At 65.6% G+C, this 53,910-nt stretch carries 57 protein-coding genes (1 of these 57 cut by a window edge); 27 read left to right on the top strand and 30 right to left on the bottom strand.

Annotation, left to right across the window (positions count from 1 at the left end):
- Positions 1-3 precede the first annotated feature (3 nt).
- Positions 4-420 (top strand): META domain-containing protein, encoded by a 417-nt coding sequence (locus ACVIYL_RS02540; RefSeq protein ID WP_438077719.1) that lies wholly within the window; start codon positions 4-6, stop codon positions 418-420.
- Between the two features lie 60 nt (positions 421-480).
- On the opposite strand, the gene ACVIYL_RS02535 is transcribed toward ACVIYL_RS02540, so the two are convergent.
- Entirely contained in the window at positions 481-1,158 is a 678-nt protein-coding gene (locus ACVIYL_RS02535; protein WP_456777645.1) for a hypothetical protein, read from the bottom strand.
- Between the two features lie 207 nt (positions 1,159-1,365).
- On the opposite strand from ACVIYL_RS02535, the gene ACVIYL_RS02530 reads away from it, so the two are divergent.
- Together ACVIYL_RS02530 and ACVIYL_RS02525 are read left to right on the top strand one after the other, a co-directional pair.
- A complete protein-coding gene (locus ACVIYL_RS02530) occupies positions 1,366-1,941 on the top strand; it encodes a bifunctional transcriptional activator/DNA repair enzyme AdaA (protein ID WP_456781770.1) in 576 nt (191 codons plus the stop codon).
- Between the two features lie 19 nt (positions 1,942-1,960).
- Positions 1,961-2,428 carry a PaaI family thioesterase gene (locus tag ACVIYL_RS02525; protein WP_057018094.1) on the top strand — a complete coding sequence of 156 codons (468 nt, stop codon included), beginning with the start codon at positions 1,961-1,963 and terminating at the stop codon, positions 2,426-2,428.
- A gap of 212 nt (positions 2,429-2,640) precedes the next feature.
- Here ACVIYL_RS02525 and ACVIYL_RS02520 read toward each other — a convergent pair whose 3' ends face one another.
- On the bottom strand, positions 2,641-3,168 hold the full coding sequence (locus tag ACVIYL_RS02520) for an ester cyclase (protein ID WP_456777644.1): 528 nt from the start codon (positions 3,166-3,168) through the stop codon (positions 2,641-2,643).
- A gap of 248 nt (positions 3,169-3,416) precedes the next feature.
- Between ACVIYL_RS02520 and ACVIYL_RS02515 the strand changes: the two genes are divergently transcribed.
- Positions 3,417-3,614, top strand: a complete 198-nt coding sequence (locus tag ACVIYL_RS02515) for a hypothetical protein (protein ID WP_304498743.1) — start codon at positions 3,417-3,419, stop codon at positions 3,612-3,614.
- 18 nt (positions 3,615-3,632) lie between these two features.
- On the opposite strand, the gene ACVIYL_RS02510 is transcribed toward ACVIYL_RS02515, so the two are convergent.
- Complete coding sequence (locus tag ACVIYL_RS02510) at positions 3,633-4,832, bottom strand: hypothetical protein (protein WP_456777643.1); 1,200 nt, start codon at positions 4,830-4,832, stop codon at positions 3,633-3,635.
- 108 nt (positions 4,833-4,940) lie between these two features.
- Positions 4,941-5,417 carry a MarR family winged helix-turn-helix transcriptional regulator gene (locus tag ACVIYL_RS02505; RefSeq protein WP_057018090.1) on the bottom strand — a complete coding sequence of 159 codons (477 nt, stop codon included), beginning with the start codon at positions 5,415-5,417 and terminating at the stop codon, positions 4,941-4,943.
- Between the two features lie 98 nt (positions 5,418-5,515).
- On the opposite strand from ACVIYL_RS02505, the gene ACVIYL_RS02500 reads away from it, so the two are divergent.
- Complete coding sequence (locus tag ACVIYL_RS02500) at positions 5,516-5,884, top strand: antibiotic biosynthesis monooxygenase family protein (RefSeq protein WP_253604289.1); 369 nt, start codon at positions 5,516-5,518, stop codon at positions 5,882-5,884.
- A 31-nt stretch (positions 5,885-5,915) separates the two neighbouring features.
- On the opposite strand, the gene ACVIYL_RS02495 is transcribed toward ACVIYL_RS02500, so the two are convergent.
- The 3 genes from ACVIYL_RS02495 to ACVIYL_RS02485 all read right to left on the bottom strand — a co-directional run bounded on the left by ACVIYL_RS02495 (position 5,916) and on the right by ACVIYL_RS02485 (position 8,416).
- Positions 5,916-6,206 carry a hypothetical protein gene (locus tag ACVIYL_RS02495; RefSeq protein WP_253604287.1) on the bottom strand — a complete coding sequence of 97 codons (291 nt, stop codon included), beginning with the start codon at positions 6,204-6,206 and terminating at the stop codon, positions 5,916-5,918.
- A gap of 91 nt (positions 6,207-6,297) precedes the next feature.
- Entirely contained in the window at positions 6,298-7,944 is a 1,647-nt protein-coding gene (gene groL / locus ACVIYL_RS02490; protein WP_157344563.1) for a chaperonin GroEL, read from the bottom strand.
- A 175-nt stretch (positions 7,945-8,119) separates the two neighbouring features.
- Positions 8,120-8,416 carry a co-chaperone GroES gene (locus ACVIYL_RS02485; RefSeq protein ID WP_018269780.1) on the bottom strand — a complete coding sequence of 99 codons (297 nt, stop codon included), beginning with the start codon at positions 8,414-8,416 and terminating at the stop codon, positions 8,120-8,122.
- 318 nt (positions 8,417-8,734) lie between these two features.
- Here ACVIYL_RS02485 and ACVIYL_RS02480 point away from each other — a divergent pair, with 318 nt between their 5' ends.
- The gene (locus ACVIYL_RS02480; protein WP_456777642.1) at positions 8,735-9,253 is read left to right on the top strand and encodes a hypothetical protein; all 519 of its coding nucleotides are present in this window, start codon (positions 8,735-8,737) and stop codon (positions 9,251-9,253) included.
- Between the two features lie 233 nt (positions 9,254-9,486).
- Here the strand turns inward: ACVIYL_RS02480 and ACVIYL_RS02475 are convergent, their stop codons facing one another.
- On the bottom strand, positions 9,487-9,750 hold the full coding sequence (locus ACVIYL_RS02475) for a hypothetical protein (RefSeq protein WP_076827747.1): 264 nt from the start codon (positions 9,748-9,750) through the stop codon (positions 9,487-9,489).
- A 204-nt stretch (positions 9,751-9,954) separates the two neighbouring features.
- The gene (locus tag ACVIYL_RS02470) at positions 9,955-10,434 is read right to left on the bottom strand and encodes a hypothetical protein (protein WP_244558799.1); all 480 of its coding nucleotides are present in this window, start codon (positions 10,432-10,434) and stop codon (positions 9,955-9,957) included.
- Between the two features lie 644 nt (positions 10,435-11,078).
- Between ACVIYL_RS02470 and ACVIYL_RS02465 the strand changes: the two genes are divergently transcribed.
- Positions 11,079-11,522, top strand: coding sequence for a hypothetical protein (locus ACVIYL_RS02465; protein ID WP_083715002.1), 444 nt, complete (start codon positions 11,079-11,081; stop codon positions 11,520-11,522).
- Positions 11,523-12,423: 901 nt separating this feature from the next.
- Here ACVIYL_RS02465 and ACVIYL_RS02460 read toward each other — a convergent pair.
- Together ACVIYL_RS02460 and ACVIYL_RS02455 are read right to left on the bottom strand one after the other, a co-directional pair.
- The gene (locus tag ACVIYL_RS02460; protein WP_375167012.1) at positions 12,424-12,630 is read right to left on the bottom strand and encodes a potassium channel family protein; all 207 of its coding nucleotides are present in this window, start codon (positions 12,628-12,630) and stop codon (positions 12,424-12,426) included.
- 366 nt (positions 12,631-12,996) lie between these two features.
- Positions 12,997-13,773: a protein phosphatase CheZ gene (locus ACVIYL_RS02455; RefSeq protein WP_456777641.1), complete on the bottom strand. Its 777-nt coding sequence runs from the start codon at positions 13,771-13,773 to the stop codon at positions 12,997-12,999.
- 309 nt (positions 13,774-14,082) lie between these two features.
- On the opposite strand from ACVIYL_RS02455, the gene ACVIYL_RS02450 reads away from it, so the two are divergent.
- Positions 14,083-14,886 (top strand): L,D-transpeptidase family protein, encoded by an 804-nt coding sequence (locus tag ACVIYL_RS02450; RefSeq protein ID WP_456777640.1) that lies wholly within the window; start codon positions 14,083-14,085, stop codon positions 14,884-14,886.
- 196 nt (positions 14,887-15,082) lie between these two features.
- Here ACVIYL_RS02450 and ACVIYL_RS02445 read toward each other — a convergent pair whose 3' ends face one another.
- The 7 genes from ACVIYL_RS02445 to ACVIYL_RS02415 all read right to left on the bottom strand — a co-directional run bounded on the left by ACVIYL_RS02445 (position 15,083) and on the right by ACVIYL_RS02415 (position 22,676).
- Positions 15,083-16,246, bottom strand: a complete 1,164-nt coding sequence (locus ACVIYL_RS02445) for an IS4 family transposase (protein ID WP_456777639.1) — start codon at positions 16,244-16,246, stop codon at positions 15,083-15,085.
- A gap of 198 nt (positions 16,247-16,444) precedes the next feature.
- Complete coding sequence (locus ACVIYL_RS02440; RefSeq protein WP_057016664.1) at positions 16,445-17,296, bottom strand: DUF2076 domain-containing protein; 852 nt, start codon at positions 17,294-17,296, stop codon at positions 16,445-16,447.
- Between the two features lie 136 nt (positions 17,297-17,432).
- The gene (locus ACVIYL_RS02435; protein WP_456777638.1) at positions 17,433-18,275 is read right to left on the bottom strand and encodes a ChbG/HpnK family deacetylase; all 843 of its coding nucleotides are present in this window, start codon (positions 18,273-18,275) and stop codon (positions 17,433-17,435) included.
- Positions 18,272-19,318 (bottom strand): glycosyltransferase family 2 protein, encoded by a 1,047-nt coding sequence (locus ACVIYL_RS02430; RefSeq protein ID WP_456777637.1) that lies wholly within the window; start codon positions 19,316-19,318, stop codon positions 18,272-18,274. Before ACVIYL_RS02430 ends, ACVIYL_RS02435 begins: the two co-directional genes overlap by 4 nt.
- A gap of 141 nt (positions 19,319-19,459) precedes the next feature.
- Positions 19,460-20,437, bottom strand: a complete 978-nt coding sequence (gene hisG / locus ACVIYL_RS02425) for an ATP phosphoribosyltransferase (protein ID WP_092086859.1) — start codon at positions 20,435-20,437, stop codon at positions 19,460-19,462.
- Positions 20,434-21,603, bottom strand: coding sequence for an ATP phosphoribosyltransferase regulatory subunit (locus ACVIYL_RS02420; RefSeq protein ID WP_456777636.1), 1,170 nt, complete (start codon positions 21,601-21,603; stop codon positions 20,434-20,436). Before ACVIYL_RS02420 ends, hisG begins: the two co-directional genes overlap by 4 nt.
- 296 nt (positions 21,604-21,899) lie before the next feature.
- Positions 21,900-22,676 carry a 16S rRNA (uracil(1498)-N(3))-methyltransferase gene (locus ACVIYL_RS02415; RefSeq protein WP_456777635.1) on the bottom strand — a complete coding sequence of 259 codons (777 nt, stop codon included), beginning with the start codon at positions 22,674-22,676 and terminating at the stop codon, positions 21,900-21,902.
- A gap of 449 nt (positions 22,677-23,125) precedes the next feature.
- Here ACVIYL_RS02415 and ACVIYL_RS02410 point away from each other — a divergent pair, with 449 nt between their 5' ends.
- Entirely contained in the window at positions 23,126-23,860 is a 735-nt protein-coding gene (locus ACVIYL_RS02410) for a hypothetical protein (protein WP_092086865.1), read from the top strand.
- Positions 23,861-23,870: 10 nt separating this feature from the next.
- On the top strand, positions 23,871-24,803 hold the full coding sequence (gene ubiA, locus ACVIYL_RS02405) for a 4-hydroxybenzoate octaprenyltransferase (RefSeq protein WP_456777634.1): 933 nt from the start codon (positions 23,871-23,873) through the stop codon (positions 24,801-24,803).
- 297 nt (positions 24,804-25,100) lie between these two features.
- On the opposite strand, the gene ACVIYL_RS02400 is transcribed toward ubiA, so the two are convergent.
- Positions 25,101-25,625 (bottom strand): DUF6101 family protein, encoded by a 525-nt coding sequence (locus ACVIYL_RS02400; RefSeq protein ID WP_456777633.1) that lies wholly within the window; start codon positions 25,623-25,625, stop codon positions 25,101-25,103.
- A gap of 273 nt (positions 25,626-25,898) precedes the next feature.
- Between ACVIYL_RS02400 and ACVIYL_RS02395 the strand changes: the two genes are divergently transcribed.
- The 6 genes from ACVIYL_RS02395 to lpxK all read left to right on the top strand — a co-directional run bounded on the left by ACVIYL_RS02395 (position 25,899) and on the right by lpxK (position 31,455).
- Positions 25,899-27,287 carry a TldD/PmbA family protein gene (locus ACVIYL_RS02395; RefSeq protein ID WP_456777632.1) on the top strand — a complete coding sequence of 463 codons (1,389 nt, stop codon included), beginning with the start codon at positions 25,899-25,901 and terminating at the stop codon, positions 27,285-27,287.
- Positions 27,274-28,083 carry an inositol monophosphatase family protein gene (locus ACVIYL_RS02390; RefSeq protein ID WP_456777631.1) on the top strand — a complete coding sequence of 270 codons (810 nt, stop codon included), beginning with the start codon at positions 27,274-27,276 and terminating at the stop codon, positions 28,081-28,083. The genes ACVIYL_RS02395 and ACVIYL_RS02390 overlap by 14 nt, the downstream gene beginning before the upstream one ends.
- Positions 28,084-28,184: 101 nt before the next feature.
- Positions 28,185-28,433: a DUF4170 domain-containing protein gene (locus ACVIYL_RS02385; RefSeq protein WP_016848023.1), complete on the top strand. Its 249-nt coding sequence runs from the start codon at positions 28,185-28,187 to the stop codon at positions 28,431-28,433.
- Complete coding sequence (locus tag ACVIYL_RS02380) at positions 28,430-29,143, top strand: lysophospholipid acyltransferase family protein (RefSeq protein WP_050384219.1); 714 nt, start codon at positions 28,430-28,432, stop codon at positions 29,141-29,143. Before ACVIYL_RS02385 ends, ACVIYL_RS02380 begins: the two co-directional genes overlap by 4 nt.
- The gene (locus tag ACVIYL_RS02375; protein ID WP_456781769.1) at positions 29,106-30,440 is read left to right on the top strand and encodes a 3-deoxy-D-manno-octulosonic acid transferase; all 1,335 of its coding nucleotides are present in this window, start codon (positions 29,106-29,108) and stop codon (positions 30,438-30,440) included. The genes ACVIYL_RS02380 and ACVIYL_RS02375 overlap by 38 nt, the downstream gene beginning before the upstream one ends.
- Positions 30,433-31,455 carry a tetraacyldisaccharide 4'-kinase gene (gene lpxK, locus ACVIYL_RS02370; RefSeq protein WP_456777630.1) on the top strand — a complete coding sequence of 341 codons (1,023 nt, stop codon included), beginning with the start codon at positions 30,433-30,435 and terminating at the stop codon, positions 31,453-31,455. The genes ACVIYL_RS02375 and lpxK overlap by 8 nt, the downstream gene beginning before the upstream one ends.
- Positions 31,456-31,469: 14 nt before the next feature.
- Here lpxK and ACVIYL_RS02365 read toward each other — a convergent pair whose 3' ends face one another.
- A complete protein-coding gene (locus tag ACVIYL_RS02365; RefSeq protein ID WP_016848019.1) occupies positions 31,470-31,697 on the bottom strand; it encodes a DUF2093 domain-containing protein in 228 nt (75 codons plus the stop codon).
- A gap of 186 nt (positions 31,698-31,883) precedes the next feature.
- Here ACVIYL_RS02365 and ACVIYL_RS02360 point away from each other — a divergent pair, with 186 nt between their 5' ends.
- A complete protein-coding gene (locus tag ACVIYL_RS02360; RefSeq protein WP_456777629.1) occupies positions 31,884-32,714 on the top strand; it encodes a dienelactone hydrolase family protein in 831 nt (276 codons plus the stop codon).
- A 16-nt stretch (positions 32,715-32,730) separates the two neighbouring features.
- Here the strand turns inward: ACVIYL_RS02360 and xseA are convergent, their stop codons facing one another.
- Positions 32,731-34,353: an exodeoxyribonuclease VII large subunit gene (gene xseA, locus ACVIYL_RS02355; RefSeq protein ID WP_456777628.1), complete on the bottom strand. Its 1,623-nt coding sequence runs from the start codon at positions 34,351-34,353 to the stop codon at positions 32,731-32,733.
- Between the two features lie 165 nt (positions 34,354-34,518).
- Between xseA and purD the strand changes: the two genes are divergently transcribed.
- Together purD and ACVIYL_RS02345 are read left to right on the top strand one after the other, a co-directional pair.
- Entirely contained in the window at positions 34,519-35,796 is a 1,278-nt protein-coding gene (purD, locus tag ACVIYL_RS02350; protein WP_456777627.1) for a phosphoribosylamine--glycine ligase, read from the top strand.
- 46 nt (positions 35,797-35,842) lie between these two features.
- Positions 35,843-37,168 carry an adenylate/guanylate cyclase domain-containing protein gene (locus ACVIYL_RS02345; RefSeq protein WP_456777626.1) on the top strand — a complete coding sequence of 442 codons (1,326 nt, stop codon included), beginning with the start codon at positions 35,843-35,845 and terminating at the stop codon, positions 37,166-37,168.
- A 135-nt stretch (positions 37,169-37,303) separates the two neighbouring features.
- On the opposite strand, the gene ACVIYL_RS02340 is transcribed toward ACVIYL_RS02345, so the two are convergent.
- On the bottom strand, positions 37,304-38,536 hold the full coding sequence (locus tag ACVIYL_RS02340; protein WP_456777625.1) for an acyl-CoA dehydrogenase family protein: 1,233 nt from the start codon (positions 38,534-38,536) through the stop codon (positions 37,304-37,306).
- Between ACVIYL_RS02340 and ACVIYL_RS02335 the strand changes: the two genes are divergently transcribed.
- Together ACVIYL_RS02335 and ACVIYL_RS02330 are read left to right on the top strand one after the other, a co-directional pair.
- A complete protein-coding gene (locus ACVIYL_RS02335; protein WP_456777624.1) occupies positions 38,535-38,666 on the top strand; it encodes a hypothetical protein in 132 nt (43 codons plus the stop codon). The two genes, ACVIYL_RS02340 and ACVIYL_RS02335, sit on opposite strands and share 2 nt — an antisense overlap.
- Positions 38,659-39,564: an alpha/beta fold hydrolase gene (locus ACVIYL_RS02330; protein ID WP_456777623.1), complete on the top strand. Its 906-nt coding sequence runs from the start codon at positions 38,659-38,661 to the stop codon at positions 39,562-39,564. The genes ACVIYL_RS02335 and ACVIYL_RS02330 overlap by 8 nt, the downstream gene beginning before the upstream one ends.
- 237 nt (positions 39,565-39,801) lie before the next feature.
- Here the strand turns inward: ACVIYL_RS02330 and ACVIYL_RS02325 are convergent, their stop codons facing one another.
- The gene (locus ACVIYL_RS02325) at positions 39,802-40,248 is read right to left on the bottom strand and encodes a nucleoside deaminase (RefSeq protein WP_225163883.1); all 447 of its coding nucleotides are present in this window, start codon (positions 40,246-40,248) and stop codon (positions 39,802-39,804) included.
- Positions 40,249-40,388: 140 nt separating this feature from the next.
- Between ACVIYL_RS02325 and ACVIYL_RS02320 the strand changes: the two genes are divergently transcribed.
- The 4 genes from ACVIYL_RS02320 (at position 40,389) to ACVIYL_RS02305 (ending at position 45,315) form a co-directional block, all read left to right on the top strand.
- Positions 40,389-42,446, top strand: a complete 2,058-nt coding sequence (locus ACVIYL_RS02320) for a pseudouridine synthase (RefSeq protein WP_456777622.1) — start codon at positions 40,389-40,391, stop codon at positions 42,444-42,446.
- Positions 42,447-42,452: 6 nt separating this feature from the next.
- Positions 42,453-43,016, top strand: a complete 564-nt coding sequence (rsmD, locus tag ACVIYL_RS02315; RefSeq protein ID WP_092089085.1) for a 16S rRNA (guanine(966)-N(2))-methyltransferase RsmD — start codon at positions 42,453-42,455, stop codon at positions 43,014-43,016.
- Positions 43,017-43,097: 81 nt separating this feature from the next.
- Positions 43,098-44,249, top strand: coding sequence for an IS110 family RNA-guided transposase (locus ACVIYL_RS02310; RefSeq protein WP_456777621.1), 1,152 nt, complete (start codon positions 43,098-43,100; stop codon positions 44,247-44,249).
- Between the two features lie 448 nt (positions 44,250-44,697).
- A complete protein-coding gene (locus tag ACVIYL_RS02305) occupies positions 44,698-45,315 on the top strand; it encodes a hypothetical protein (protein ID WP_456777620.1) in 618 nt (205 codons plus the stop codon).
- Positions 45,316-45,525: 210 nt separating this feature from the next.
- Here the strand turns inward: ACVIYL_RS02305 and mutL are convergent, their stop codons facing one another.
- Positions 45,526-47,343: a DNA mismatch repair endonuclease MutL gene (gene mutL, locus ACVIYL_RS02300; protein WP_456777619.1), complete on the bottom strand. Its 1,818-nt coding sequence runs from the start codon at positions 47,341-47,343 to the stop codon at positions 45,526-45,528.
- A 233-nt stretch (positions 47,344-47,576) separates the two neighbouring features.
- On the opposite strand from mutL, the gene ACVIYL_RS02295 reads away from it, so the two are divergent.
- A complete protein-coding gene (locus ACVIYL_RS02295) occupies positions 47,577-47,897 on the top strand; it encodes a ribbon-helix-helix domain-containing protein (protein ID WP_016848007.1) in 321 nt (106 codons plus the stop codon).
- Between the two features lie 306 nt (positions 47,898-48,203).
- Here ACVIYL_RS02295 and ACVIYL_RS02290 read toward each other — a convergent pair whose 3' ends face one another.
- From ACVIYL_RS02290 to ACVIYL_RS02275, 4 genes are read right to left on the bottom strand one after another with little or no spacing between them, the layout of a single operon-like run.
- Complete coding sequence (locus ACVIYL_RS02290; protein WP_456777618.1) at positions 48,204-49,772, bottom strand: GMC family oxidoreductase; 1,569 nt, start codon at positions 49,770-49,772, stop codon at positions 48,204-48,206.
- Positions 49,773-49,789: 17 nt separating this feature from the next.
- Entirely contained in the window at positions 49,790-50,338 is a 549-nt protein-coding gene (locus ACVIYL_RS02285) for a hypothetical protein (RefSeq protein ID WP_018269794.1), read from the bottom strand.
- A gap of 53 nt (positions 50,339-50,391) precedes the next feature.
- Positions 50,392-50,787, bottom strand: a complete 396-nt coding sequence (locus ACVIYL_RS02280) for a VOC family protein (RefSeq protein ID WP_057016635.1) — start codon at positions 50,785-50,787, stop codon at positions 50,392-50,394.
- Positions 50,788-51,108: a c-type cytochrome gene (locus ACVIYL_RS02275; protein ID WP_438080472.1), complete on the bottom strand. Its 321-nt coding sequence runs from the start codon at positions 51,106-51,108 to the stop codon at positions 50,788-50,790.
- 390 nt (positions 51,109-51,498) lie between these two features.
- Here ACVIYL_RS02275 and ACVIYL_RS02270 point away from each other — a divergent pair, with 390 nt between their 5' ends.
- The gene (locus ACVIYL_RS02270) at positions 51,499-51,798 is read left to right on the top strand and encodes a hypothetical protein (RefSeq protein WP_057016634.1); all 300 of its coding nucleotides are present in this window, start codon (positions 51,499-51,501) and stop codon (positions 51,796-51,798) included.
- A gap of 264 nt (positions 51,799-52,062) precedes the next feature.
- Here the strand turns inward: ACVIYL_RS02270 and arfB are convergent, their stop codons facing one another.
- Complete coding sequence (gene arfB / locus ACVIYL_RS02265) at positions 52,063-52,482, bottom strand: alternative ribosome rescue aminoacyl-tRNA hydrolase ArfB (protein ID WP_253604240.1); 420 nt, start codon at positions 52,480-52,482, stop codon at positions 52,063-52,065.
- Positions 52,483-53,000: 518 nt separating this feature from the next.
- Positions 53,001-53,910 carry the 3' portion of a M16 family metallopeptidase gene (locus ACVIYL_RS02260; RefSeq protein WP_456777617.1) on the bottom strand. Its footprint extends 455 nt past the window's final position, so the window shows 910 of its 1,365 coding nt (coding positions 456-1,365); the start codon falls outside the window, past its right edge; the stop codon is at positions 53,001-53,003.

Raw genomic sequence — 53,910 nt, 5'->3', positions numbered from 1 at the left:
GGCATGATTTCGATGAGGCGAGGTTTGAACGGCGGCATCGCCGCGTTGGCGCTGGTTGCCGCGGCTCTCGGCGCGGGGCCGGCGCGGGCCGAGGAGGAGTTCCCGTTCGGCTTCGTCATGACGCTCGACGCCGCGCGCATGCCGGGCTCCAAGCGGATTCCCTCGATCGAGGTCGGCGACAATGGCGAGGTGATCCTCGAGCTGTGGTGCGACGGCGGCAAGGGCCAGTTTTCGGTGGCCGGCAACACCATCGTCTTCGTTCCCGGCGCGATGGAGAACCGCACCTGCACGCCGGAGCGGGCGCAGGCGGACAAGGATCTGCTGGCGGCGCTCGGCGACATGACGGGCTGGCGGCGGCACGGTGACGAGGTGACCTTCACCGGCAGCAAGTCGCTGCGTTTCGTGATCAACAGCAACTAAAGCGTCATCGAGCGAAGCGGACGGCGGTTCGCGTCAAGCAAACGCGTCAAGACAAAACGCTCAGGGCGTTGCGATCAGTCCGCTTGCGGTGGCGACGATCCAGCGGTTGCCCCAGCGCACGATCGAATCGACCCGTCCGAGGCCGGGCACGACGTCGCCGCGCGCGGCCATCTTGACGCCTTCGGGGCCCTCGAGCACGGCGGTGCCGTCGCGGACTTCGACCACCGACCATCCCGGGATGGTGCTCGGCCGCGTCTCCGGCGCCGCCGCCGGCGCCTGCTTCGGCCCCAATGCGGCGGCCTGTGCATTCAAGGTCGTCGGCGCGGCGCCCAAGGCGAGCGGACGCGGGCTGGCCGGCGCGGTCCTCGGAATGCTGCCGGTGACGACGGGGTCGGCGTTGGACGCGGCCCGGCGCGGGCCCTCGTTCTTTCGGCTCGGCGCCACCTCCGCAATGTGCGGGACCGGCGCTTCCTTCTGGGCTACCGGCACCGGGGCGGGAGCTGCAAGGTCGTGCCAGTTGGCTCCGCCGGTCCATCCCAGCACGAAGCTTGCGGCGAGTGCGGTCGCTGCCAAGAGCGCGGTGCCGATGCGATCGGCAAACGGCTCCCGCAGCAGCAGGGCGGCGTCGTGGTTCTCGCCGGTGACATCCCAGAGGTCCGCCGTCGGTGCCGGCGAATGACCCTCCGTCACATCCGTCGGCCAGATGCTCGCAGCGTTGATCGGCTCGCGGTCTTGCATGGCGTGACCTGTGTTCGATGGCGCGAAGCATGATCCTCGAAACTAAATCGAGCCTTAATTTTCGGTGACCGAACTGCGGCGGCACGAAGTCTTTTGGTCGCAGGCCCCCGTAGATGCCCGGGTATTTTCCGCATGCAGCGGTCGTTTCCGGACGTCGTCTCCGCAAAGCGGGTCGTCGCGGCGCGCGGGCGGGGCTATAGCGGTCGCATGCTCGATTTCGCCGCACAATATGCAGCCTTTCAGCGCCGCGACCCGGCCTGGGACGGCGTCGTGTTCGTCGCGGTCAAGACCACCGGTGTGTATTGCCGCCCGGTCTGCCGGGCGCGCACGCCGCTCGCGCGCAATGTGCGGTTCTATGGCAGCGCGGCGTCGGCCGAGCGTGCTGGCTTCCGGCCCTGCCTGCGCTGCCGTCCCGAGGCGGCGCCGTTCTGCCCGGCCTGGAAGGGCACCAGGACCACCGTCGAGCGTGCCCTGGCGCTGATCGAGGAGGGCGCGCTCGACCGCGGCAATGTCGAGGCGTTGGCGGGGCGGCTCGGCGTCGGCGCGCGGCATCTGTCGCGTCTGTTCGCCGAGCATCTCGATGCCTCGCCGCTCCAGGTCGCGCTGTCGCTGCGCGTGCAGCGCGCCAAGCGCTTGATCGACGGCAGCGAGCTGCCGCTTGCGTTGGTGGCGCAGCACGCCGGCTTCTCCAGCGCGCGGCGCATGAATGCCGCATTCGCTAAACTCTACGGCCGCTCCGCCGCGTCGCTGCGGTGCAAGCGGCCAACCGTCGCGATCCAATAAACCCCGATGGAGATCGGCAATGGCCAAGAGCTACGGCACCGTCAGTGCGGAACAGAAGCTTAAGATGAGCGGCCTCGCATTCGTGCAGGGCCTCGCCAGCGGCGCATTGCCGCTCAACACCATCGCGCGGACACTCGGTTATGACGTCGCCGAAGCCGAGCGCGGCCGCGTTGTCGTCACGCTGGTGCCGACCGATGCGCATCTCAATCCGGCGGGCACCGTGCATGGCGGCCTCACCGCGACGCTGCTCGACAGCTGCATGGGGCTTGCCGTGCAGTCGACGCTCGATGCCGGCACCAGCCAGACCACGCTCGAGTTCAAGATCTCGCTGGTGCGTCCGATCACGCCCGACACCGGTCCGATCAGAGCGGAAGGCAATGTGCTCAATTGCGGCCGCCGCATCGGCACCGCCGAAGGCAGGGTCACCGACGAGCAGGGCCGGCTGCTCGCCCACGGCACGACGACGTGCCTGATCTTCCCGTCTTGACGCAAATTGCGGCGGCGAGACCGCGCCGGCACTGCATCGGGAGATACGATGCCGGCGCAGCAATATTGGAATGCCTCCAGCAAGCCTGCGGCTTAGAGACCTTCAAGTTCACCGCGCCGATCGATTGCGTTACCCGAACGCGCAGCAAACGCGTTCGGGTCATCATACATAATGCATGCGATTGTCGATGGAGCCATGCACTCCGGCCGTGCTCAGCGCGGCCCCTCCGGATATCCCGCCATGTTGTTCCAGCCGGCGGGCAGCTCGCCGCCCGGCCGCGACGCGGCTCCGTCGTTTTCGGGCAAACGAATGAGGCCGAGCTGCAGCATGGCTGTGATCGCATCTTCCTGCCCGAGCTCCTCGGCGATCCGTCCGTCCTGCACGCGCAGCACGGTGGTGCCGGCGAACGTCATCTTGCGGCCGGAGGCCGCGGGAAGTGAGCCGAGGCGGAAGTCGCTGAACGCAGGTCCTGTGTGCGTGCCGCCGCCTTCCCAGCGGCCGACGACGAGATCGCCTTCCGCGACGAGATCGCCGACGCCCCAAAAATTGAGATCCGGAAAGGCTTCGCGAAATTCGGTCATGAATTGCGTGACCGCGGCGCGGCCCTTCTTCGGTTCGTGCATCGGGTAATGCACGACAATGTCTGCTGTGGCGAGCTCGTTGATGATGCGCGGATTCCAGGGGGTGCCCCAGAACTCCTTGAACCACCGGCCTACGACGTTCTTGTTTTCCTCTGACATCTCTTCGTCTCCATTTGCGCGTTGCCGGTATCGCGACCGGCGTTCTCTCGATGCGCGCAGTGAACATTTGGAGGCGTGTCTCGCACCACCCGATTCCAGATCGGGCGTGCAGCCGGCTTTCGGGCGAGATTCCGCTTTGTCGATATGGCGCTTAGCGCCGCTTCTCAAACGTCGTCGCGCTATCGGGAAGCGGGTGGCCCGCGCAACACACGCGCGAAAACCTGTTCGCGATCACTCAGGAGAACATCATGCGCAACTTCGATGCGATCGCCGCGCTGCGTGGCGACGGACTTCGTCCCGAGCTGCGGGCGCTGCTCGATCGCGCTGCGATCGAGCCTCGTTCTGAATTGTTCGTCAGAAGCGACGGGATGCTTCAGTCCGGTCCGGACGCCACCCCGAAGGCGGTGCGCGACAACGTCGTGCCGCTGAAGACGAGGGCGGCTTAACTCACGACAGCGGCGGCCTTACCGCCACACCGACTTGTCGGCGTCCCAGCGCTGGCCCTTGAACTCCTTGAGCAGCGCGTCGATCGCGCCGTTGTCGTCCCTGGTCTCGCTGCCTTCCTCGTCGCTGCTGGAATCGTCGGACAGATTGAGCTTGGCGCCGGCGCTGTCGTCCGATGTCGAGACCGTGGGGCTCGAGACCCACAGCATCAGCCGGTCAGAGCTTCCGGGCTTGTCGGGCGAGACCAGGGCAGTGACCTCGTAATTCTGGGTGAGGCCGAGCGCCGGGTAAATCGTGCTGGGCCGCTTCAGCACCAGCTTGAGCTTGCCGGTGTTCGCGTTCCACGTCGCCGAGGCGGGCTTTGCGGCAAGCGTCTTCGCCAGCACGCCCGCGATCGCCGATGCCAGCTTGTCCTTGTTGACCTTGTCGCCCTCGCGCCAATCGGCGGCAGCAAAGCGGATGGTGCGGTCCATTTCGACCACCCCGCTGGTCCAGCCGGCCGCGGTCACGCCGGGCGCGGATTTCGCCTTGGCGAGCAGCGCGCCGGCGTGCTCGGGATCGACGGTGAGGTTGATGGTCTGCTCGCCGGAGCGCATCGCATCGCAGGTCACCGCAAGGCTGGAGGTGCCGATCTCGACGGCCTCGCCTTTTAGGCTCTTGAGGAAATCCGCCGCCGCATCGAGCTTCACCCGCACACCGATCGATTCCGGCGAAACGTCAGTGAAATCCTTCGGCTGCGGCGTGATGCCGTCCTCGGTGGCCTGGTTGTCCTGGAATTCCTTCTCGCTGAGATCGGAATTGTCCGTCGAGGCGACCTCGGTCACGGTCTGGCCGATCGTGATCTGGCCGCGGAACTCAAAACCGTCGCCGGTTTGCTTGCGGTTCAGTTTGACGGTGACCGGCTGCTTGTCGGCGACGCTCTGGGCGGTGCCGGAAAGCGTCTGGCCGCTGACGGTCAGGTTGGCGACGAAGCGGTCCTTGCGGTCGGAGCTCTTGTCGGCGGGATAGCAGACGTCGAGCACGGCCGCGGTCACGGTCTTGCCCTGGCGGGTTTCTTTCAGCACGACGTCGGCATTGCCGTCCATCAGGCCGTCGATCGAGGTGAAATAGCGCGTCTCGGGGCCATTGGCGGGAGCCGCCTTCGATTGCAGCTTCATCTGGGCGAGGGCAGGCGCCGAGGTGACGGCAAGACCGAGCAGCAGGAGCGGGAGCGCGCGCATACGATAAGTCCTCGAAGGGCAGAATCGGTTCCGTCGTAACTAGCAAACCTCCATGTCATTGGCCAAAAAAGAAGGCCGCCTAACGGCGGCCGCGCGCCGCGATCGCGGTCATGTGCGTTCGTCAGGTTCCTCGCCGCCCTCCAGTCGGCCGCGCAGCACCGTCACGACCCGGCTCACGGTTTCGAGGTCCTTCATCGACAGCCCGTCGGCGAGGCCGTTCACCCAAGGCAGCTGCAGGCGCATGGCCGCGTCGAAGCTTTGCCGCCCCTTGGCGGTCAGCACGACGAGCTGGGCGCGGCGGTGATGCGGGTTGGTTTCGAAGGCGACGAGCCCGTCCCGTTCGAGGTCGTTGACGATCCGCTGCACGTTCTGTCGGGCAGCGCCGAGGTCGCGCGCCAGCCATGCGACCGGTTGCGGGCGCTCTGTGGCGACGATGGCGCCGAGGATCTGCCAGCGCGCGCTGGTCAGCCCGAGCCCGGCCACCAGCCGGTCGCCTGATGTGAACAGCAGGCTGTTGAGCCTGAACAGGTCGGGAATCAGGGTGCTCAGGGCTTCGCCCGCCGGCGTTCGTTTTGCATTCGGCATTTGTCACCATATAAACGTATTGACATCATAATGTCAATTTTTGTATGTATCCATCAGTACGGAATGACATCGTAACACCATATCGAACGGAGCCAACCATGCCGCAGATGCGCCCCCTGGACCCCGCTTTCCCGATCGACCGCCAGCTCGCGGTCGATGCCAGCAACGTCGTGCTCGTCAACCTCTTCACGCTCGATGCGGCCGACGAGGACACGTTTCTCAAGGCCTGGCAGGACGACGCCGCCATCATGAAGCGGCAGCCGGGCTTCATCTCCACCCAGCTGCACCGCGCGCTCGGCGAGAGCCCGGCCTATCTGAACTACGCGGTCTGGGAATCGACCGCCGCCTTCCGCGCCGCCTTCATGAACCCCGAGTTCAGGGCCAAGCTCTCGGCCTATCCGGCCTCGGCGGTAGCCTCGCCGCACCTGTTCCAGAAGGTGGCGGTGTCCGACATCTGCGTCGCGTAACGGACTGTCAGGCCGTCGCGTCAAGGATCGCTCAACTGTGCACGAGCATGCCAACACCGAGCGTGGCGGCAGCGGCCAGAAACGATATGTCCAGAAACCGCAGCGGCGCTTTCGGACGATGACCGGCAGAACCGGAAATGACGTAATAGACGCCATAACCCGCGCCGAGGACGACGAACGTCAGCGTTTGCCTGAGCCAGAACATCAAGACGACCGCAAGATCATCGATGCTGTCCAGGGCATAGGCGCCGACCGCGAGCACGGCGCCGATCGCGTAGAACAGCACGAGCGTCAACGTCAGTGATTTGGCGTCGCGGGACATGCGATGATCCTTGCATCCCGATCGTAATCAAACTGCAAAAAAAGAAGGCCGCCCGGAGGCGGCCTTCGATCTCGATGGGGATGTGGGAGGCTTAGAAGCCGCCCATGCCGCCCATTCCACCCATGCCGCCGCCGCCCGGCATTGCCGGCGCTGCATCCTTCGGCAGTTCGGCGACCATGGCCTCGGTGGTCACGAGCAGACCGGCCACCGAGGAGGCGTCCTGCAAGGCGGTGCGCACCACCTTGGCGGGGTCGATGATGCCCTTGTCGACCATGTCGACATAGTCCTCGGTCTGCGCGTCGAAGCCGAAGGTCTCCGACTTGTTCTCGAGGATCTTGCCGACCACGATCGAGCCCTCGACACCGGCGTTCTCCGAGATCTGGCGGACCGGAGCTTCGAGCGCCTTGAGCACGATGTTGATGCCGGCCTGGACGTCGGCATTCGGGTTGGTGAGCCGGCCGACCGCCTTCTTGGCGCGCAGCAGCGCCACGCCGCCGCCCGGCACGATGCCTTCCTGCACCGCGGCGCGGGTCGCGTTCAGCGCGTCCTCGACACGGTCCTTCTTCTCCTTGACCTCGACCTCGGTCGCGCCGCCGACCTTGATCACCGCAACGCCGCCGGCGAGCTTGGCGAGGCGCTCCTGCAGCTTCTCGCGGTCGTAGTCCGAGGTGGTCTCCTCGATCTGCGCCTTGATCTGGCCAACGCGGGCGTCGATGTCCTTCTTCTTGCCGGCGCCCTTGACGATCGTGGTGTTCTCCTTGTCGATCACGATCTTGCCGGCGCGGCCGAGCATGTTCACCGTGACGTTCTCGAGCTTCATGCCGAGGTCGTCGGAGATCAGCTGACCGCCGGTCAGGATCGCGATGTCCTCCAGCATCGCCTTGCGGCGATCGCCGAAGCCCGGCGCCTTGACGGCGGCGACCTTGAGCCCGCCGCGCAGGCGGTTGACGACCAGGGTCGCCAGCGCCTCACCCTCGACGTCCTCGGCGAGGATCAAGAGCGGACGGCCCGACTGCACCACGGCTTCCAGCACCGGCAGCATGGACTGCAGACCGGACAGCTTCTTCTCGTGCAGCAGGATGTAGGCATCCTCGAGCTCGGCGGTCATCTTCTCGGCGTTGGTGATGAAGTAGGGGCTGAGGTAGCCGCGGTCGAACTTCATGCCCTCGACGATGTCGACCTCGGTCTCGAGCGACTTGTTCTCCTCGACGGTGATCACGCCCTCGTTGCCGACCTTCTGCATTGCCTGCGCGATCATCTTGCCGATCGCGGCATCGCCATTGGCCGAGATGGTGCCGACCTGGGCGACTTCGGACGAGGAGGCGACCGGCTTGGCGCGCTTCTCGATGTCCTTGATCACGGCCGATACTGCCGTGTCGATGCCGCGCTTGAGGTCCATCGGGTTCATGCCGGCGGCGACCGACTTGGCGCCCTCGCGGACGATGGCCTGCGCCAGCACGGTCGCGGTGGTGGTGCCGTCACCGGCGGTGTCGTTGGTCTTGGAAGCGACCTCGCGCAGCATCTGCGCGCCCATGTTCTCGAACTTGTCGTCGAGCTCGATCTCCTTGGCGACGGTGACGCCGTCCTTGGTGATGCGGGGAGCGCCGAAGCTCTTCTCGATGACGACGTTGCGGCCCTTGGGGCCGAGCGTCACCTTCACGGCGTTGGCGAGCACGTCGACACCGCGCAGCATGCGGTCGCGGGCATCTCCGGCGAATTTTACGTCCTTGGCAGCCATTGATTTGAACTCCTGTCAGTTTTGAGAGACGCGCTTGCCGTTTCCGCGCTCGTCATCGCCGGGCTTGACCCGGCGATCCATCGCCTTGGTAAGAACTCTTCGGAAGTGTGATGGATGCCCGGATCAAGTCCGGGTATGACGATGCGAGTGGTGCGGCCGCGCAGTTGAATGGCGCTTACGCCAGCACGCCCATGATGTCGGACTCCTTCATGATCAGGAGCTCCTGGTTGTCGAGCTTGACCTCGGTGCCCGACCATTTGCCGAACAGCACGCGGTCGCCGACCTTGAGGTCGATCGGGATCAGCTTGCCGGCCTCGTCGCGGCCACCCGGGCCGACGGCGACGATCTCGCCCTGGGACGGCTTCTCCTTGGCCGAGTCCGGAATGATGATGCCGCCCTTGGATTTCTCCTCGGCATCGATACGCTTGACCACGACGCGGTCGTGCAGGGGGCGGAAGGTGGATTTAGCCATGACGTTCCCTCTTGGAGGCTCGGTTTCAGGTCCGGTTCATCGGGACCGGCGTTGGATGCCGACCCGGTCGGCGCTGGGCAGGACGCCCGACGCTCTTAGCAATCGTGGTGCGAGAGTGCTAATTGTGGGCCGGGAAATATGGCTTGGCGCAGTTTCTGTCAAGCAAACGGGTTAAGGCCTTGGTGAGGCCAATATAGGATGGTGGACCAGAAACCAAATCGTAGCGATGACGTAATTTTGTCAGACGTCATTGCTCCGTCTTAAGTTTTACGCTTGGCTGCAGGACGGGTGCGGCCGGGACATAGTCGGGGGATGCATATGATCAGGTCATTCAACGCGCGATTGGTCGCACGGTTCGCGGCTGTTTCGGCGCTGACGACACTCTTGGGGGCGTGCGGCAGCATGAGCCTGCCGTCGTTGTCGTCGAACCCTGAGCCGGCGCCAGCCGAGCCGGGGGCCGCCCCCGAAATGCCCGCGAGCATCCGCGCCGATGAGATCGTCGGCCGCTGGGGTCTCGCCTCGTTCCAGAATCCCGCCGATCGCGCCCGCACCGAGGCCGCCGCGCGCGGCCAGTGCAAGCAGCCTTACGTGATCGGCGCCGGCCAGAACGGCGGCGTCATCATGCATCTGGCCGACCAGGCCACCCCGCAGGAACTGCGGCTGAAGGGTTCCCCGAGTGGCAAGAACTATATCGGCCCGCCTGGACCTGTGCCCGGCGAGCAGGACCGCGAGATCGTCTCGTTCGACGGCCGCGTCATGATCACCCGCTTCGTCGACAAGGACGCCGGGGTCCGCTACGGCAACATGGTCTACGTCCGCTGCGCCCCGAGGGCGTAACGGCGGGACTTCGAGCGATCTGCCGACATAGCGCCGCATAGTCGGCGCACACCTCTCCCCTTGTGGGAGAGGTCGGATTGCATCGTCAGATGCAATCCGGGTGAGGGGTCTCCCTCCGCGAGTGACCCTTTCGAGATTTGAGTAGGCGGCGACAACCCCTCATCCGGCGCGGATTGCATCCGCGCCACCTTCTCCCACAAGGGGAGAAGGGAAGGAGACCCGAAAACACGGCCTTATCGCCGCACGCCAACCCGATTGACGCCGCCATTCAGGTTGCCGCCCGCATTGTGACGGACCGCAGCGCGCGCCACCGGACGAGGCCTGAGCACGACGCCCGCCCGCGCCACGCAGCCTGCCGGATAACCGACATACGTGCAGTAAATCACGGCGTTGGCCGGTGCTGGACTGAGAGCGGCGCCTGCAAACCCCAACATCAGGCTCGCCGCTATTCCCGCAACCGTCACTGACTTGGTTGGAAAAATGTTCGTCCGACGCATGGTGATCCTCCTCATCGCACGTGAACTGAAGGTGATGGAGCCCGCTTCAGATGCGGCCCAAGGTATCGTCAGTGGCAAAAGGGGGAGGCGATGTTGACGTAGATCAACGCCGCGCGCGACCCGTCGCCGCGTGGGATTGATCTGCTTCATCGTGAAAGAGGGCGGCTCAGGGAGCCGCCCTCTTGCGCTGCCGTTGCGCCGGCTTCACTGACAGACGTACATGCGGCCGTCAGCCATCTTGGTCATCGTGCCGGGCTCGCAGCCGATACCATTGGCTGCCTTGTACTCCGTCCATCCGGCATATCCGTAATACGGACTGATCCTCTGGTAGGCTCGTGCCGGATAGTAGGGCTGGCCGAAGTAGGGATCCGTCTGGGCGGCATACGAATTGGTCCAATCGTTTGTGCCCCAGCCGGAATAGGCCGGCGCGGTAGCGGCGGCCGCAGCGACCGCTGCCGTAGCGGCGACACCCGCGCCCACCCCGTACCCGTACGCGGCGCGCCGGGTCTGACGACGCGCGACGCCGGCGACGCTCACGGGCGTCAGCGGCCGGCCCACACGCGCCTGGGCACTTTCGACCGACGCCGAAAGACCGCCCCGCTCGGACCAGGTGATGGAGAACAGTGTCGCACAAGCGATAGTCGAAAGCGCAATTGCAGTATTTCGGACAATTCTTTGCGTCATGTTCAATCTCCAGTGTTGAGTACTCCAGTGGCTCCGCCCCAATCAGTGATCCGGTAGCAAGGCGCACGCCATCAGCGCGATTGAAAGAAGCCCGGCGCTCATCGTCGCACCTTCAAAGACGACCTCGCGCTGTGCTTACCGGCGGTTGGCTGTCCTCACCACAAGCTCAAACGCTCGCTTCCACCACGCGCCGCTTGTTGCACTTGCGGCGATTGCTATTGCGATACGAACTGCTTGCCAATTTTTAATAGGAGGCTCTGCACGTTGGTCACACGCAGATTCCGGAAGTCCCATGCAACCGGCACCCAATGTTGGCTCCCGGCATACGCATGACAATTTCCCTCACGCAGTAATATGCACCCGCGACAACAAACCTGCCAGCGGATTTGCAACCGTCGACGCTGGCACAAGATGCATGTTGTCGAGACGGAGGATCGGACTGATTCATCCTTGTCGCGATACTGTTGATCTATGTCAAAGGTCCTGAAGTTCTTGAATGGGACGCTGGTGTCGACCACGCGCACGTCAATGCGGTCTCGTCGGCCGGTAGCCGCCTGACGCGGTGCTGAGCCATGCTTCAGCGCAGATGCGTGCCCTTGGGCAAAGAAGCCTGGCGATGTGCACAATGGCGGATGGAGCGATCCATGCCAGTGGCGCGGTATTTCCTGTATATCGGCGGAGTGCTGCTCGCGCTGCTATTCCTTCTGGATGCCACCATCCCCAATTCTCCACTGGCAAAGCAGCCCGACTCGAGTCGTCCGACCATTCGCATCCGTTCGATGGAAAAGCTGCCCGACCTTGTCGTTTACGACACCAGTCTCCCGACTATCGTTCCTGAACAGGTCGCGGAAATTCCTGCTCCAGCCGCGGCCGAAACTGTCGGGCCTTCCCCGATCGTTCGCGAGCGGGAAGCGTTTGCCCAGATGCAGAAATCCGAAATCGAGCGGCCAAAATCGTCGGGCCGCAAGGCGAGGGAAGCCAAGCCGCCTCGGAAGTATGCCCATGCCAGGAGATACGCGCCGTCACCTTATGCGCATTTTGCGGAGCGACGTCCGCGATATGGGTGGTTCGGCAACTTCATCTGGTGATCAAGTAGCATATGCCTGCGGTGAGGGGACGCATGCCTGCGAGCCTTGACGCAAGTCAAGGCCGGGCCTTTCCATCGCTATGGAGTGGAGCTGTGGTGCCTCAAAGGATTAAATGGAGGAACACAATGATCCGCTTGTTTGCTGTCTTTATCTTCGCTTTGTGTGTTGGAGCACCTGCGCAAGCCATGACACCCGCGCCGCTCCTCCAGACGGAAACAATGGCAATACCGGTGGCCGTCGGCTGCGGTCCGGGCCGGACGCGTATCAATGGTGTATGCGTAGCAAGGACGACCGTCCGTCAAACTCGCCGAGCCGTTCGCAGATGCGTGCGCTGGCAGGGAGGGGTCTGCGCCTTGTATGAATGAACGACTCTACTGGCGTTCAGGTCGCGACTGGGCGCCAGTACTGTAGTGCATCCGGTCGAATGCCGCTTCTAAATCATCCATGACAATCAGCGGCGACAATCCGTCGGGCCTGCCGTGCCTTACTGAGCTTCGAGCAACAGGACGGTCAACAGCAGGATCGGCCAGAGCGCGCTCGCGGCCAGAGTGATGCGGAGCACCACGTCACCGCTCGACGGTTCGACCCATCGACGCCTGAGCTGACGAGGCAATTTGCTCGATTGAAATGCGCGTTGTGGTTGGCGAGCCGATCCGACTTTTGCAGCGCCGATGGGAGGTGCCGCGGCTCGATGTCGCAGCAAGCTCTTCTCGTCATAGAGGACGTGATTTGACGGGTTCGGTTTTAAGCACCCGGGTGCCATGAACGATCCCTTCCATCGGGCACCTAATCTACGTCGGAAAACTTGAAGGCGATAGGGCGGTTTGTGCCAAGGGAGCGAGGCTCGGTCGCCCGAAGCCCGAAGTAGCGCGAGCCGGGTTCGCAGCGTGAAATACAAGCCTTATGAGCCCTGGTCTCTCAGTTCGAGCGTAACGAGCCTCGCCAGCAGCGTGGCCGGGTAAAGCTGGCCGATCACGCTCTCGACATTGCACAGGCTGCGCGCTAGCGGGTGCACCGGGATGATGTCCCCGTAGCCGGTAGAAGTGAGCGTGACGAAGCTGAGATAATAGACCGAGCTCGCAGGGGCTGAGTCATCCTCGAGATTCATTCCCTTGAATGCATCCGGAAACCACAACCCGAGGAAGACGAATAGCGTCCCGAAGCCGAGCCCGATCAGCAGATACGGCAGCCCGCGCCGATGATCCGATGATAGGTGACGCGACCGCGCCGGAATACGGCGTGCGCAACTCCGAGCGTGAGCGAGATGGCGAGCCAGCCGGCAGCCAGTAGGCGATGTTGTATGGCGACGGAGGATAAAGGATGCCGCGATTGGTAAGTCGCCTTGACCGATCCGACGCGTTGCGACGATCGGCTTGCGCGGAGGGCGAGGCGGCGATCCTCGCGGGAGTGCACCATCGCTCAAACAAAAACGCCGGCCCGAGGGCCGGCGTTTTTCGTGTTGATCTGACGAACCTCAGTTGAACATCGCGTCGATGTCGTCCTGCGAGGCGTGGCCGGCGTCGCCGTCGAGCTTCGGACCGTTGAGCAGGCGGGCATCGCCCTCGCGGGTGTCGACGATCGCCGGGACGTGCGACTTGATGGCGTCGACGCCGCCCCAGATGTTCATCATCTCGTTGATGTGCTGTTCGATGAACTTCATCGTCTGCATCACCTTGCTGATGCGCTGGCCGGTGAGGTCCTGGAAGTTGCAGGCCTCGAAGATCGAGACCACGCGCTCCTGAATATCTTCGCTGAGCCGCTTCTGCTGGTCGGGCGTGACGTTGTTGGCGAGCGCGGTCGCGGCCTGGTCGATCGCCTCCACCGCCTCGAGGATCTGCTGGGTGGCCTGTTCGGTGCCGCCGACCACGGCGCCAAGCTCGCCATTGACCTTGGCCATCTCCTCGCCGTTGAAGCTCTTGCCGTGCAGCACGGCGATCTCGCGCTTGGTGCGGCTGATCGCGTCGTGGATCAGGTCGAGCTCGACCTTGAGCTTCTCGCACTGTTCGACCTGCGCGCGGTAGGTCTCGAGCAGCGCGTGGGTCTCGGCGACTTCGCGGGCGACCGCGGCATCGACGCTGTCGCCGGTGCGCTGTGCCGGGGCTGCGGCCATCTGGGCGCGGATCGAGCGAAGCTCGGCCATGATCTCGCGATGCATCGGACCGAGATCGGCGCCGCCCGAAACATCCGGCTCCGGCATCACAACCTCGCCCATCGCCTGCTCGACACGAAAACGCTTGCGCTTCACTGACATGATTTCATTCCCGCCCCTTCACTGAAGTCCGTTCTAGACAGAGCGGATTTAACGTCAGGTTCACGCCGGAACCGTTTGCGCGGATAGCGCGCAAGCGCGGCGATACCGGCGATTAACCATGTCGCCACGCCGTTCACGCAAAATAAACGCTGTCAGGGAAAACCGCGCTCCATTGCCGATGTGGTGAATCGAAACGGCCGATCCGTTTACCAAACCGATGCGGTTTTCATTGCTTATTGACCACGTGCAACGGCGCAAAGTCGGCGCCGCGCGCATCACGTCACGACGAAACCAGTACAGAGTACGTCGATGTTCAGGAAAACCACGCTTGCGCTGCTCGCCGGCGCGTCTTCTCTTATTGCCGTTCCCCATCACGCCATGGCGATCGACGCGGCAGCGCCCGCCGGGCCCGCCGTCATCTATGCCAATCAGGGCGCTCCGCAGCCGCCGATGCGCACCGCCTATGTGCAGCCGCAGCGCTCCAACATGGGCGGCGGCTTCATCGAATTCCTGTTCGGCGATGCGCCGTCGTCGCAGGGTTATTCGCCGCAGCCGTATCAGCAGCAGCCCGGCTATTACGGCAACCGTCAGCTGCCGCCGATGGATCCGCAGCAGCAGATGCTCCGCCAGCAGGAAGAGGCCGCGGGCGATCCGGCGCAGCGCCCGTTCGATCCGAGATACGAGAAGCAACTGGTCGACTATAGCGGCAGGGAAAGCGCCGGCACCATCGTCGTCGATACGCCGAACAAGTTTCTCTATCTGGTGCAGGGCGACGGCCGCGCGCTGCGCTACGGCATCGGCGTCGGCCGGCCCGGCTTCACCTGGGCCGGCATCAAGACGATCTCGGCGAAGAAGGAGTGGCCGGCCTGGACGCCGCCGCCGGAAATGCTGGCGCGCCGTCCCGATCTGCCGCGGCACATGGAAGGCGGCCCGGAAAATCCGCTCGGCGCCCGCGCAATGTATCTCGGCTCCTCGCTCTACCGCATCCACGGCTCCAACGAGCCCTGGACGATCGGCACCAACGTCTCGTCCGGCTGCATCCGGATGCGCAATGAGGACGTCATCGACCTCTACGGCCGCGTCAATGTCGGCGCCAGGGTCGTCGTGATGTGAAGTTGTAGTCCGGATGGAGCGAAGCGAAATCCGGGACAGCGAGCCGCACGATGCGTCAACCTCCCCTTGAAAAGGGGAGGTCGCTTTGTTCAACAGAGCAAAGCGGGTGGGGATCATCTCTCTCCACGAGCAGCGGCGTTTGTGGCTGACCCCCATCCCGACCTTCTCCCTTTCAGGCAGGGGTGTCCGGGGAAATTCAGGCATAGCGGAGCTCCATCTGGTCAGGTGAGATGGTTGATTTCCGACGGCTGGGGTTGATGGGCGGAGGTTTGTCGATGGCAGCGAGGGATCGACGCGTGAGCAGGAGCTGGCCGACGAGTTCGGCGAACCTGAGCGGGAGCATTTTGATGCAGTTGGTGTGAGCGGCGATGCGCAGCAGCAGGTAGGCAATCATCGCAGCGAGCACCTGAAGGCGGATCGCGTTGTCGTTGGCGCCGAGGAACTTGCGAATATCGAGATGCTGCTTGATCCAGCGGAACAGCAGCTCGATTTGCCATCGGCTCTTGTAGAGGGCGGCGATCTCGACGGCGCTACGGGCAAGGTCGTTGGTCAGGAGTGTGATCTTGCCGCCTTTCTCGCGTCTGATCTTGATGCGGCGGAGCGGGATTGGAAGGCGCGAATCGCCCTTGCTGGTGAGCTTCACCTCGTCATCGGCAAGGATTTCGAAGCCATCCCCGTTACGCTTGCGGATGGCGCGATGCCTGAGCGAGCGAAGACGGATGCTCGTCTTCGCCCGGGTAACGAAGAAAGCCTTGCTATCATTGATCTTCTGCCACCAGTCGAAACGGCAATAGCCCTTGTCAAACACATAGGTGGTGGCGGGCTGGATTGGGGTCTGTCGGCCGATCTCGATGTCATTGACGTTCGCGGCCGTCATCTCGACGCAGGTCGGGACATCGCTCCTTGGGTCGTAGACGACATGCAGCTTCATGCCGCGGATGCGGCCGTTCCACGTCGCCCAACTGCAGACCTTGCCGAGCGGGATCGGACTGGCGTCGATCAGACGCACCATCTCCATGCCTTCACTCCGCAGCTGGCGACGCGCCATCGCCGACAGCGCCGCAAAGGTTTGCGCGAAAATGCCGATCGGACGGCGGGCATTGGCATCGGACAACGTCGAGCGCGACAGCTTGCCGGTTCCCAAGTGATAGTGATGCTGCGAATTGGCGTTGAAGCCAGTCACCACCCCGCGCAGACTGCTGTTGCCGCTAAGCTGGGCATAGATCAGCGCCACCAGCTGATCCCAGCTCCTGAACGACTTGTCGTAGGCATCCCCGTCCAGACGATCCACAACCGTCTGAAACTGCCGTCGATTGATCGGTTCAAGCAGCCTTCCAAAAATGCTACCGCGATATCGCATGCTCGGCCCTCTGTGTCTCGACAACCAGAAAAGACCGATTTGCCTCGGTCCTGCCGAGCATGCACCGCGACACAGTGAATCATTCCCCGGACACCCCTGCCTTTCAGGGGGAAGGAGAACAGCTTCTGCCCAGGCTACGACTGATCAAATGAAAACGGCCGCTCGATGGAGCGGCCGTTTGTGTTTCAGGTGAGACGCTTACGCGTAATTGCTGTCGTCACCGTCTCCGCCGCCGTCGAAGCCGTCGTCATCATTGTCGAAGTCGTCGGCGTCTTGATCATCGTCACTGTCCCGGTCGGCCTGCGCTTGGTCGAACGCGCCGGCGCGCGAGCCGCTGTCGCGGTTGGAGCCGATGTCGTTGACCCCGGCGTCGCGCGCGAGGTCGCTCGACGACTGGTCGCCGCCCCAGGGACGCGAACCGCCGCCGAGGCCGCCGGCATCGGCCATCGACTGGTGGCTGCCGCCACCCATCATGCCGCGGATGCTGGAGAGCAACAGTCCGCCGCCGACCACGCCGGCCGCGGCCGCCGCCGCCGTGCCGAGGAACGAGCCGCCACCGCCACCCGGCGCGCCGCCGAGCGCCGGCGGCTGCGGGCCGCCATAGCCCTGGCCGTAGGGTTGCGCGGGCTGGCCGTAAGGCTGGCCATAGCCGCCGCCGGCCTGCTGCATCGCCTGGCCCGAGTTCCAGACCGGGCGGCTGCCCGGATCGCGGCCGCCCATGTCGGGCGCCCGCACCGGCGGCACCGAACCATGTTGCTGGCCCTGTCCGCCGAAGATCGCATCGCGCATCGAATCAAGGAAACCGCCGCCCTGCTGCTGGGCTCCCTGCTGCTGGCCGACCGCGGCCTCGAGTTCCTGGATCCGGTCGTGGGCGCGCTTCAGCGCCTCGTCCTGCACCAGCGCGGTCTGCACCAGCGCGTAGACCGCATTCGGCGCGCTGCGCAGACCCTGCATGATCGCGGACATGGCCTCGCCGTCGCGCGGGGCATTCTCCAGCTTGGCGAGCCGGTCGAAGAGATCGTCGATCAGTTGGCGTTCTTGCGGTGTCATGGCGTTCTCCATCGCGCCGATCGAATCGGCGCGTCCGAGATGTAGGACCGGGTTTGTGGCGCAAGGAGTGGGGGCCAGAATTAAATTTATGTATGCGACAATACGACCGGATGAACCTTGTCAGGCCAATGTAACTTTATTCGAGTGTAACTTTATTCAGGGCCAGCAGCGCGGGGAAATCGTCGCCTGCCAGATAGGCATGTTCGGTCTCGCGCTGCGTCGTCAGCGGGTCGAGGCTCTTCAGCGTTTCATCGACGAAACCTGGATGGCACATCACGAGCCCGTCCTCCGGCATGCCGTCGAGGAAGCCCTGCATCAGCGCCGCGAAATCATTGCCGCGCGTAAAATCATAGGCGCCGGCGAAGGCCGGATTGAACCGCAGGCCTGCTCGCTGCGCCTTGATCCGGAATTGCGTGCTGAGCACGTTCAGCACCAGCGCCTTCGGCGCCGCCAGCTGGCGCGCCAGCGGGCCTTCGCGGCCGCACTGCCGCACCCAGGCGCCCGGCGCGCGCTCCTTCACGGCGCGCAGGAAGCCGTCGCGCACCTGCGGGAACAGCTGCGCGTGCTGGTGACCGTCGACGAAGTCGGGTGCGCGGCCGAACAGATCATGGAAGGCGTCGAGCTGCGCCAGCACCTCGGCATGGACCAGTTCGGCGTCGAGCCGATGCATCAGCCCGGCGCGCAGCAGCCGCGGGAAGGGCAGGAACATGTCGCTGTCGAGCGGGCGGAAATGCATCGTCAGCGGCCGGAACGGCGCGGTCAGCGTCACATGCAGCCCGATCGCGCAGCGCGGGCTGTTCGCCACCGACGCCGTGAGCGCGCTGGCCGCATCGCGGCCGATCGCCGGCGTCACCGTCATCACCGACGTCGCATTGAGGCGGCCGCGCTCGATCAGGTCGCGGATCGCGCGGTTGATGCCGTCGCTCAAGCCATAATCGTCAGCACACAGCCAGATCCGGCGCGGCGTATCGGTGTTCATTCCGCGGCGGTCCGCTCGGAGGCATTTTGCGCCGCGCCGCCGTCGGCGTGCTTCTCGGTGTGCTCGGCGACGAAGTAGATCGGCCGCGCCTTCAGCTCGGAGAGGATCTTGCCGATATATTCGCCGACGATGCCGATCATGATCAGCTGCACGCCGCCGATCGTCATCATGCCGATCATCAGCGACGGATAGCCGGGGACCTGCTTGCCGGTGGTCAGCACTTCCCACAGGATCGAGAGGCCGAACAGGAACGCCGCGCCGGCGAGCAGCGCGCCGAGCAGGCTGGCAAAGCGCAGCGGCGCCACCGAGAACGAGGTCAGGCCCTCGATCGACAGGCCGATCAGCCGGCCGGCGTTGAAGGTGGTGACGCCGTGCGCGCGCGGCGCCGGCTCGTAGTCGACGCGGATCTGCCTGAAGCCGATCCAGCTGGCGAGGCCCTTGAAGAAGCGGTTGCGCTCCGGCAATTGCCGCAGGGCCGCGGCCGCGCGCGGCGACAGCAGGCGGAAGTCGCCGGCATCCTCCGGGATCTGCTGCCGGGCGCCCCAGTTGATCAGCGCGTAGAAGCCGCGCACGGCCAGCCGCCGCGCGGCCGATTCATTGTCGCGATGCGCCTTCGCCGTGTAGACCACGTCGTAGCCGTCATCGATCCAGTGTGCGACCAGTTGCTCGACGAGCGTCGGCGGATGCTGGCCGTCGCCATCCATGAACAGCACCGCGCCGCGGCGGGCGTGGTCGAGGCCGGCCATCAGCGCCGCCTCCTTGCCAAAATTGCGCGACAGCGACACCACCTGCAGGTCGAGCCCGTCGGCGGGCAGGCCGCGCGCGATCGTCAGCGTGTTGTCCGCGCTGCCGTCATCGACATAGACCACCTCGCAGGCGAGGCCGTAGCGGGCGCGCAGCGTCTTGGCGAGGTTGATCAGCCGCTCATGCAACGCAGCAAGCCCGGCCGCCTCGTTGTAGACGGGAACGACGATCGACAGACCCTGCCCGGCGGCGGTCTTGGCGGTCGTGGTCAGGCTGGAAACGTCAGAGCCCAGCATCATCGATCAGGTTCCAGAACTAGAGCGTTTTCGAGCGAAATGGCCTTCCGCCTCGCACGAAGAAACCGCGTCAAAACGAGAGATCCCTCGAACACAATATGGTACCGCAGGGTAGCTGTCGCCAACATGAACGGCGTGGCCGCCTCATTGTCGCAGGAACGCCTCGAGCCTGGCGAACAGCGGGTTCTCGCGGTCGAACACATAGTCCAGCGACACCACCGACACGGTTTCGGCGCCGTGCTCGCGCAGGAAGCTGCCGAGCGCGTAGAGCTTGCCCGGTGGGCAGTGCAGCGTAAGCATGCCCGACGAGGTCGGGCCGCCGAACGGGGCGACCACGCCGAAGCGGTTATGCGCCTCGGAGAGCAGCGCATCGTTGCAGCCGGCGAAGCGGGTGCGGACCTCGCGATACTTGCTGGCGCGGGCGCGCGCCGCGATATGGTCGAGGATCACGCGCGCGGTCTCGCGGGCGCCCTTCGACCAGTCGGCATCCTTCGACGCCACCAGATTGGCCTGGCTGCGCAGCATGACGCCGTCGTCGAGCACCTTGAGCCCGTTGGCGGCGAGCGTCGCCCCGGTCGTCGTGATGTCGACGATCAGTTCGGCGGTTCCGGCGGCGGGCGCGCCCTCGGTGGCGCCGGCGCTTTCGACGATGCGGTAGTCGCCGACGCCGTGTTTGGCAAAGAAGCCGCGCGTCAGATTGATGTATTTGGTCGCCACCCGCATGCGGTGATTGTGCTGCTCGCGGAAGCCGGACGCGACGTCGTCGAGATCGGCCATGGTGCGGACGTCGATCCACGCCTGCGGCACCGCGACCACGACATTGGCAAAGCCGAAGCCGAGGCCTTCGATCATCAGCACGCGCTTGTCGGCATCGGGAATGCTCTCGCGCACCAGGTCCTCGCCGGTGACGCCGAGATGCACCGAGCCGCGAGCCAGATTGGCCGCGATCTCGCTCGCCGAGAGATAGGCGATCTCGACATTGTCGACGCCGGCGATGGTGCCGCGATAGTCGCGGGCGCCGCCGGCCTTCGACAAGGTCAGCCCGGCGCGGGCGAAGAAGCTTTCGGCGTTTTCCTGCAGCCGCCCCTTGGAGGGAACGGCGACGACGAAGGGCGTGCTCATTGGGCGGCTCCGAAGGAGGAGATGGCCTGGCCATGCCGGGTCATCGCCTCGATCCAGACCGAGAAGCCGACCGCGGGGATCGGGCTCGCCGAGCCGAGCTGCGTCATCAGCCCGTCATAGCGCCCGCCGGCGACCAGCGGTTCGGCGCCGTTGCCCTTGGCGTGCAGCTCGAACTCGAAGCCGGTGTAATAGTCGAGGCCGCGGCCGAACGCGGTGGAGAACCGGGTCTTTCGGATGTCGATGCCGCGCGCGGCCATGAAGCCGATCCGGCTCTCGAGCTGGTCGATCGCGGCGGCAAGGTTCAGCTTGGCCTCGCCAGCCAGCGCGCGCAATTGCGCGACCGCGTCGTCGGGATCGCCCGCGATCGCCAGGAAGCGCTTGATGGTCGCGACCGCATCGCGCGGCAGCGCGCCGCCCTTCAGCGTCGATTGCTCGAGGAAGCGGTCGGCGATCTCGGCCACCGTGCGGCCGCCCACATTAGTGGTGCCGGCGATCGACATCAGATCGGTGACCAGCGCCAGCGCCGCCTTGCGGTCGGAGCCGGCCAGCGCAGCGAGCACGCCCTCATATTCGTTGCGGCCCGGTGCCGTCTTGAGCGCCAGCTGCTCGATGTCGTCGGTCAGCGAGACCTTGCGGTTGAAGTCCTTGATCAGCCGGCGCCGCCACACCGGATAGAGGTCGAGCGCATCGATCAGCGCGTTGAACAGCGCGACGTCGCCGGTGCGGATCTCGACGTCCTTCAACCCGAACGCCGTGGTCGCCTCCAGCGCCAGCGCCAGCATCTCGGCATCGGCCGCGGCGCGGTCCTGCCGTCCGAACGATTCGATGCCGGCCTGCAGGAACTGGCTCGGCGCGCCGCCGCGATAACGGAACACCGGGCCGAGATAGCTGAAGCCGGCGGGCTGGCCGGCGCGGGCAGAGGCGAGGTAGTCGCGCGCCACCGGGATCGTGAGGTCCGGGCGCAGGCAGAGCTCCTCGCCGCTCGGGTCGGTCGTCAGGTACAGGCTCTTGCGGATGTCCTCGCCGGAGAGATCGAGGAACGGCTCGGCGGGCTGCAGGATCGCGGGCTCGGACCTCTGATAGCCGGCCTGCGCGAACGAGGCCAGCAGCGCATCCGCCCAGACGGCGGATCCGGCGGCGGATCGTGGTGCGGCGGCTTCGGTCATCTCGACGTCCAATAGCTCCGGACCAGGTTCCGGTGCGGGTTCCAAGGGTGGTTCGGGGCAGCCCTTACCATAGCCGGATCGGGGTTTCGACAGCGATCGGCCAAGTGGCTTAATGATTGCGTGCGTTAACGATTTTGCGACGGCTTGGCTAGGGGCAGATGTTTGCCCTCGGCTTTCATCGGGCAAACGAGCTGCAGGTTCCGTCATCCTGAGGCGCGAGCGCAGCGAGCCTCGAAGGATCGACGGCCACCAGCCGGGCCGTGCATCCTTCGAGGCTCGCCGAAGAGGCTCGCACCTCAGGATGACGGGGAGGGAGTGTGTGGCCCATTTCCTCGCCAGTCCCCCAGTGCCGCCTGCACCAGCGCCAGCGCGGCGACGGCGGCGGTGTCGGCGCGCAGGATGCGCGGGCCGAGGGCGAGGCGGAGGATGGCGGGCTGGCGCAGCAGCAGCGTGCGCTCCTCCTCGGCAAAGCCGCCTTCCGGGCCGATCAGGACATCGATCCCGGCATTCGCAGCCGTTGCCGCCGCCAGCGCCTGCACCGGGCTTTCGACCTCGGCCGCCTCGTCGCAGAACACCAGCAGCCGCGCCGGATCGCGCCCCGCCAGGAAACGTTCGAGGGGCAGGGGATCGGCGACTTCGGCGAGCGAGATGATCCCGCATTGCTCGGCGGCCTCGACCGCATTGGCGCGCATCCGCTCGCCGTTGACCCGCGACACCTGGGTGAAGCGTGTCAGCACCGGCACCAGCCGCGCGGCGCCCATCTCGACCGCCTTCTGCACCATGTAGTCGAGCCGCGCATGCTTCAGCGGCGCGAACACATAGGTGACGTCGGGCAGGCGGTCCTGTGGGCGGGTCTGTGCCGCGACCGTCAGCGTGTCGGGGCGCTTGCGGCCGGAAATCTCGGCGCGCCATTCGCCGTCACGCCCGTTGAACACCAGCACGCTGTCGCCGGCGCCGAGCCGCAGCACGTTGCCGAGATAGTTGCTCTGATCGCGTTCGAGCGGAACGGTTGCGCCGGCGCCGAGCGGGGCGTCGACAAACAGGCGGGGGCTGCGGAAATCGAGTTCAGGCATATCCGAGGCGGCTTCAGTGCGGTGTGGCCAGTTTACCAAACCGCGCGACACCGTAATCCCGCGGACTCCTCAGGAACTCGCCAGCCAGGTAATATTGAGCGTCGATATATTGCTTCTGTCACCAAGTCATTTCTTTAGTCCAAGGGGCCGCTTGCACGCGGTCCCTTTTGTTGTTCGGTCGCCCGCGGCGTCGGCCCATGAATCCAAACCGGGGCCTTACCGAAAATCCTGTTCAGGCAAATTTGATGGTCCATTTTACCGCCGTTCGTAGCCTAAAGGCTTAGAATCGGGGAACAATTTAATATGGCCGGTGTGGCCCTACGCCGCGCTGTCGCCCAAATCCACGGGTTGTTAAGGCCTCACAGGAATCGTAAAACGCCCCCAAAATTCGTTGCTTCGTTTTTGTTGCGCTGGGGTTGCCTGGACCTTTTGCCGGAGAAACACCCTCGATGATCCGCCGTCTGATCGTGCTGACCGTTGCTGCGACCGCCCTGTCCGTGGGGCAAGCCGCCGCGCAGAGCGCCTTTCCGGCCCCGTTGCCCAATCAGGCCGGTAAGGCCGGCACCGCGTCCGACCCCGCGTTTCCGCCGGTCAATGGCATGCGTCCAAGCCAGGCCGGAACCGCCTCGGATTCCGCATTCCCGCCGGTCAACGGCGCGCCGGCGGCCAGGGTCGGTGCCACGCCGTCGGCATTTCCGAGCAGTGGCGCGGCCCCCATCGCCGGCGGCGGGCTGTCGTCGCCGCCCCCGCCGGGTGCGGGTGGTGGTGGTGCCGCCGACGCCTGCATGAAGAATTTCACGCCGCTGCGCGAGGATGCGGAGAAGCGCGGCAAGGCGATCAAGGCGGCGAGCGATCGCCACGCCAGCCCCCAGGAGGCCTGCAAGCTGATCGGCAATTACAGCCAGGCCGAGATCAAGATGATCAAATATGTCGACACCAATGCGCAGAAGTGCGGAATTCCGCCGCAGATCGCCGACCAGCTCAAGGCCGGACACAAGAATACCGAAGCGCTGCTGAAGAAGGTCTGCAATGTCGCGGAGCAGGCGGCGGCGCAGCCGCGTGGGCCAGCGGGGCCGAGCTTGAGCGACGTGCTCGGTTCGTCCGCCTCGCTGCCGGAAGCGACGCCGACCAAGAAGGGCGGCAGCACCTTCGATACGCTGAACGGCAACGTCCTCACCCGTTGATGGATCACCCATGAGCGATGTCTCCACCCGCGTTGCCGATTCCACAGGCAACTGGGTGGATACCCATGCGCCGGTCTGGACGCGGCCCTATCTGCGGCTTGCGCGCTACGACCGGCCGATCGGCTCCTGGCTGCTGTTGATGCCGTGCTGGTGGTCGGCGGCGCTCGCCGCCGGCGTCGCGCATGATGTGCGCTCGCTGCCGCTCGTGGTCCTGCTGTTCTTCATCGGCGCCTTTGTGATGCGCGGCGCCGGCTGCACCTGGAACGACATCACCGATCGCGATCTCGACGCCAAGGTCGAACGCACGCGGTCGCGGCCGATCCCCGCCGGGCAGGTCACGGTGACGCAGGCGGTGGTCTTCATGGTCCTGCAGGCGCTGATCGGGCTTCTCGTGCTGCTGCAGTTCAACCGCTTCGCGGTGATGACCGGCATCGCCTCGCTTCTGATCGTCGCGATCTACCCGTTCATGAAGCGGATCACCTGGTGGCCGCAGGTCGTGCTCGGCCTTGCCTTCTCCTACGGCGCGCTGATGGGATTTGCGGTGACGCTCGAGCGCATCGATGCGACCGCGATTGCGCTCTACGCCGGATCGATCGCCTGGGTGATCGCCTACGACACCATCTACGCCCATCAGGACGCCGAGGATGATGCGCTGATCGGCGTCAAATCCACCGCGCGCCTGTTCGGTGCACGCACCCATCGTGCGCTCGTGATCTTCTATGGTCTCGCCGTGCTCTTGATCGGCGTGGCGTTCGCACTCGCAGGGGCGCGCTGGCCGGCCTGGATTGGGCTGGCGGCGTTCGCGCTGCATCTCGCCTGGCAGATCCGGCGGCTCGACATCAGCGATGGCGCGCTCTGCCTGCGCATCTTCAAGTCCAACCGCGACGCCGGCTTGATCTTGTTCGCGAGCCTGGTCGTCGACGCGGTGCTGCGCGCGGCGTGACGACTTCGCAGGATGGTGGAGCGAAGCGATACCCGTCATTCTCGCCGCAGAACAAGAGTTGATGCGTTTCGCTTCGCTCTACCCATCCTACGCAGCTCGAAATGACGGCGAGAGGTACGACAAATCACGCATGCGCGGGTGATGACACCGCGTGGTGTGAGACGATGAATCGAAACCCATCCTCATCGTCGTCCCATCCTCATCGTCGTCCTGGCGAAAGCCAGGACCCATTACCCCAAATCACAATTGTTGCGCGACGCTGGGGCCGCGACCCCGTTCATGCTGAGTGCGCCGAACTCAATCCCGCGCGATGATCTCGCGTTCGCCGCGATGTACGCTGGTGCCGTTGAGGCTGACGCCGGCGCGGCGGTGGACCAGGAATTTCGGTCTCCGCGCGCGGATCGCGTTGCGGCGACGGCGGCGCGGGGAGGGCGTCCGCGGCGCAGGCTCGGTCAGTTGCGGGAGACGGAAGATGTCGCTCCACATCTGCCAGGCGGAGCTGATCTCCTCGGCATCCGAACTGGAGCCGAGCGGAATGCTGAGCGCGGGATCGCGGTGAACCAGCACCAGCATCTGCGCGTCGTCGATGCCGCGCACCGCGACGCCGAGAAAGTCGCTGACGCGAACATTGACCGCCATCCGCATGCCGAGAACGGCACGGCGCAGCACGACATGTTCGCGATGAAGCTCGACCTGCCGCATGCCGCCATCCGCGCGCGCGTCCTGCGCGTGGAAGCTGAGCGGAAGGGAAAGAGGGTCGAGCCGCAACGCGCAGCTCGACCCGGCGGAATTGATTCCGCTTGTTGGTGTTTGACGCCTCAAAGCTCTGTCTCCCCGCCGGGATTATGTTCCCGGTCGTTGTGTGAGAGCCTAGCCGAGCGATGTCCGTTCCCCCTTAAAAAGCCTGGTTAATCCCTCCTCACCTCGTGCCATGATTGACAAGAGGTTGGCCGGCATGATTGACGAAGCCTTGCCCCCATCACTCAAATCTTTGTTGCCTGCGGCGCAAAGTGCTTGAAATCCCTGTGAAACCGGCACATCTGGTGGGTCTGTCGACCTCGTTCCGGGCCCCCCTCAATCCGCAGGAATTCGTTCGTGAACTCTTCACCATCTGCATCGCGACACGGCGATAGCTCCGATCTGTTCGACCAATCGGGCCTGAGCGACCTTGCACAGCGCCTGGTCGATGCCGCAAAGCGCGCGGGGGCCGATGCGGCCGATGCCATCGCGGTGCGCGGCGTCTCGCAGGGCGTCGAGGTGCGCGACGGCCGCGTCGAGGAAACCGAGCGCTCCGAAGGCGATGACGTCGGCCTGCGGGTGTTCGTCGGTCACCGCCAGGCGGTGGTGTCGACCAATGACGTCAGCGGCGACGGGGTCGCCAAGCTTGCCGAGCGTGCGGTCGCGATGGCGCGCGTGGCGCCGGACGACAAATATGTTGGTCTCGCCGATCCGGCGCTCCACGCCCACGATTTCCCCGATCTCGATCTGCTCGATCGCAAGGTTCCGAGCACGGCCGAACTGGAGCAGCGCGCGATCGAAGCGGAGGCTGCGGCGCTCGGGGTCAAGGGTGTCACCAAGTCCGGCGGCGCGTCGGCCTCGACCGGGATCGGCGGCATGGTGCTGGTGACGTCGACCGGCTTCCACGGTTCTTATCTGCGCTCCAGCCACGGCATCTCGACGACGGCGATTTCCGGTGAGGGCACCGGCATGGAGCGCGACTACGATTTCACCAGCGCGCCGCATGCCTCCGATCTCGATTCACCTGCTACCGTCGGTCGCAAGGCCGGAGAGCGAGCGGTGGCGCGGTCCAATCCGCGCAAGGTCGAGACCTGCAAGGTGCCGGTGGTGTTCGATCCGCGGGTGGCCGGTTCGATCGTCGGCCATCTCGTCGGCGCCATCAACGGCGCCTCGATCGCGCGCAAGACCAGCTTCCTGAAGGACAAGCTCGGCGAGCAGCTGTTCTCCAAAGACATCCGCATCATCGACGATCCCTTGCGCGTGCGCGGCCTGCGCTCGCAGACCTTCGATGCCGAGGGCGTCAGGGTGAAGGAGACGGCGCTGATCGATGCGGGCGTGCTCACCACCTGGGTACTGGATTCGGCGACCGCGCGCGAGCTCGGGCTTGTTACGACCGGTCATGCGCATCGCGGCGTGTCGTCCTCGCCGTCTCCCGGAACGTATAATCTGCATCTCGAGCCCGGTGCGGTGACGCCGAAGGAGCTGATCTCCGACATCAAGCAGGGCTTCTATGTCACCGACCTGATCGGCTCCGGCGTCAACGGCGTGACCGGCGATTACAGCCGCGGCGCGTCCGGCTTCTGGATCGAGAACGGCGAGATCACCTATCCGGTCAGCGAAGTGACCATCGCCGGCCATCTGCTGCCGATGTTCAAGTCGCTGGTCGCCGCCAACGATCTGGAATTCCGCTACGGCGTCAATTCGCCGACGCTGCGCATCGAGGGCCTGACGCTTGGCGGACGCTGATACGGACGACTGGACCAAGGCGCGCGATGCCGCCTTGCTGACCAGATCGGTGCAGGAAGCGGGCCGGCTCGCATCGTCACTGTTCCGCACCGAATTGAAGAACTGGATCAAGGGCGCGTCCTCGCCGGTCTCCGAGGCCGACATCGCGGTCAACGACCTCCTGGAGCAGCAGCTGCGTTCGGCAACGCCCGGCTACGGCTGGCTGTCGGAAGAGAGCGCCGACAACGACACCCGGATCGGCAAGCGCTTCACCTGGATCGTCGATCCGATCGACGGCACCCGCGCCTATCTCGCCGGCCGCGAGGACTGGTGCGTCAGTGTGGCGCTGGTTGAAAATGCATCGCCGGTGCTCGCGGCGGTGTATGCGCCGGTCAGCGAGGAATTCTTCTTCGCCGCCCGCGGACAGGGCGCCACCCTGAACGACGGCGCGGTGCATGCAACCGCAGGCACCGATTTCAACTTTCCGCGGATGGCGGGACCGAAGCCGCTGGTGCAGCGGCTCAGCCCGACGCTGGACGAGATCACGCTCTATCCGCGGATCGGATCGCTGGCGCTCAGGTTGTGCCGTGTAGCACAAGGTCGACTTGACGCGGCCTTTGCAGGCGGGCAAAGCCGCGACTGGGATCTTGCCGCCGCGAATTTGATCGTGCAGGAAGCGGGTGGTAAGATGACCGCGCTCTCGGGGGACGCGATTGAGTACAATCGCCGGGAGGTGACGCATGGGGTGCTGGTGGCAGCAGGACGCGAACGTCATGCACGCATTGTCGAGCATTTTCGCAGCCGTCCTTTGCCGTGAGGCCTCGCCGATCCGCGCCGCGTTTCCGATTGTGACGACCAGACCTGTGACGACTACGACTTCATTTGTTTGCCGGGCATCTCGTTAGGAAAAGCACCATCATGTCAGACAATGCCCAGCCCCAGCTGCTTCACCTCGTGATCGGCGGCGAGTTGACCGATCTTGAGCACAACACCTTCAAGAACCTGGACGAAGTCGAGATCGTCGGCGTCTACCCGAACTATGCGACCGCCTATGCGGCCTGGAAGGCGAAGGCGCAGCAGACCGTGGACAACGCCCAGATGCGCTACTTCGTCGTTCACCTCCACCGGTTGCTCGATCCTGAGCAGGACACAAAGCATTCCCATTGAAACGACTTTTTCGCGATCTGCTGCGCAGCGGCTTCGTGCAGCGCGCGCTGGGTGTGCTTGCGGCCGAGTATCTGCGGCTGGTGTGGTACACCAACCGCTTCAGCTACCAGCCGCATGACGTGTACGGGATCGTCGAGCCCCTGATGCCGGCGATCTTCGTGTTCTGGCACGGCCAGCACTTCATGACGCCGTTCATCAAGACCAAGGAGAGCTACCGCGCCAAGGTCCTGATCTCCCGCCACCGCGACGGCGAGTTCAACGCCCTCGCGGTGGAGCGGCTCGGCATCGGCACCATCAGAGGTTCCGGCGATCATTCCGGCGCGTTCCATCGCAAGGGCGGCGTCGGCGCCTTCCTGGAGATGGTTCGGGCGCTGGAAGACGGCTGCAACATGGCCACCACCGCCGACGTGCCGAAGCGGGCGCGGGTGGCGGGCCTCGGGGCCATCATGCTGGCGCGGGAGACCGGCCGGCCGATCATCCCCTTTGCGATGGTCACCAGCCGATTCATCCGGTTGAAAAACTGGGATTCGACCACCATCAATTTGCCATTCGGGCGCGGCGCAGTGGTAGGTATTGAGCCGGTCTATGTGCCGCCCGACGCCGACGCCGCGACGATGGAAAAGCTTCGGCAGCACGTGGAGGAACTTCTCAACGAAGCGACCCGACGTGCCTATGCAGCGGTCGGGCGGCCGGAGGCAGCGCTTGGCTAGCTCGCTACCGATGACGTTGCGTGTGTACCGCAAGCTGTCGTCCGCGATGGTGCCGCTCGCGCCTGCGCTGATCAAGCGGCGGCTCAAGCTCGGCAAGGAAGATCCCGAACGTGTCGGCGAGCGGCGCGGCGTGAGCGCCGATACCAGGCCGCAGGGCCCGCTGGTATGGATTCACGGCGCCAGCGTCGGCGAGGTGCTGGCAGCGGCCGGCCTGATCGAGCGGCTGCGCGCGCTCAATTTGCGCATCCTGCTCACCTCGGGCACGGTGACCTCGGCCGCGATCGTCGCCAAGCGCTTCCCGCCCGACGTCATCCATCAATACGTGCCGTACGACTCGCCGCGTTATGTGACGCGCTTCCTCGATCACTGGCATCCGTCGCTGGCGCTGTTCATCGAATCCGATTTGTGGCCGAATCTGATCCTGTCGAGCGCCGCGCGGCGGCTGCCGATGGTGCTGATCAATGGGCGGATGTCGCAGCGCTCCTTCCCGCGCTGGCGCCGGGTCTCCAACACCATCGGCGCGTTGCTCGGCCGGTTCGACATCTGCCTCGCGCAGTCGAACACCGACGCCGAACGCTTTGCCGCGCTCGGCAGCCACAACGTCGTCGTCACCGGCAACCTCAAGCTCGACGTCGCGGCGCCGCCGGCCGATCCGGCCAAGCTGGAGCGGTTGATGTCGGTGACCCGCGGCCGCGCCATCGTGGTTGCGGCGTCGACCCATCGCGGCGAGGAAGAGATCCTGATCGAGGCGCACAAGTCGCTCGCGGGATTCTTCCCCGGCCTGCTCACAGTGATCGTGCCGCGGCATGCCGCGCGCGGCGAGGCGGTGGCGCGGCTGGTGACGGAGGCCGGCCTGCGCCCCGGCCTGCGCTCGCATGAGGATCTGCCGGTCGCGACAACAGATATCTACGTCGCCGATACGATGGGCGAGCTCGGCCTGTTCTATCGCCTCGCGCCGATCGTGTTCATGGGCGGCTCGCTGGTTGCGCATGGCGGCCAGAATCCGATCGAGGCGATCAAGCTTGGCGCGGCGATCGTGCACGGCCCGCACGTGTTCAACTTCACCGATGTCTATGAGGCGCTCGATCGCGCCGGCGGCGCGCGCCGCGCCGATGATCGGGAAGCGCTGGTCAAGCAGCTCGGCCAGTTCCTTGCGGATTCCGCGGCCCGCGACAATTCGCTGGCGGCCTCCGAGCGCGTCGTCGAACAGCTCGGTGGCGCGCTGGAGCGCACGGTGACCGCTCTTGAGCCCTATCTGTTGCAGTTGCGGCTCGAGATGGGAGCCGCCAATGCGTGAGCCGGCCTTCTGGCACCGGCCGTCGTCTTGGACATCGCAACTGCTCCAACCGCTTGCCGCGCTTTACGGCGCGGTCGCCGCACGGCGGATGCGGCAATCCGGCGTCGATGCCGGCATTCCCGTGATCTGCGTCGGCAATTACCATGTCGGCGGCGCCGGCAAGACGCCGACGGTGCTGGCGCTGGCAAAATTGCTGCGCGAACTCGACGAGCGGCCGGTGGTGCTCAGCCGCGGCTATGGCGGCAGGCTCGCTGGCCCGGTCAAGGTCGATCGCGACAGCCACACGGCGGCCGAAGTCGGCGACGAGCCGCTGATGATGGCGGCGAGTTTGCCGGTCGTGGTGTCGCGCGACCGCGCCGCGGGCCTGGCGCTGGCGCGCGCCCAGAATGCCAGCGTGATCCTGATGGACGACGGCTTCCAGAATCCCTCGGTGGCCAAGGATGTCTGCCTGATCGTGATCGACGGCACGCGCGGCGTCGGCAATGGCCGCGTGATTCCGGCCGGACCGGTGCGCGCGCCGCTGTCGCCGCAGCTGGAACGGACCGACGCGCTGATCGTGGTCGGCGAGGGGAGCGCGGCGCAACGGATTGCGGCCGATCTCGCGTCCCGCGGCAAGCCGGTGCTGTCGGCGCATCTGAAGCCGGACCAGGCTTCGCTGGCGGCGCTGAACGGAACACGTGCGCTCGCCTTTGCCGGCATCGGCGATCCCGCGCGCTTCTTCAACACATTGCTCTTAAGCGGCGTGGACGTCGTGCGCAGCAAGGCTTTCGCCGATCATCATGCCTTCACGAAGGAGGAGATCGAAGCGCTCGTTGCTGACGCGCGTGGCGACGCCCTGACGCTGGTGACGACGGAAAAGGATCTCGCGCGGTTGCGTGGTCCGGACGGGATGCCGGCCTGGGCACAGGCGATCGTGCCGTTTGCGGTGACGCTGCAATTCGATGATGGCGACGCGCTGCGGCGCCTGGTGGCCGATCAGCTGTTCAGGGCGCGGGACAGGAGGCTGCGCAAATGAACCCGGCCTTGAGCCTAGGCCTGCGGCTTGAGGACGCCGGGATGGTGGCGCTGCAGCACGGCGGTCGGGGTGGCGTAGGCTTCCTGCAGGTCGACGCTCCAGTACTTCAGCTCGTCGAGCGGAATCCGGACGTCGGTGATGGCACAACGCACAAAGGTGCCGGGCGAGATCACGCGGAAATCGCCGTCGAGATATTGCACCTGCGCTTCGCCATGGCCCGAGGGACCGAACTTGTTCAGCACGATTGAGCTCTCCGCCTTGCCTCCAACGAGGCCATCTGGATGTCGATGAAACCGTCTATCACAGATAGGGTGTCATGTCCGCCCGTTAAACCACCGACTTGTGATGATTTGGCGGCGGAGGCGCATGGTAGCCTTGTCGGTGTGGTCCGCTGTGTTTGCAGCGCCATAACGAGCCGGCCGGATCGGATGCGCCTCACGTCAGTTTTCATGTGCCTCGCCATGCTTGCCGTGCCGGCCGCGGCCGCGGCGCCGCTCCCGGACCCGCATCAGGTCGAGATCCCCGAAGGCAACGTCACGCTGCACGCGCAGCTCTACCGGCCCGATGGCGACGGCCCGTTCCCGACCGTCATCGCGCTGCATGGCTGCGGCGGTCTCGCCGGCCGTTCCGAGCCGGTGCTGCCGCGCTATCGCGACTGGGCCGAGCAATTGCTGACGACCGGCCATGCGGTGCTGTTGCCGGACAGCTACGGCTCGCGCGAGCTCGGTCCGCAGTGCCGCATCAAAGAGCATCAGGTCCAGACCCGCCGTGCGCGGGTCGCCGACATCAACGCGGCGCGGCAGTGGCTGGTGCAGCAGAAATGGGTGGCGAAGGGCCGCATCAGCCTGATCGGCTGGGGCAACGGCGCCGCCGCTTTGCTGTGGGCGGTGCGGCCGCAGATGTGGTCGCGCAACGTCGAGCCGGACTTTCGCTCGGCGGTCGCATTCTATCCGGATTGCCGCGCCTCGTTCGGCCTCGGCTGGAGCGCGCGGGTGCCGACGCTGGTGCTGATCGGCGCGCGCGACGACGTGACATCGTCATCGGCCTGCCACCAGATGGTCGACGGCGCCCGCGGCCGCAGCGCGCTGGCGCGGATCGTGGTCTATCCCGAGGCCTATCACGACTTCGACCGGCCCAACCTGCCGCTGCACGCGGTCGCGGCCTCCGATGCCGAGATCGCCGAGCGCGGTCACGTCGGCACCGATACCGGCGCGCGCAAGGATGCGCAAAAGCAAGTCGCCGAGTGGCTGTCGCGCTAAGACAGCTGTTGCCGGGCTAGAACAAGCTGCCCTGATCGACCGGCTTGGTGACGCGCTTCGGCGCTGCCGGTTTCGCCTCGCGCGGCTGAGGCTTCGGCTGGCTCTCGGGCGCCACCGTCGCCGGGGGCTGATCGGCGTTCGCGGTGGCGGCGACGCGGCCATCGGCGAATTCGATCGACAGGCCGGCGTTCGGGCCGACCGCCGCGGCGGAGTGCAGGGCGTGGCCCTGCGCGTCGCGCACCAGCGCAAAGCCGCGCGCCAGCACGCCGCGATAGGACAGCGCCGATAGCAGTTGTCCGCTATGGGCGACGCGCGCCTCGAGCCGCTGCATCGTCGTTACCAGCGCGCGGCGGGCGCGCTCGGCGAGGCGGTGGGTGCGCTCGAGGTCGCGGGCGATGGCGTTGCGCTGGGCCTTGGCGTTGGCGAGCTTCGAGGCCTTGAGCCGGATCTCGAGCCCGCTGAAGCGCTCGCGGCGGCGATGCAGCAGCGCGCGCGCCGATAGCGTGATGCGCTCGCCGGATGCGGTGAGCCGCTGCCGCGCATGCGCGATCTGGCCGCGCAGCACGCCGATGGTGAGGCGCGAACTGCTGGCGGCAAAGCGGCGGAAATGCGCGTGCGTATTGGCCTTCAGCCCGCGCGGCAAACCTGCTGCGAGATGATCGAGCCGCTGCCGCGGGATCGCGAGCAGTTCGTGCGCCGCCGGCAGCGCCCGCGCCGCGGCGCGCAGCTCGTTGCGGCGGGTCTCCTGGGCACGCTGCCAGCACACCATGGTGCGGCGGGCGAGCGCCGCGACCTCGACGAACAGCTCGCTGCGTACCGGCACCGCCATCTCGGCGGCGGCGGTCGGCGTCGGCGCGCGCTTGTCGGCGACGAAATCGATCAGCGTGATGTCGGTCTCATGGCCGACCGCCGAGATCAGCGGGATGTGGCTCTCGGCCGCGGCGCGGACCACGATCTCCTCGTTGAACGACCAGAGGTCCTCCAGCGAGCCGCCGCCGCGCGCAACGATGAGCAGATCGGGCCGTGGAATCCGGCCGCCCTCCGGAAGCGCATTGAAGCCGCGGATCGCGGCCGCGACCTGCTCGGCCGAGCCGTCGCCCTGCACCTTGACCGGCCAGACCAGCACCCGGCGGGGGAAGCGGTCCTCCAGCCGGTGCAGGATGTCGCGGATCACGGCGCCGGTCGGCGAGGTGACGACGCCGATCACCTCGGGCAGCCAGGGCAAAAGCTGCTTGCGGGCCTCGTCGAACAGGCCCTCGGCGGCGAGCTTCTTCTTGCGCTCCTCCATCAGCGCCATCAGCGCGCCGACGCCGGCGGGCTCCAGCGAATCGATGACGATCTGGTACTTCGAGGAGTTCGGATAGGTGGTCAGCTTGCCGGTAGCGATGACCTCGAGGCCCTCCTGCGGCTTGAAGCGCATCCGGGCGTGGGCGAACTTCCAGATCACCGCCTCGATCTTGGCGCTCTCGTCCTTCAGCGCGAAATAGCAGTGGCCGGAGGAATGCGGGCCGCGAAAGCCCGAAATCTCGCCGCGGACACGGACATGGCCGAAGCGGTCCTCCACCGTCCGCTTCAGGGCGGAAGAGAGTTCCGAGACGGTGAATTCAGGCGCGTTGACGAGATTCGGAGCAGCGGTCATCTGATCTATAGAATCGGGGTTTTCGACCCCGTGTGCAAGGTCCGGACGCCGCGTTTCGGGCGTCGAATCACATATCCACATCTGATCGAACCGCGTGTTGCCGCGGTTCGGGAGCGTGCTAAACCGGACGAAATGGCGTTACAACCCCTCTGATCGGCGACACAGATGAACATCCTCCTGCTCGGTTCCGGTGGCCGCGAACATGCGCTGGCGTGGAAGATCGCCGCATCCCCGCTGGTGACGAAACTGTGGTGCGCGCCGGGCAATGCCGGGATCGCGCGCGAGGCCGAATGCGTTGCGCTCGATATCGCCGACCATGCCGCGGTGATCGAATTCTGCCGGGGCAATGCGGTCGATCTGGTGGTGGTCGGTCCGGAGACGCCGCTCGCCGCCGGGATCGTCGACGACCTCGCCGCTGAAGGCATCAAGGCGTTCGGACCGAGCCGGCAGGCCGCCCAGCTCGAGGGCTCGAAGGGTTTCACCAAGGACCTGTGCAGCGAGTTCAACATTCCGACCGGCGCCTATCGCCGCTTCGACAATGCGAAGGACGCGGTGGCCTATGTCCGTGCCCAGGGCGCGCCGATCGTGGTCAAGGCCGACGGGCTTGCCGCCGGCAAGGGCGTCGTGGTGGCACAGACGCTGCCCGAGGCCGAGGCCGCGATTGCGATGATGTTCGAGGGCGCGTTCGGCTCGGCCGGCGCCGAGGTCGTGATCGAGGAATTCTTGTCGGGCCGCGAGATCAGCTTCTTCGCGCTGTGCGACGGCGAGACCGCAATTCCGCTGGCCTCGGCGCAGGACCACAAGCGGGTGTTCGATCACGACAAGGGGCCGAACACCGGCGGCATGGGCGCCTATTCGCCGACGCCGTTCGTGACATCAGAGGTGCACGACCAGATCATGGCGCGGATCATCCTGCCGACGGTGGCCGGGATGAAGAGCCGCGGCACGCCGTTCAAGGGCGTGCTCTATGCCGGCGTGATGCTGACCGCGCAGGGCCCAAAGCTGTTCGAATACAATGTCCGTTTCGGCGATCCCGAGTGCCAGGTGCTGATGATGCGGATGATGTCGGACATCGTGCCGGCGCTGCTCGCCTCCATCGACGGGCAATTGAAGAACTTCGATCTGCGCTGGTATCCGGACCCGGCGCTGACGGTAGTGATGGCGGCCAAGGGCTATCCCGGCGATTACATCAAGGGCACGCGGATCGATGGCCTCGACGACGCCGCCAAGGTCGAGGGCGTCGAGATCTTCCACGCCGGTACGGTGGCGAAGGATGGCGCGATCATCGCCAATGGCGGCCGGGTGTTGAACGTTTGCGCGATGGGCAAGACGGTCACCGAGGCGCGCGACCGCGCCTATCAGGCTGTCGATCGCATCAAATGGCCGGACGGATTCTGCCGCCGCGACATCGCCTGGCAGGCGGTGGAGGCGGAGAAGGGTTGATCGATCCGGCCTCAGCGGCGACAATGGCGCGCCCCGGGGCCTTCGAATGACTGATTTCAGACTGCCCGAGACGCACTACGCGCAAAGCGCCGACGCGAGCATCGCCTATCAGGTGATGGGCGATGGTCCTGTCGACATCATCCTTGTCCCCGGCCTGTTCTCGCACATCGAGTTCATGCACGAGATGCCCGGCTACACCGCCGTGCTGCGCCGCCTGTCGCGCTTCGCCCGGGTCGTGACCTTCGACAAACGCGGACAGGGATTGTCGGATCGGATGACCGGCGCGCCCTCCCTCGAGCAGCGCATGGACGACGTCCGGGCCATCATGGATGCTATCGGCTCCGCGAAGGCGGTGTTGTTCGGCTTCTCCGAGGGCTGCCCGATGAGTGTGCTGTTTGCAGCGACCTATCCGGACCGCGTTTCGCATCTCGTTCTGCTCGGCAGCTTTGCCCGCTCGAAGGATCGCCTGGCGGACGATGTGTGGCAGCTGCGCTGTGACGAGATCGTGCAGAACTGGGGTTCTGGCGATACGGTCAAGACTGTCGCGCCGAGCCAGGCAACGAATGCGGAAGTGATCGCGCAGATCGCGAAATTCGAGCGGCTGTCGAGCAGTCCGGGAGCGTTGCGGACGCTGCTCGTTCTCAATCGCGCGATCGACGTCACGGCGATCCTGCCGATGCTCCAGACTCCGACGCTTGTCCTGCATCGGACCGGCGATGCCCGCGTTCCTGTGGCGCTCGGCCGTGCCGTCGCGCGCTCGATCCCCGGCGCGAAATACGTGGAATATCCGGGCGGCGATCACTACTATTGGGTCGGCGAGACCGAGGCGATGCTCGGCGATATCGAGGAATTCGTTACCGGCCATCGCGATGGTGGTGATGCCGAGCTCGACCGTGTGCTTGCGACCGTGCTGTTCACCGATATCGTCGATTCGACCCGCAGCGCCGCCGCGATGGGTGATCATCGTTGGCGACGTCTGCTCGACGATCACGATCAACTCGCGCAGCAGGTGGTCGGCCGCCATCGCGGCCATCTGGTGAAGAGCACCGGCGACGGCATTCTGGCGACCTTCGACGGTCCGGGCCGCGCCGTACGCTGTGCGCTGGCGTTCGGCTCGGCCGCGCGGCAGATCGGCCTGCCGGTGCGAGCGGGCCTGCATACCGGCGAGATCGAGGTGAGGGGGGCGGATATCGGCGGCATAGCGGTCCACGCCGCGGCGCGCGTGATGTCGCAGTGCGGCTCGAACGAGGTGCTGGTGTCACGCGTGGTGACCGATCTGGTCGCGGGCGCCGGGTTGAAATTCGCCGAACGCGGCGCGTTCGAGCTGAAGGGACTGCCCGGGACATGGGAGCTGTTTGCGGCGAGCGGCTAGGTTCGGCCCCACGCCGTCATTCCGGACGACGCGCATCGCGCGTCGATCCGGAATCTCGATGTTGTGGACACCTTCTCACCTCATCTCGGGATTCCGGGTTCGGCGCGTTGCGCCGCCCCGGAATGACGAAGTGGGTCAGAGCAGATCCCCGCCTGCCGCTGACGCTGTGGTGCCGTGCTCGCGGAACGCCTTGATGACGTTCTTGCCGATCTTCCACTTGTGCACCTCGTCGGGGCCGTCGACCAGCCGCTGCGAGCGCACCTGGGTGTACCATTTCGCCAGCGGGGTATCCTGGCTGAAGCCGAGCGCGCCGTGCAGCTGGATCGCGGTATCGATCACCTTGTGCACCATGTGGGCGTGGAAGATCTTGGCGATCGAGTTCTCCTGGCGGATGTCGAGGCCCTTCTCGGCCTTGTAGGCGATGTGCAGCAGCATCAGCCGGCCGATATAGAGTTCGCTGGCACAGTCGGCGAGCATGAACTGCACCGCCTGCCGGTCAGCCAGTAATTGCCCGAAGGTCGAGCGCTTGGTGACATGGGCGGCCGCCATGTCGAGCGCGCGCTGCGCTTTGGCGACGTTGTGCATGCCGTGGCGCAGCCGGCCGTAGGCGAGGCGGTGCTGACCCATGTTGAAGCCGTTGCCTTCGCCGCCGAGCAGATTGTCGGCCGGCACCTTCAGATCCTTGATCTCGATCTCGGAGTGGCCGCCATGGATCACGTCGTCATGCGGACCCTCGATCGCCATGTTGGCGACGTTGCGCTTGATGCGGTAGCCGGGGTTGGGCAGCTCGACGATGAAGGTCGAATATTGCTTCTGGCGCGGCGCGTTGGGATCGGTCTTCGCCATGACCAGTGCGAGGTCGGCGACGCTCGCCGACGAGGAGAACCATTTCTCGCCGTTGAGGATGTAGTTCTCGTTGCCGTCCTTCACCGCCGTGGTCTGCATGCCGGTGGCATCGGCGCCGGCGGCCTTTTCGGTCATCGAGAAGCAGATGCGCTTTTCGCCGTTCAGCAGGGGCTTGAGGAATTTTTCCTTCTGGTGCTCGGTGCCGTGCGCCAGGATCGTTATCATCGAAGCGTCGTCCGGTCCCTGCGTGTTCATCGAGAGCGCGCCGAGCATGCTCTCGCCGAGCTCCATCTGCACCAGCGCGTTGGCGAGCGGGCCGAGGCCCATACCGCCATACTCCTTGGGCACGAACGGGCACCACAGGCCCTGCGCGCGGGCCTTCTTCCGCAGCGGTCCCAGCACCTCGGCAAGCGGCTTGGTGTCGAGTTCCTTTTCCGCCGGAATGCATTCGTCGTGGACGAATTTGCGAACCTTCTCGCGGATCGCCTTGGCTTCGGCGGGAATTTCGAAGTCGATCGACATGGCACTTCCTCGTTTCATGTTGTTGTTGGCAGGACTTGAGGATGGCATAAACCTCGTCAAAGCCAGCGGCAACGCCGAACAAAGTTTGAAGCAGCGCGGCCGCCACAGGGAAGGAGCTATCGATGCCTGATCTCGCTGATCTTTTTCCCGGCTATGCGTCCGAATGGATCAACACCTCGCAGGGCCGCATCTTCGCCCGCGTCGGCGGCAAGGGCCCGCCCTTGCTGCTGCTGCACGGCTTCTCCTCGACGCATGTGATGTGGCACACGGTTGCGCCGAAACTCGACGACAGGTTCACGCTGATCGTCGCCGACCTGCCGGGCTATGGCTGGTCCGATATGCCCGACAGCGACAAGGATCATACGCCCTACACCAAGCGGGCCTGGGCGAAGACCATGGTCGAGGTGATGGAGCAACTCGGGCACGTGCATTTCGCGCTCGCCGGCCACGACCGGGGCGGCCGGGTGTCGTACCGGCTCGCGCTCGATCATCCCGGCCGGCTGTCGAAGCTTGCGGTGCTCGATATCGCGCCGACCTATGATTACTGGCAGAAGCTCAATCGCCTGTCGGCGTTGAAGATCTATCACTGGGCGTTCCTGGCGCAGCCCTATCCGCTGCCGGAGACGCTGATCTCCAACAATGGCGAATTCTTCCTCAGGGAGAAGATGGCGAGTCAGACCAAAAGCAAGACGCTGGAGGCGATCGATCCGCGCGCGCTCGCGCACTACCTTGCGCCATTCCGCGATCCCGCGCGCATCCACGCGATGTGCGAGGACTATCGCGCCGGCGCCTATGCCGACTACGAGATCGACAAGGCCGATGTCGACGCCGGCAAGAAGATCACGGTCCCGATGCTGGCGCTGTGGGGCGATGCCGGGGTTGCGAGCGCCGCAACGACACCGCTCGACACCTGGAAGACCTGGGCCACCAATGTCAGCGGCGCGCCGGTGGCGTCGGGGCACTTCCTGCCCGAGGAGGCCCCGGAGGCGACCGCGAAGCTGCTGCGGGAGTTTTTCCTGGCGGGGTAGCACCGTCATCCCCGCGCAAAGGCTTCGCCTTTGTCGCTGGAGGAGCGCGGAACGCGCGTCTCGAAGGATGCACGGCCCGGCTGGTGGCCGTCGATCCTTCGAGACGCGCTGCGCGCTCCTCAGGATGACGGGTTCAAGATCTTGGTAGCCCGGATTGCGCGGAGCCTGTCATCGGGCGCGCGTTCGCGCGACCCGTTGGCTTCATCCGGGCTACAGGTCGTCCGCGCTACGAATTCGTTAGCGTCGCTCCCTGAAGAACTCGCGCAGCAGGCGCGCGGACTCGGTCTCGCCGACCGCGCCATAGACCTCCGGCACATGGTGGCAGGTCGGCTGCGCGAAGAACCGGACGCCTGACTCGACCGCGCCGCCCTTGGGGTCGGCGGCGCCGTAATAGAGCCGGCGGATGCGGGCAAAGGAGATCGCGCCGGCACACATGGTGCAGGGCTCCAGCGTCACGTAGAGGTCGCAATCGACCAGCCGCTCGGTGCCGATGGCCTCGGCGGCCTGCCGGATCGCAAGGATTTCCGCATGGGCCGTCGGATCGTGGTCGGTCAGGGTGCGGTTGCCGGCGGTGGCGATCACCTCGTAGCCCCGCACGATCACGCATCCGATCGGAACCTCGCCAGCTTTTCCGGCACTTTCGGCGGTTTTTAGCGCCAAATCCATGAAAGAAGGGGCAGACATGCCTCGTATCATCGGAAGAAACCTGCTAGTAGCGTCGCCTTCAGCAGAAGTGGATGCCGGTTTTGCGCCAGTCGCGCCCAGATGGCGCGCGTATCGCCGGTTGCCCTGCGCCCCAATTGAACCTCCAGGCGAGAACATTCATGCCCCGCGACAGCGACAAAAACAACGATTCCCGCGGCCGGCGGGACCGGGGGGCGCCCGGGAAGGGGCGGCCCAGTGGCTCCCGCGGATCGGACAAGCCGTTCGGCAAGCGCAGCTTCGGCGGTAAAGGTGGTGATCGCGACAAGCGCTCGTTCGGCGACAAGGGCGAGGGCCGCTCGTTCCGCCGCCGCGAGGACGGCGATGCGCCGCGCCGCGATTACGGCGACCGGCCGCGCTTCAAGCGCGACGACCGCGGCGGCGAGGGTGGCGGAAAGCGCCCGTTCAAACCGCGCGGCGAGCGCCGGGACTTTGATGCGGGCGATCGTCCGCAGCGCGGCGGCGCGCGCTCGGAGGGCCGCTCATCCGACCGCAAGTTCGGCGAGAAGCGGTCCTATGGCGATCGCGAGAAGCGCCCCTACAGGCCGCGTGGCGAGCGCGACGGCGAGAAGCGGACCTTTGCGCCGCGCGGCGAGCGCGCCGAGCGCAAATTCGATGACCGGAAGTTTTCGCGCGGCGATCGCGACAAGCGCTCGTTTGGGGACAAGGGCGAAGGCCGCCCGTTCCGTCGCCGCGAGGATGGCGACGCACCGCGCCGCGATTTCGGCGATCGCCCGCGCTTCAAGCGCGACCGCGACTTCGAGGGCCGCGACCGCGGCGACGAGAAGCCCTGGCAAAAGCGGGATCGCACGCCGCGCGACGGCTACAAGCCGCGCGACGACCGCGGCGGCGACGAGCGCCCGCGCTTTTCGCGGTCGCGCGACGATCGCGGTGGCGGCGAACGTCCGCGGTTCTCGAAGTCACGCGACGACCGCGAGCAGGGTGATCGTCCGAAGTTCGGCCGGCCGCGCTGGGATCGTCATAATGAAGATGGTGGCCGCGACAATCGCCGGCGTGAGCGGCCCGAAGGCCGCACCGACTGGCAGGAGCACCCGCGCAGCGAGGGTCGCTTCTCCGACCGGCCGCGCCGCGACAATGAGGACGACAGCAGGATCTTTGCGAAGCGCCCGGCCTTCGGCGGCCGCGGTGCCTATCGCGAACGCGCCACCGACGACCGGCGCGAGCGTCCCGAGCCGAAGCCGAAGAAGACAGGTGAACGCATCGCCAAGGTATTGGCGCGCGCCGGTCTCGCCTCGCGCCGCGATGCCGAGGAGATCGTCACGCAAGGGCGCGTCACCGTCAACGGACGCGTGATCAACTCGCCGGCGCTCGATATCACCGACAACGATGTGGTGGCGGTCGACGGCAAGCCGTTGCCGCCGCGCGAGCGGACCCGGCTGTTCATGTATCACAAGCCGCGCGGGCTGATGACGACGCATGCCGATCCCGAGGGGCGGCCGACCGTGTTCGACAATCTGCCCGAGGGCTTGCCGCGGCTGATCTCGATCGGCCGGCTCGACTTCAACACCGAAGGCCTGTTGCTGCTGACCAATGACGGCGGCCTGGCGCGGACGCTGGAGCATCCCGACACAGGATGGCTACGCCGTTACCGCGTGCGCGCGCATGGCGAAGTGACGCAAAGCCAGCTCGACCAGCTCAAGGGCGGCGTCGAGGTCGACGGCGTCAAATACGGGCCGATCGACGCGACATTGGAACGCGACCAGAGCGCCAATGTGTGGGTGGTGTTTGCGATCCGCGAAGGCAAGAACCGCGAGGTGCGCAACGTGATGGCGCATCTCGGGCTCGAGGTGAACCGCCTGATCCGGATTTCCTACGGCCCGTTCCAGCTCGGCGAGCTCGAGGAGGGCAAGGTCGAGGAGGTCAAGACGCGGGTGCTGCGCGAGCAGCTCGGCGAGAAGATCGCCAAGATCGCGGGCGCCGACTTCACGCGACCGGAGCAGCGTGACGCAGCCGACGGCGACCATGCACCGGCGAGGAAGCCGAAGCCCAGCAAGCGCGAAACCATCAACGATCGCAAGGGCCGCCGCGTGCTGGTGCAGCGCACCGGCAGCGAGGAAGCGCGTGCCCGCAATGAAGACGAAGCGAGCGGCTACGGCCCGCCGCGCCGTCCCAAGCGCGGCTATCACGGCAAGCGCGATCTCAAGCCGCGCGACGAGTAACGGTCGATGCGCGTCGTCGGGGGCAGGCTGAAGGGCCGCAATCTCGCTTCGCCTGCGGGCCGCGAGATTCGTCCGACCGCGGACCGCCTGCGCGAGTCCGTGTTCAACATTCTGATCCACGCCTACGACAATCCGATTGAGGACGCGCGCGTGCTCGATCTGTTTGCCGGCACCGGCGCGCTCGGCATCGAGGCGGTCTCGCGCGGCGCCAGGTTCACGCTGTTCGTCGACAATGGCGCCGAGGCGCGCGCGCTGCTGCGCAACAATGTCGAGTCGCTCGGCCTCGGCGGCACGACCAAGGTCTATCGCCGCGATGCCACCGATCTTGGACCGGCGCATCCGGTCGAGCCGTTCTCGCTGGTGTTTCTCGATCCGCCCTATGGCAAGGGGCTGGCCGACAAGGCGCTCGCCTCGCTGCGCGACGGCGGCTGGCTGACGCCGGGCGCGCTGCTCGTGGTGGAAGAGGCAAAGGCCGCGGCGTTCGCGGCACCCGAGGGCTTCGAGGAGCTCGAGCGGCGGGCCTATGACGACACCGAGTTCGTGTTTTTGCGTGCTGTCACCGCAATCTAGAATTCATAGATTCCATGGGGCGGTGAGCGTGGCCTTTCCGATAGATTTGGGTTTCCACACTCGAACCATCGGAGAAGTCAGATGCAAGCATCGACCGCAGGGACGCCCACCGCCAGCCATTGTGGCACAATTTTTGTTGCGATCGAACTCAGTCAGAAGACGTGGCTTGTGACGCTGCACAGCCCGGACCGGGATCGGATGTCGCGCCACAAGCTGCAAGGAGGCGATCACGCCGAACTGCTGGCGTTGATCGAACGGACCCGCGCCCGGGTGGCGGAGAAGCTCGGATCGGTGCCGCGTGTGGTGAGCTGCTATGAAGCCGGCTATGACGGCTTTTGGCTGCACCGGCTGCTGGAGGCGGCCGGGATTTTGAACTTCGTGTTCGACCCCGCGAGCATTGCGGTGGAGCAGCGGGCACGGCGAGCAAAGACGGACCGGATCGACGGCGAGCTATTGCTGCGCACGCTGATGGCCTATTTGCGGGGTGAGCCGCGGGTGGTCCGGATCGTGCGGGTGCCGCGCGTGGAAGCGGAGGATGCCCGGCGCGCCAGCCGCGAACGCGACCGCCTGGTCACCGAGCAGACCGCCCACAGCAACCGGATCAAGGCGTTGCTGCGTCTTCGGGGGATGGCGGTCGGCAATCCGCGGCGGCGCGACTGGCTTACCTGGCTCGAGCGGCAGCGCGACTGGCAGGGCGAGGCGCTGCCGCCGCATCTTCTGGCCGAGATCAAGCGCGAGCACGCCCGGCTGATGCTGGTGTGTGAGCAACTCGCGGCGCTGGAGCAGACCCAGGCTGCGGACACTTCTCCGGCGGTTCCGACGCCGATGGTCGAGCGACGAGATCAATTGCAGCGGCTCAAGGCGCTCGGCCCGGCCTTCACGGCAACGCTGGTGAACGAGCTGTTCTACAAGGACTTCCGCAACCGCCGCGAGGTCGCCAGCTATTGCGGATTGACGCCCAGTCCCTGGAAGAGCGGCGGCACCGATCGCGAGCAAGGCATCAGCAAGGCCGGCAATCGGCGCGCCCGCCACAAGGCGATCGAACTGGCCTGGCTGTGGCTTCGTCATCAAGGCGACAGCACGCTCAGCCGCTGGTTCCGCACCCGCACCGCCGACGCCGGCAAGCGCGCCAAACGCATCGCCATCGTCGCGCTGGCGCGCAAGCTGATCGTGGCATTGTGGCGCTATCTCACCACCGGCCTCGTCCCCGACCAGGCCGTGATCAAGGCGTAAAACCGACCACCCCACCACGCGCCGCGGCTTCGCCGCGCTCCGTGCGGGATGGATGATGACCGTGCCATCCTAGGGCTTCAACCGCCGTTTCGTAGATGGGTCTCATCCTCGCCAGGCTTCCTCGCCGCAAGCATGCGGAAAGTGGGTACGGATCAAACAATCCGACCGGATATGAGGTGATGCAGTGAACTGCAGCAATCTTCGGAAGCCAATCCCTGTTCGTTGCCCGGTCGTCGCGCTGCGCTACGCTCGGCTCCGCGCGCCGCCCTCTTGCCGTCAAACACCAACCCAGACCTCGCGAAGAGACTTGACTCACAAATCCCCATATGAGGATGGGTAGAGCGAAGCGAAACCCATCGCACCGGTGCAAGCCTTGAGATGATGGGTTTCGCTTCGCTCTACCCATCCTACGCGATACTGATTCATCACCGCTAGGGGAGCGCGAACCATGGCCGACACTCTTGCCGGGCTGGCCGGTCAGCTGGAGACGCAGGTCAAGGCGTTGCGCGGCGCTGGCGATGATGCGGCGCTGCTTGCGGCAGCGCGCGATGCCGCCGATCAGATCGAGCGCGGTTGCGGCGCGCGGGATGGGGACGCGCGTGACGCGCTCATGATGGTCCAGCGCTGGACGTTCAATGCGGCGGCCGATTGCTGGCCGGGCTGGAGCGTGTCCGACAAGCCGATCAATCAGGACAATCTGCTGGCCGCACGCGAGCTTGCGGAACGTTCGTTAGCGCTGGTGCGGAGCCTGGGGCTCGCACCGCTGCGCGAGGGAACGGGCGTCTGGATGGTGGGGGCCTTCGACCTTGCGCTCGGCCGCTACGACGACGCGTCCCGGCTGTTCCGCGATGCGCGGGAGCAATATGTTGCAGCGAGCGCGCCCGGCCTCGTGCTGCTGGTGGACGGCTATGCCGCGATCGTCCGGCAGATCGGCAAGCGTGCAGCCGATGACGATGATCTCGATCGGATCTGCGCTCGCATTGCGGCGGGCGAGTTCGAGGACGGCAACGAATGGATCGCACAGTTGCGCACGGCGTTGGAGGTGTTCGCGCGCAAGGATTTGTAGGATGCCCTGATCTGTCGTCCCTGCCTAGTGCGCAATTGCGCACGGGAGCAGGGACCCATAACCACGAATGTGCTTTGTGGAAGCGCGCTGTGGCCCGAGCGTCTCTCAAACGAGAGATCGGTGGTTATGGGTCCCGGGTCGCGCGGAGTTTGTCATCGGGCGGCGCTTTGCGCCGACCCGTTGGCTTGCCCAGGACGACGGGGATGGAGACTACCGCCGCCCGAACAGCTTCTCGATATCGCTCAGCTTCAATTCGACATAGGTCGGGCGGCCGTGGTTGCACTGGCCGGAGTTCGGCGTGTCCTCCATCTCGCGGAGTAGCGCGTTCATCTCTTCCGGCTTGAGGCGGCGGCCGGCGCGGACCGAGCCGTGGCAGGCCATGGTGGCGGCGACGTGCATCAGCCGGCGTTCCAGCGGCAGCGCCTCGTCCCATTCGGCCATGTGCTCGGCGAGGTCGCGCAACAGGCCCGCCGCATTGGCCTTGCCGAGCAGCGAAGGCGTCTCGCGCACCGCGACGGCGCCGGGGCCGAAGGATTCGATCGCCAGCCCGAACGACGCCAGCTCCTCGGCGCGGTCGAGCAGCTTCTCGACGGTCGCCTCATCGAGCTCGACGATCTCGGGGATCAAGAGGATCTGCCGCTGCACGCCGTTCTTCGCCAGCGAGGCCTTGAGCTTCTCATAGACGATGCGCTCATGCGCCGCGTGCTGGTCGACCACGATGAGGCCGTCGCGGGTCTGCGAGACGATGTAGGTCTCGTGGATCTGGGTGCGCGCGGCGCCGAGCGGCCGGTCGAGCAGGTCGGGCGCGGGCGCGGCCTCGAAGCGCACATCGGCGGTCGGCGCGCCGACGTCGAAGGCGGCCTGTCCGGGCTCGGCGAAGGCGGGCGCCGCCGCACCGTCGAATGCGCGCATCGGACCAACCGGATAGGACGGCGAGCCGCGCCAGTCCCAATTGCCCGGACGTGGCGGCGTGAAGGCCGGGCGGAAGGCCGAGAGCGCGGCGCCGTCGGCGGTATTGGCCGCGGTGCGCCTGCCTTCGCGCGCAAGGCCCTCCTTCAAGGCGTGCACGATGAGCGCGCGAACCAGGCCGGCGTTGCGGAAGCGCACCTCGGTCTTGGCCGGATGCACATTGGCATCGACGCCCTCGGGGTCGCAGGTCACGAACAGCGCCACGACGGGATGGCGGTCGCGCGGCAGATAGTCGGAATAGGCCGCGCGCACGGCGCCGAGGATCAGCTTGTCGCGCACCGGGCGGCCGTTGACGAACAGATATTGCCCGAGCGCATTGGCGCGGGTCAGCGACGGCGCGGCGGCAAAGCCTTCGACCACGACGCCCTCGCGCTCGGCGCGCACCTCGATCGCACTGGCACGAAAATCCGCACCCAGGATATCGCCGAGCCGGGTCAGCCGGCCGGCCGCGCCGGGCAGCGCCGCGGCCCAGGTGACCGGCGCACGCTCTTCGCCGGCCAGCGTGAAGGCGATGTCGGGACGCGCCATGCCGAGGCGGCGTACCACCTCGCGGATCGCCTCGGCCTCGGTGCGGTCGGTCTTCAGGAACTTCAGCCGCGCCGGCGTCGCATAGAAGAGTTCATTGACCTCGACGCGGGTGCCCTGGCCGAGCGCGGCCGGCATGACCTCCGACTTCTCGCCGCCTTCGACCGACAGCGACCAGGCATGCGGCTCGCTGGCATGACGCGTCGTGATGCCGAGCTTTGCGACCGCGCCGATCGAGGGCAGCGCCTCGCCGCGGAACCCGAGCGTGCGGATGCGCAGCAGGTCTTCGTCGTCGAGCTTGGAGGTGGCGTGACGGTCGACCGCAAGCGCGAGGTCGGCGCGGGTCATGCCGCCGCCGTCGTCGGTAATGCCGATCCGGCGCCGCCCGCCGCCATCGGTGAAAACGTCAATCCTGCTGGCGCCGGCGTCGATCGCGTTCTCGACCAGTTCCTTGACCACGCTCGCGGGGCGTTCGACCACTTCGCCGGCAGCGATGCGGTTGACGAGCTGTTCGGGAAGCTGGCGGACGGGCATGGATTGGACGTTCGGAGGAGCGATTCGAGGCTGGCCATTACTATAAGTCGCCGCGCCGGCAAATGCATGGGACCGATATGGCGGCCGGATGCGGGTTGGGGATGAGTCCGGCCTATCGCCTTGAAGACGCTTGGCTTCGGCGGCCGGCGCGTTACGCCCTACGTCCCGATTGTGGGGCCGCGCGCACAGGTATATCGTTTAGAAAAATTATAAGTTCTCGCCGGAGGAACGCCATGTGCCATCTTTTCGCGCATCAGCCGCAACGCGACTATGAATCGCAGACCCGATCGTTGCGGATCGACGGCCATTGCACCTCGATCCGGCTGGAAATGTCGTTCTGGGATACGCTGGAGGAGATCGCGGCCAAGGAAGGCATGACCTTGGCCAAGTTCCTCACCACCCTGCACAACGAGGTGCTGGATCATCACGGCGAGGTGAACAATTTCGCGTCGCTGCTGCGCTGCTCCTGCCTGATCTACCGCGCCAAGGCCAATGCGCCGGCGGTGGTCCCGGACTATCGCGGGGCGGCGGCGATCATGGATGCGGCGGAATAGATTTCGCGCAAGTCCATCACGCAAAAAGAAAGCGGCCTTGCCCTGACTGGACAGGGCCGCTTCAGTGAGAGGGGAATTGTATTTTCTTGCTAAAGCGCAGTGGCGACCACGACGGCGCTGCGCTCCCTCGCCCCGTGCTTACGGGGAGAGGGTTGGGCTGAGGGGCCGTCTCCGCGTATCCGGTGACAGCTGCGTTTGCGGAGACTCCCCCTCACCCGGAACGCATCTAACGATGCGCTCCGATCTCTCCCCGCACGCGGGGCGAGGTGAGGCGGAATCCGGACTCGGTTCGAATGGTCGTCTGGTCTAGATCTCCTTGCGCTGCATCGCGCCGGCGATGCGGTCGGCCTGGCGGATCGCCAGCGACACGATCGTCAGCGTCGGGTTGCAGGCCGCTCCGCTCGTGAACTGGCTGCCGTCGGAGACGAACAGGTTCTTGATGTCGTGGGTCTGGCCGAACTTGTTGACCACGCCGTCGCGCGGCTTCTCGCTCATCCGGTTGGTGCCCATGTTATGGGTCGAGGGGTAGGGCGGCGTCGGATAGGTGACGGTGGCACCGACCGCCTCATAGACCGCGGAGCCCTGCTTGTAGGCGTGATCGCGCATCGCGACGTCGTTCGGATGATCGTCGAAATGCACGCTGGCGACCGGCATGCCGAACTTGTCCTTGATCTTCGGATCCAGCGTGATGCGGTTGGTCTCCTGCGGCATGTCCTCGCCGACCAGCCACATGCCGGCCATCCGCGGATAGCCCTCGATCGCGCTGGTGAAGCTGCGTCCCCAGGCGCCGGGATTGAGGAACGCGGCCATGAAGGGCAGGCCGAGCGACAGCGTCTCCATCTCGTAGCCGCCGACGAAGCCGCGCTTCGGATCGTTCTTGGCCTCGTCGCGGATGATGCCGGCCATCGTGGTGCCGCGATACATGTGCACCGATTTCTCGAAGCTCGCATACACGCTGCCGGTCATATGCCGCATGTAGTTGCGGCCGACCTGGCCGGATGAATTGGCGAGCCCGTCCGGGAACATGCTGGACGCGCTGTTGAGCAAGAGCCGCGGGCTCTCGATCGAGTTGCCGGCGACCGCGACGACGCGGGCCTTCTGGCGCTGCATCGCGCCCGTCGCATCGGCGTAGACCACGCCGGTGACCTTGCCGGACTGGTCGTGCTCGATCTTGATCACCATGCTGCCGGGGCGCACTTCGAGATTGCCGGTGGCTTCGCCCTTCGGGATCTCGGTGTAGAGCGTCGACCATTTGGCGCCCGACTTGCAGCCCTGGAAGCAGAAGCCGATCTGCTGGCAGGAACCGCGGCCGTCGCGCGGCTCGCTGTTGATCGCCATCCGCCCGGTGTGCACCTCCTTGTAGCCGAGCTTCCTGGCGCCGGCTTCCATCACCTTGAAGTTATTGTTGCCGGGCAGCCCTGGGATGCCGTTGGTGCGGGTGACGCCCATCTTGTCCTCGGCCTTGGCGTACCACGGCTCCATCTCGGCGAGCGTGATCGGCCAGTCGATCAGGTTGGCGCCGGGAATGGTGCCATAGGCCGACTTGATCTTGAACTCGTGCTCGTCGAAGCGCAGCGAGGCGCCCGCCCAGTGCGTGGTCGAGCCGCCGACCGCCTTCACGATCCAGGCCGGCAGGCCCGGAAAGTCCTGGTGGACGCGCCAGCTGCCCGAGGTCGAGCGCGCGTCGGACCAGGCGAGTTGGGTGAAGCTGTCCCATTCATCGTTGATGAAGTCCTGGTTCTCGATGCGCGGGCCGGCTTCCAGGATCACGACCTTGACGCCCTTCTGCGCCAGTTCATTGCCGAGCGTTCCGCCGCCGGCACCGGAGCCGACGATCACCACAACGCCGCTGTCATTCAGATCGAATTTTGCCATTGTTTCCTCCCGACCCGTTAGACCTTCGGCAGCCAGTCGATATCGGCGAAGCCGCGCTTGATGTAGCCGCCATGCTCGGCCGAGGAGCCCTCGTAGCCGAACCGCGGCCACACCTCCTTGTTGTTGTAGATGGAGACGATGAGGTCGCCGCGGATCTTCTGGAAGAAGGCGCTCTGTTCGATCTGTTGCAGCAGCGCGACGCGATCGTTTTCCCAGGCGACCTGGACATAAGGCATCTTGTGGCGGTCGTTGGCCGCCTGATCGAGCCTCGTGACGCCGTCATTGATCAGCGACTTGACCGCCGGATCCTTCGCGGCCTTCTCGTCATACGGCTTGACCGCTGCTATGTAGTAGCTGTCGCCGAGGAAATCGTGCGGATAGATATCGCGCGCCATCTTCAGCAGCGTCTTCAGCGTGGCCGGCGTCAGCGTCGTGGCGCCTTCGGCCCACGCATCGGTGATACCGAGCCCCGTCGAGGTCGCAATCGCGACTGCGGGTGCGGTCACGGCCGCGCCTTTGAGAAAGACACGCCGGTCATATTTGCTGCGTCGATCGATTTCTCTCATGGGTTCCTCCGTCAATTTTTATTTGTGCAATTGCCTTGTTGTCTGAGCATGCTCTAGCCGAAGCGCCCGCCGCGCTGGATCACCTCGATCTTGTAGCCGTCGGGATCGGAGACGAAGAAGAAGCGCGCCAGCGTCTTGCCGTCGTGCTTGAAGTCGCGCAGCGGCCCCGGCGACAGTTTCTCCTTTTCGAAGCGCGCGTGCTCGGCATCGACGTCATCGACGATGACGGCGAGATGGCCGTAGCCGTCGCCGAGCGTGTAGGGCTCCTTGCGATCGAAGTTGACCGTGAGCTCGACCTCGAAGGGCGAGGAGGGATGGCGCAGATAGATCAGCGCGAAATCGGGAAATCTCAGATTGTCCGCGATCTCCAGGCCAAACGCGCGCTGGTAGAAGTCGAGCGCTTTTCCTTCGTCAAACACGCGGATCATCGAATGCACGGGTTTCGCCATTCAGTTCAGCTCCTTCAGATAGGCGATGATCATGGCGCGGGTTTCCGGCTTGGCCTGCCGGTAGGCCATCACGGCGCCCGGGATCACCTCCTGCGGATTGGTCAGCCAGGCATCGAGCCTGGCGTCGTCCCAGACGAAATCGGCCTTGCTGAATCCCGCGGAATATTTGAAGCCGTCGGCCTTGCCGGCGTGGCGGCCGACGACCTTATAGAGCGACGGGCCTTGCCGGACGGCATCCGACATGTTGGTGGTGTGGCAGGTCGCGCATTGCTGCTTGAACAGCGTCGCCCCATCGGGCGGCCTGGCGGCGGGCAGGGGCATCTGCGCAGCCGTCATTTGCACTGCAAGCATTGCGCTGCAAAATCCCAGCCCCAACGACCACCTTGCGCGCAGCTTTGTCATCTACATCACCGCCTCTGTGCGGTGACTGTAGGAGGCTGAAATCCGCCGTTGGTAGTAGCGGGCTGTTTCACAGCAGAACAAAGCTGGGCGGTGATCTGGCGCGGAACCGGTGGTTGCCGCATATGCGGACGACAATTTCGCAAAATGACCGCGAAATCCCTGCACGATCACCACACGACGCAGCTTGCATCTCGCGTGCGCCGTTTGCGGAAAATGCAGTCTTGCGCGATGGGGTTCAGGGTCGGCGCTGCAAACGGCGCACCACCTGCGCCGCTCCTCCATCGTCAATTAAAGTCCCAGGAGAAATGGATGACGTTTGCAAAAACCAGCGTGCTCGCCCTTGCCATCTCGGCCGCGATGGCCGGCCCCGTCCTGGCACAGGGAACGACTGCACCGGATACCCGCGGCGGTGCACAGGGCAGAGGTACCATGCAGCAGGGCGGCGGCATGTCCGGCAGCGGCGATGAGGAAATGACGGCGCAACCTGGCGCGACGACGCAGAAGAGCGGCGCCGCCGCCAAGTCGGGCAGCAAGGGAACGGTCGGCAGCGGACGCACGGCACCGAAGTCGGGCGGTTCCGAGATGGCGCCCGCAACCAAGAAGTACTGAAGCACGAGAGCCTTCGCGGTTCTGATCAATCGGAACCAAGGCTCGAGCTTCTTGTTCTGACGCGTTCCTTCGCGCGAACCGACATCCGCTTCGCGCGAAAACGCTTCTGGTTACGCTGACCGGATCCCGGATGCAGTGCCGCGCGCGCTGCGTCCGGCGTTCCCTGGAGCATGATCCGGAAAAGTGGAAACCGGTTTTCCGAAAAGATCATGCTCAAACAAGGAGATGAGATCATGATGCGATTCCGTGGAAACGCGTTATGATCTAATCGTCGAAACGGCGGGCGCCGCGCCCCGCCTTGATGTCGCTGCGGCGCTTCTTGCCCTCGAGCCGGCGCTGCTTGGAGCCGAGCGTCGGCTTGGTCGGCCGCCGCGGTGTCGGCCGCACCATCGCCTCCCTCAACATCTCGAGCAGCCGCTCGATCGCATCGGCGCGATTGCGTTCCTGGGTGCGAAAGCGGAAGGCGTGGATCACGATCACGCCTTCCTTGGTCATGCGGCTGCCGGCGAGCCGCGCCAGCCGCTGCGCGGCGTCTGCCGGCAATGCAATCTTGTTGGTATCGAAGCGAAGCTGCGCCGCGGTCGAGACCTTGTTGACATTCTGTCCGCCCGGGCCGGAGGCGCGGACAAAGACGATCTCAATGTCGTTCTCGTCGATCGCAAGGTCGCGGGACACCCGCAGCATGACATCACCCGTGGAGGGAAGAATCGGCAGGCCGCAGGATAGCGGGTTTGTGCTGTGCGTGCTTCAGCTGCGTAGATGCAGCGTTAGGTACGTCTGAGAGCGCCGCGTGTGGCTTACCCCTCTCCCCACCCTCCCCCGCAAAAGCAGGGCAATCGCATATGGAATGAGCCGATTCTTCCGCGCCGTCATGGCCGGGCTTGTCCCGGCCATCCACGTCTTTTCTTCGCGTGGAAACGAAGACGTGGATGCCCGGGACAAGCCCGGGCATGACGAGTTTGTGGGAACTCCGATCGCCTCAAACGGCCATATGCGATTGCCCTACCCGCAGGGGGAGGGAGCCCTACCGCCTATACGTCCCTGACGGCCCGAGAACGGGCTGTAGTGTTTGCGGTGACTCGGTGTGAGGTGAGCACGCTGTTCCAGCTCCCTCCCCCCTTGCGGCCCTTGCGGGGGAGGGTGGGGAGAGGGGTGGCCACGGCGGTGGTGCGGACGAAGAAGTGAGAGCGCGCCGAAGCGCGTCAGTTCGCCTTCGGCGGCGCCGACACCGGCTGCGCCGCGGCCTGCGGGGCGCGGCCGACGATTGCGGTGAGCAGGCCGTTGCCCCAGAGCTTTTTGGCGACCCGCTTGGCATCGTCGAGCGTCACCGCGTCGACGATGGCGTTGCGCTTCTCGATGTAATCGATCGGCAGCTTGTCGAGCTGGTATTGCAGCATCGCCTGCGCGAGCTTGGAGGAGGTGTCGAGCGCCAGCATCTGCGACCCCTTCAGGTAGGACTTCGCCTCGTCGAGCTCCTTCTGCGTCGGACCTTCCTCGGCGATGCGGCGGACTTCCGCTTCGATCGCATCGACGGTCTCGCCGGCGCGATCGGCGCGGGTGCCGGTGTTGCCGATGAACAGCGCGGAGTGATCCATCCAGACCAGCGCTTCATAGATCGAGTAGGCCAGCCCACGCTTCTCGCGCACTTCCTTGTAGAGCCGCGACGACAGTCCGCCGCCGCCGAGAATGTGGTTCACCACATAGGCCGCCATGAAGTCCGGATCGTGCCTGGCGATGCCGGGGCCGCCGAAGGTGACGACGGTCTGCGGCACGTCGAGCGGGACGAAGGCGCGCTGCGGCGGCCTGGTCGCCACGACGTCAGGAATGGGCGTCAATTCGGCTTTCGCCGGCAGGCCGCCAAAGGTCTTGTCCAGCAGCTTGCCGAGCGTATCGGCATCGACGTCGCCGACCACGGCAACGCGCAGCGTATCCTTGGCGATGATGCGGCGGGTGTAGTCCTTGAGATCGGAGATCTGGATGGTCGGCACGCTGTCGAGCGTGCCGGTGGCCGTCCTGGCATAGGGATGATCGCCGAATGCGAGTTCGAGGAACTTGCGGCCGGCGAGCGAGGACGGATTGGTCGATTCGCGGCGCAGATTGGCGATCACCTGG

This window comes from Bradyrhizobium sp. USDA 3315, from assembly GCF_054056795.1.
This window is presented reverse-complemented; position numbering and strand designations above follow the sequence as displayed.

Excerpts from the sequence above, each read along its gene's own strand:
- ACVIYL_RS02540 (WP_438077719.1), top strand. The coding sequence starts at position 4 with ATGATTTCGATGAGGCGAGGTTTGAACGGCGGCATCGCCGCGTTGGCG.
- ACVIYL_RS02535 (WP_456777645.1), bottom strand. The coding sequence starts at position 1,158 with ATGCAAGACCGCGAGCCGATCAACGCTGCGAGCATCTGGCCGACGGAT.
- ACVIYL_RS02530 (WP_456781770.1), top strand. The coding sequence starts at position 1,366 with ATGCTCGATTTCGCCGCACAATATGCAGCCTTTCAGCGCCGCGACCCG.
- ACVIYL_RS02525 (WP_057018094.1), top strand. The coding sequence starts at position 1,961 with ATGGCCAAGAGCTACGGCACCGTCAGTGCGGAACAGAAGCTTAAGATG.
- ACVIYL_RS02520 (WP_456777644.1), bottom strand. The coding sequence starts at position 3,168 with ATGTCAGAGGAAAACAAGAACGTCGTAGGCCGGTGGTTCAAGGAGTTC.
- ACVIYL_RS02515 (WP_304498743.1), top strand. The coding sequence starts at position 3,417 with ATGCGCAACTTCGATGCGATCGCCGCGCTGCGTGGCGACGGACTTCGT.
- ACVIYL_RS02510 (WP_456777643.1), bottom strand. The coding sequence starts at position 4,832 with ATGCGCGCGCTCCCGCTCCTGCTGCTCGGTCTTGCCGTCACCTCGGCG.
- ACVIYL_RS02505 (WP_057018090.1), bottom strand. The coding sequence starts at position 5,417 with ATGCCGAATGCAAAACGAACGCCGGCGGGCGAAGCCCTGAGCACCCTG.
- ACVIYL_RS02500 (WP_253604289.1), top strand. The coding sequence starts at position 5,516 with ATGCCGCAGATGCGCCCCCTGGACCCCGCTTTCCCGATCGACCGCCAG.
- ACVIYL_RS02495 (WP_253604287.1), bottom strand. The coding sequence starts at position 6,206 with ATGTCCCGCGACGCCAAATCACTGACGTTGACGCTCGTGCTGTTCTAC.
- groL (WP_157344563.1), bottom strand. The coding sequence starts at position 7,944 with ATGGCTGCCAAGGACGTAAAATTCGCCGGAGATGCCCGCGACCGCATG.
- ACVIYL_RS02485 (WP_018269780.1), bottom strand. The coding sequence starts at position 8,416 with ATGGCTAAATCCACCTTCCGCCCCCTGCACGACCGCGTCGTGGTCAAG.
- ACVIYL_RS02480 (WP_456777642.1), top strand. The coding sequence starts at position 8,735 with ATGATCAGGTCATTCAACGCGCGATTGGTCGCACGGTTCGCGGCTGTT.
- ACVIYL_RS02475 (WP_076827747.1), bottom strand. The coding sequence starts at position 9,750 with ATGCGTCGGACGAACATTTTTCCAACCAAGTCAGTGACGGTTGCGGGA.
- ACVIYL_RS02470 (WP_244558799.1), bottom strand. The coding sequence starts at position 10,434 with ATGACGCAAAGAATTGTCCGAAATACTGCAATTGCGCTTTCGACTATC.
- ACVIYL_RS02465 (WP_083715002.1), top strand. The coding sequence starts at position 11,079 with ATGCCAGTGGCGCGGTATTTCCTGTATATCGGCGGAGTGCTGCTCGCG.
- ACVIYL_RS02460 (WP_375167012.1), bottom strand. The coding sequence starts at position 12,630 with ATGAATCTCGAGGATGACTCAGCCCCTGCGAGCTCGGTCTATTATCTC.
- ACVIYL_RS02455 (WP_456777641.1), bottom strand. The coding sequence starts at position 13,773 with ATGTCAGTGAAGCGCAAGCGTTTTCGTGTCGAGCAGGCGATGGGCGAG.
- ACVIYL_RS02450 (WP_456777640.1), top strand. The coding sequence starts at position 14,083 with ATGTTCAGGAAAACCACGCTTGCGCTGCTCGCCGGCGCGTCTTCTCTT.
- ACVIYL_RS02445 (WP_456777639.1), bottom strand. The coding sequence starts at position 16,246 with ATGCGATATCGCGGTAGCATTTTTGGAAGGCTGCTTGAACCGATCAAT.
- ACVIYL_RS02440 (WP_057016664.1), bottom strand. The coding sequence starts at position 17,296 with ATGACACCGCAAGAACGCCAACTGATCGACGATCTCTTCGACCGGCTC.
- ACVIYL_RS02435 (WP_456777638.1), bottom strand. The coding sequence starts at position 18,275 with ATGAACACCGATACGCCGCGCCGGATCTGGCTGTGTGCTGACGATTAT.
- ACVIYL_RS02430 (WP_456777637.1), bottom strand. The coding sequence starts at position 19,318 with ATGATGCTGGGCTCTGACGTTTCCAGCCTGACCACGACCGCCAAGACC.
- hisG (WP_092086859.1), bottom strand. The coding sequence starts at position 20,437 with ATGAGCACGCCCTTCGTCGTCGCCGTTCCCTCCAAGGGGCGGCTGCAG.
- ACVIYL_RS02420 (WP_456777636.1), bottom strand. The coding sequence starts at position 21,603 with ATGACCGAAGCCGCCGCACCACGATCCGCCGCCGGATCCGCCGTCTGG.
- ACVIYL_RS02415 (WP_456777635.1), bottom strand. The coding sequence starts at position 22,676 with ATGCCTGAACTCGATTTCCGCAGCCCCCGCCTGTTTGTCGACGCCCCG.
- ACVIYL_RS02410 (WP_092086865.1), top strand. The coding sequence starts at position 23,126 with ATGATCCGCCGTCTGATCGTGCTGACCGTTGCTGCGACCGCCCTGTCC.
- ubiA (WP_456777634.1), top strand. The coding sequence starts at position 23,871 with ATGAGCGATGTCTCCACCCGCGTTGCCGATTCCACAGGCAACTGGGTG.
- ACVIYL_RS02385 (WP_016848023.1), top strand. The coding sequence starts at position 28,185 with ATGTCAGACAATGCCCAGCCCCAGCTGCTTCACCTCGTGATCGGCGGC.
- ACVIYL_RS02375 (WP_456781769.1), top strand. The coding sequence starts at position 29,106 with ATGCAGCGGTCGGGCGGCCGGAGGCAGCGCTTGGCTAGCTCGCTACCG.
- lpxK (WP_456777630.1), top strand. The coding sequence starts at position 30,433 with ATGCGTGAGCCGGCCTTCTGGCACCGGCCGTCGTCTTGGACATCGCAA.
- ACVIYL_RS02360 (WP_456777629.1), top strand. The coding sequence starts at position 31,884 with ATGCGCCTCACGTCAGTTTTCATGTGCCTCGCCATGCTTGCCGTGCCG.
- xseA (WP_456777628.1), bottom strand. The coding sequence starts at position 34,353 with ATGACCGCTGCTCCGAATCTCGTCAACGCGCCTGAATTCACCGTCTCG.
- purD (WP_456777627.1), top strand. The coding sequence starts at position 34,519 with ATGAACATCCTCCTGCTCGGTTCCGGTGGCCGCGAACATGCGCTGGCG.
- ACVIYL_RS02345 (WP_456777626.1), top strand. The coding sequence starts at position 35,843 with ATGACTGATTTCAGACTGCCCGAGACGCACTACGCGCAAAGCGCCGAC.
- ACVIYL_RS02335 (WP_456777624.1), top strand. The coding sequence starts at position 38,535 with ATGGCACTTCCTCGTTTCATGTTGTTGTTGGCAGGACTTGAGGATGGC.
- ACVIYL_RS02340 (WP_456777625.1), bottom strand. The coding sequence starts at position 38,536 with ATGTCGATCGACTTCGAAATTCCCGCCGAAGCCAAGGCGATCCGCGAG.
- ACVIYL_RS02330 (WP_456777623.1), top strand. The coding sequence starts at position 38,659 with ATGCCTGATCTCGCTGATCTTTTTCCCGGCTATGCGTCCGAATGGATC.
- ACVIYL_RS02325 (WP_225163883.1), bottom strand. The coding sequence starts at position 40,248 with ATGTCTGCCCCTTCTTTCATGGATTTGGCGCTAAAAACCGCCGAAAGT.
- ACVIYL_RS02320 (WP_456777622.1), top strand. The coding sequence starts at position 40,389 with ATGCCCCGCGACAGCGACAAAAACAACGATTCCCGCGGCCGGCGGGAC.
- rsmD (WP_092089085.1), top strand. The coding sequence starts at position 42,453 with ATGCGCGTCGTCGGGGGCAGGCTGAAGGGCCGCAATCTCGCTTCGCCT.
- ACVIYL_RS02310 (WP_456777621.1), top strand. The coding sequence starts at position 43,098 with ATGCAAGCATCGACCGCAGGGACGCCCACCGCCAGCCATTGTGGCACA.
- ACVIYL_RS02305 (WP_456777620.1), top strand. The coding sequence starts at position 44,698 with ATGGCCGACACTCTTGCCGGGCTGGCCGGTCAGCTGGAGACGCAGGTC.
- mutL (WP_456777619.1), bottom strand. The coding sequence starts at position 47,343 with ATGCCCGTCCGCCAGCTTCCCGAACAGCTCGTCAACCGCATCGCTGCC.
- ACVIYL_RS02295 (WP_016848007.1), top strand. The coding sequence starts at position 47,577 with ATGTGCCATCTTTTCGCGCATCAGCCGCAACGCGACTATGAATCGCAG.
- ACVIYL_RS02290 (WP_456777618.1), bottom strand. The coding sequence starts at position 49,772 with ATGGCAAAATTCGATCTGAATGACAGCGGCGTTGTGGTGATCGTCGGC.
- ACVIYL_RS02285 (WP_018269794.1), bottom strand. The coding sequence starts at position 50,338 with ATGAGAGAAATCGATCGACGCAGCAAATATGACCGGCGTGTCTTTCTC.
- ACVIYL_RS02280 (WP_057016635.1), bottom strand. The coding sequence starts at position 50,787 with ATGGCGAAACCCGTGCATTCGATGATCCGCGTGTTTGACGAAGGAAAA.
- ACVIYL_RS02275 (WP_438080472.1), bottom strand. The coding sequence starts at position 51,108 with ATGCCCCTGCCCGCCGCCAGGCCGCCCGATGGGGCGACGCTGTTCAAG.
- ACVIYL_RS02270 (WP_057016634.1), top strand. The coding sequence starts at position 51,499 with ATGACGTTTGCAAAAACCAGCGTGCTCGCCCTTGCCATCTCGGCCGCG.
- arfB (WP_253604240.1), bottom strand. The coding sequence starts at position 52,482 with ATGCTGCGGGTGTCCCGCGACCTTGCGATCGACGAGAACGACATTGAG.